Source organism: Mycobacterium sp. 134 (genome assembly GCF_048282715.1).
In the GTDB taxonomy this organism is placed as follows: Bacteria; Actinomycetota; Actinomycetes; order Mycobacteriales; family Mycobacteriaceae; genus Mycobacterium; species Mycobacterium septicum.
Window position 1 is genome coordinate 1 of sequence record NZ_JBLVUN010000007.1, and the last position, 57,671, is coordinate 57,671.

The following is a 57,671-nucleotide window of genomic DNA, read 5'->3' on the forward strand; positions in this document are numbered from 1 at the left end:
GGCCGTGATGCAGGTGACCCCCACCCAGGTCAAATCACTTGTCGGCGCCGCCTAAATGAAGACCGCACACGGGCTCACACAGAGGCCGAGTGCTCGCACCTACGCGGATCGTCAAAACACGGGAGTGGAAAGCGATTCCGAAAGCTAATGGGCCGCATGCCTCGGCCCTGCACCTCATCGACGAATGCCTCGCGCGCCGGTGATCGCCGACGACGCGCAGATTCCATGCCCGCCGTCGAGGGCTTCGATACTCAACGGCCGGCCGGTGTCAGGATGTTCCTTGCGCCGCCGTGAGCGGCGCACTGCCGATGTCATTGTCTGGCCGCCGATCCCCGCAACTACGTAGTGCGGCAGTACGTATGAAGTACAGTTGTTATCAGCGAGGTGGTGACGGAGACTGCGAGCGCTGGTCGCGGTTGCAGACACCCTTGTCCCCGATACCGCACGGCAGCCGATCGATCATTACGGAGGATCTCTTGGTAGCCGAAGCGCTCCGAGTCGGAGAACTCAACCTTGTGCTCCCGCGGCGGATCGATGCGCTTGACGTGGCGGTGCCACGGCACAACTTCACCGAGCTGCCCCGGATCCGTTCGGAGCGCCCGGTGTTCGAGCGACACTGCCCGCACATGGTCGAGCTGATCCCCTCCGAGGCCCACGTGGGCCGCACACATCACCCAGAACTCACCAACGACGCAAACGACCTGCGGCTCAACGGTGCAGCGCGGTGCTGAACTGGGCATTGTTGTCCGGTCCGTTCCCGGTCCTGCTGCGTTTGGCCGGAATCGGAGCCGCCGCATTGCTATTGGCTCAAATGGTCTTGGCGCCCCGCCGTGCGTGTACCAAGGCGGTGATGTTGGCTGGGTGCGCGCTGGTGGCTGTGATCACCACTGTCATCGTCGCCGACCTGGCACGCAACGAGTGGAAGCTGTTTCCCGACCGCCTGCAACCGCTGATATACGTGTGGGCTGGGGTGTCGGTGTTCGCTGTGACGGTCGTGGCAGTCGGTGGGTTCCTCGCACCGGGCATGCGTCGTATGCTGTGGTCGGCCGCCGCCGCGGCGGTCGTCGTCTTAGCCTGTGCCAATCAAGTCAATGTGATATTCGCTGCCTATCCCACGCTGGCCGATGCGGTGGGGGCCCGGCGCTTCAGCTATGTCGCGCTGCCCGAAGTCGTGAAGCGTCCACCGCGACTGTTGGCCGACGTCGGCCCGATCGCGATGCGCTGGTCACCTCCACCCGGGTTACCGCGCGGGGGCAAACTGTCTTCAGCGCCGATCCCGGGGTCGCTGTCGGGCTTTCCTGCGCGCAATGCCGAACTCTACTTTCCACCAGCCTTTTTCGCCGATCCCCGCCCCCAACTGCCAGTGCTGATTCTGGTACCAGGACAGCCCGGATCACCGCAGGACTGGCTGCGCGGCGGCAAACTCGTCCAGACTTTCGATGAGTTCGCAAAAGCCCACCGCGGTCTGGCGCCGGTGGTAGTCGTCGTCGATGGCACCGGGAGCCCCTTCGGCAACCCCCTATGTTTGGATTCGCGGCTCGGCAATGCCGCCAGTTACATCGCCCGCGACGTCCCGGCCTGGATCAAGGCCAATCTTGCTGTCGATCAAGAACCGCAAGCGTGGGCCGTCGGCGGCGCCTCCTACGGTGGAACCTGCGCGCTTCAGCTCGCCACAAATTACCCTGACGTCTACCCCACCTTCCTCGACATATCCGGGGGCCCTGAGCCCAGCTTGGGCGATCAGTCTCAGACCATCGCCGAAGCATTCGGCGGCGATAAGGCAGCGTTCCAACGCATCAACCCGTTGGATTTGCTGCGTGCGCGCCGCTACCCCGACAGCGCAGGAGCGGTGGTGGTCGGCGCCGACGACCGCGACACCAAGGCAGAAGCCCGCGCCGTCTACGACGCCACCCGAGCCGCTGGCATGAACACCACCTACCGCGAAGTGCCCGGCGGCCATGACTGGCAAGTGTTCTCCACCGCCTTGATGCGTGAATTACCTTGGCTTGCACAACGAACAGGGCTCACGCAGTAATAAAGCGCCGCGTCGCCGGTGACGATCGTCGACGAACGTGCAGGCGCAGTTCGTCGCGGACCGACGCAGAGCGGCTGGATCGGGTTGCCGGCGGACAAGCCGTAGGCAGGTCGATGACAATTGCCGTCGCCCGGGGTTGAAGGCAGAAACGCGTCCGGCCCCGCCGAAATTGGCGACCAAACGTGATCCACCGAGAGCGCTGAAATCAATGGGCGCCAACGCAACCCCCCAGAACGCGTTGAACCGGCCTTCATCCTCACCTGCATGTGACCGCGGGAGTGCCCCCGCGCTCGGTTACCCGCCGGCCCGCTCGGGAAAGTCGATTCAGTGGGTCGCGGCGCAAATGCGCACGCGCGCATAGACTGACGGTACTGATGACAACCGATACAGAAGGGGGCCGAAGATGACACAGTCATCGAGTTCAGTGCCTTCCGGAGGCGGCGGAGCAGCAGTGCTCTGCCCGAAATGCAGCTCACAGATGTTGGCGGTGCAACGGTTCGGGGTGGAGATCGACCAGTGCACCGGATGCGGCGGAATATTTCTCGACCGGGGCGAGCTTGAAGTTCTCGCGCAGGCCGAATCGAAGTTCTATGCCGCAGCTGCCCAACCGCCGGCTCCGCCGGCACCGCCGCCGCAGCAGTACCCACCACCTCAGCAGTACCCACCGCAGCCCTACCAACAGGGCGGCTTCCTCGGCTCCTTGTTCGGGGGCGGAGGTTACGACAGCCACCACGGTCGCCGATACGGTCACCACTGAGCACAGCGGTGGATTCTGTAGGGGTGCTCTGCAATAAAGCCAGAGGTAACCACGGCGGACGTATTGTCCAGTCCGTCGGCCGGGGGTCGATCACTGCAGTAGAGCGGGGCGGCCTCCCGCTGCGGCGGACGCTCTCGGCCAGGCCCGTGACGGGTTGCCACGTAGATCCCGACCGCGGATTCTTGCGACATCGCAGTCAACGAGACGATGGCCATCGCGGACTTGACCGACCAAGTGTGTGAAACCGTCCGGTCCGGTGATGCCCCTACCGACTGCTGGTGCTGGTCGGCGCACGTTGCTGGGCTGGTCCGGTCAGCCGAGATCGCTTTTGAGGTGCACACCGGCTTTCGATGTTGGTGCGCGTTACCGCAGTGCCAATTCGATCCCCGTGATCCCATGACAGCGCGCGGGCGACCATTAGGATTGGCCCACTGGACGAGGCAGTCAAGACCGCCAAGAGATTTCACCGCGGGCCCTGTCCGCGTTTTTTAGGGAGGCAGGTCGTGGGGCAAGGACAAGGGCACGGTTCGGCCGTCTCGGCGAGCGCCAAACACGTCAAGCGGTTATGGGCAGCGCTAGCGCTCACCGGGGGCTACCTCTTGGTCGAGCTGATCGGTGGAATCATCACCGGCTCGCTGGCTCTGATATCTGATGCCGCACACATGGGCACCGACGTACTGGGGATCAGTATGGCGCTGGCGGCGATCTACTTCGCTCGGCGCCCCGCAACCGGTCAGCGGTCCTATGGCACCTACCGGCTGGAAGTGCTTGCCGCGCTGGGCAATGGACTGCTGCTGTTCGGTGTAGCGGGCTACATCCTGTATGAGGCATACGAGCGGTTCCGGGAGCCGCCGGACGTCCTGGGTGTGCCGATGCTCATCGTTGCGATAGTCGGGCTGGCGGTCAACGCCACGAGCTTCTGGCTGCTCACCGCTGGGGCCAAGGAGAGCCTCAACGTCAAGGGCGCCTACCTAGAGGTGCTGTCGGACATGTTGGGCTCCATCGGCGTGATCGTCGCGGCAGTCATCGTGACCGTAACGGGGTGGCGGTATGCCGATCCGATTGTCGGCGCCGCGATCGGCCTGTTCATCTTGCCCCGCACCGCTGCGCTGATGCGCGAGGCGTTTTGGATCATCATGGAGTTCGCCCCGCGGGGGCTCGACGTGGACGAGGTCCAACGCAAGCTTGAAAAGGTATCGGGCGTGCGTGCCGTACACGATCTGCACGTCTGGACGCTGACCGCAGGTATGGAAACCGCAACGGCGCACATCGTGGTCGAGCCCGACGGTGAGTACGCCGCCGTTCTGCAAGCGGTACGCGACCTGCTGGCACGCGAATACTCGATCACTCACATCACCATCCAATGCGAACCGGACGGCTTCAACGAGACCCCATCCTCGATCTGAAACCACCCGGTAACGGCCTCATCCTGCATCCTGCATCCCGCACACACGCTATTCCCCGCTGGTTGGGCGGGGCCCCTGGGGCTGCACTTGGCCATCCGCATGGGTGAGCGTGTTCGTGCCGGCAGTCTTGACGATCACTGCGATCGACGGCCGGCGCCGATCCGCCGTTGTGATCACCGCCGTCGTCGGACTAGCGGCAACCTCCTTGCCGACCGCGAGATTTGTATCCCCGTTTGGCGCCAACAAGCTGCCGGAGGCCTGCCGTCCCCGGAGCTAGCCGCTGCGAACTTCGGGTTGAGGTGTCGCATCGAAATGGCCAATGAGTGACCGATAATGCGTCGTTGCTGCATTGGGACCAATTGACGCAGTGCTATGACGTTCATCCACATGACCGGTCGCGTCGCGGGAAGAGTGCGGACCGGCTGATTACCTCGACGATCGCCAGGAGCTTGGCCCAGGAGCGCATCCGGTTGCAGGCCAAGCTTTTCACATATTTTGACACCGCCGAGCAGCCAATTGTTGGTTGTTGACACGTTGTTCGACAGGACGATGATTTACGAAATGCTAGGTAAATGATATGTGACTGTATTGTTCGGAGCCGTTAGAAAGGCATTCGATATGAATATCCGATCGGTCGGCCAACCTGAACATATTATGGCCACGAGGTTAATGGTCCGGACAATGCGTCGGTTGAATCCCGACGAAAGGAGAAGTCTCAATGACCTATCGAAAGCGCCGTAAGACAACGTCACTTCTTGTCGGCGCCGCGGCGAGCATCGTCGCGGTGGGCTTAGCGGGCCCGGCTGGCGCGGCGCCCACCGCGCAGCAGAGTGCGCAGGCCACCATTGGCATGTTGCAGGCGCAAGGCTTCCACGTCATGATCAGCAAGATTGGCGACGGGCCCATCGACCAATGCACCGTGAAAGCTGTCCGCCCCGGACGTAAGGCGTCTCAACTAACGAATCCGCCCATCCGGGCGGGTGTTCGCAATCAACCTCCGGCATCACCAACCGTCTACGTCGACCTTGCCTGCAAGCCGTAGGGCCGCGAGTCCCTGACTCTTGCAGCGGGAGTCAGGGCGGGCGCTATCGGGGCCGTGATTCCTACACCGGTCACCATCACCAAGTCCAAACGGCGTTCCCTGTGGCCGAGTCGATTCCTATAGTCCTTCTCGGCCGTGCACGACGCGAAATCTATTCTGCGATTGCCCGATCCGCCGCTGTGATGCCGGCGGTTCGGGCATCGCCGTTGAATCCCGGATTTTGTTGCCGGGTTGGCCCGACCGTTGCCATGTGTCTGAGGTGTTGACTCTCATCCCGAGAGGTGTTGAGCGGGCACTGGTTTCGATTGCCTTCTGGCCTCGCACCGGCTGTGGTGCAACCTAGGCAGAGGTGTGCGCGTTGGGTGTGAGCTCTGGGTGATGCGTGCGGCCCACGTGGGCCTCGGCGCGCATCCGCTCGACCATGTGCGGGTAGTGCAGCTCGAACGCGGGGCGCTCCGAACGGATCCGGGGCAGCTCGGTGAAGTTGTGCCGCGGGGGCGGGCAGGAGGTCGCCCACTCCAGCGAGTTGCCGTAACCCCAGGGGTCGTCGACCGTCACCGGCTCGCCGTAGCGCCAGCTCTTGAACACGTTCCACACGAACGGCAGCGTCGAGATGCCCAGGATGAAGGCACCGATGGTGGAGATCACGTTGAGCGTGGTGAAGCCGTCGCTGGGCAGGTAGTCGGCGTAGCGACGCGGCATGCCCTCGTTGCCGACCCAGTGCTGCACCAGGAAGGTGGTGTGGAAGCCGATGAAGGTCAGCCAGAAGTGCAGCTTGCCCAGGCGTTCGTCGAGCAGACGTCCGGTCATCTTCGGGAACCAGAAGTAGATGCCCGCGTAGGTGGCGAACACGATGGTGCCGAAGAGCACGTAGTGGAAGTGCGCGATGACGAAGTAGCTGTCGGTGACGTGGAAGTCGATCGGAGGGCTGGCCAGCAGCACGCCGGACAGGCCACCGAGCAGGAAGGTGATCAGGAAGCCGACCGAGAACAGCATCGGCGTCTCGAAGGTCAGCTGGCCCTTCCACATGGTGCCGATCCAGTTGAAGAACTTGATGCCGGTCGGGACGGCGATCAGGAACGTCATGAAGGAGAAGAACGGCAGCAGGACCGCGCCGGTGGCGTACATGTGGTGTGCCCACACGGCGACCGACAGGGCCGCGATGCTGATGGTGGCGTAGATCAGGGTGGTGTAACCGAAGATCGGCTTGCGGCTGAACACCGGGAAGATCTCGGACACGATGCCGAAGAACGGCAGCGCGATGATGTACACCTCGGGGTGGCCGAAGAACCAGAATAGGTGCTGCCACAGCAGGACGCCGCCGTTGGCGGGGTCGTAGATGTGTGCGCCCAGGTGGCGGTCGGCGGCCAGGCCGAACAGTGCGGCGGTCAGGATCGGGAATGCGATCAGCACCAGGATCGAGGTCACCAGGATGTTCCAGGTGAAGATCGGCATCCGGAACATCGTCATACCCGGCGCGCGCATGCACACGATGGTGGTGATCATGTTGACGCCACCGAGGATGGTGCCCAGACCACCGACGGCCAGGCCCAGGATCCACAGGTCACCGCCGGCTCCCGGGGAGTGGATGGCGTCGGTCAGCGGCGAGTAGGCCGTCCAACCGAAGTCGGCGGCACCGCCGGGGGTGATGAACCCGTCAGGGAGCAATGATCAGAACCTGTGGATGAGCCTTGGTAGGGCGGCGTGAATGTGGGCGCGCCTTCCCGGGGATGATCACAAGTCCAGTTCGTTTCTGATCAAGACCGGCGTTGGCGCGCTGGTTGGGAAGGCACGCCCGTGCTCACCGTAGTTCACGATGTCGCGCAGGCCAACGACACCCGCAGCGGTGCCGGTCGGTCGTTGTTGGATGAGATTGTCCGCGACGGTGCCCGGCAGATGCTGGCCGCCGCTTTGCAGGCCGAGGTCGCCGCCTATGTCGACCAGTTCGTCGATCAGGTCGACGAGAATGGGCACCGGCTGGTGGTCCGCAACGGCCACCACAACGTCCGGGAGGTGCTCACCGGCGCTGGGGCGATCGAGGTGAAGGCGCCGCGGGTCAACGACAAACGGGTCGATCCGGAAACCGGTGAGCGGCAACGATTCTCGTCGAAGATACTGCCGGCGTGGGCGCGTAAGTCCCCGCAGATGGCCGAGGTGCTGCCGTTGCTGTACCTGCATGGCCTGTCCAGCAGCGACTTCGGTCCGGCGTTGGAGCAGTTCCTCGGCTCGGGGGCGGGGCTCTCGGCTCCGGCGATCACCCGACTGACCGCGCAGTGGCAGGACGAGGCCGCCGCGTTCGGCCGCCGGGACCTGTCGGGCACCGATTATGTGTACCTGTGGGTGGACGGCATCCATCTCAAGGTCCGCCTGGAGCAGGACAAACTGTGCCTGCTGGTGATGCTGGGGGTGCGCGCCGACGGCCGCAAGGAACTGGTCGCGCTGACCGACGGGTACCGCGAATCAGCGGACTCGTGGGCGGATCTGCTGCGGGACTGCCGGCGCCGTGGCATGCGCGCCCCGGTGCTCGCGGTCGGGGACGGTGCTCTGGGGTTCTGGAAAGCGGTCCGTGAGGTGTTCCCCGATACCCGTGAGCAGCGGTGCTGGTTTCACAAGCAGGCCAATGTCCTTGCCGCACTACCGAAGTCGGCGCATCCGGGGGCGATCGCGGCGATGCGGGAAATCGCGGGCGCCGAGGACATCGACCACGCGCAGGTCGCGGTCAAAGCCTTCGAACTGGACTACGGCGCCAAGTTCCCCAAGGCCGTGGCCAAGATCGTTGACGACCTCGATGTGCTGCTGGAGTTCTACCACTATCCCGCCGAGCACTGGGTACATCTGCGCACCACCAATCCGATCGAGTCGACCTTCGCCACGGTCCGGTTGCGCACCAAGGTCACCAAGGGGCCGGGTTCCCGCGCGGCGGGTATCGCCATGGCCTACAAGCTCATTGACGCCGCACAAGCCCGCTGGCGGGCGGTGAACGCCCCGCACCTGGTCGCCCTGGTCCGGGCCGGAGCGGTGTTCCACAAAGGCAAACTGCTCGAACGACCCGTCGACATCACCCCACCCGAACCGGCCGACAACCCGGCCACCCCGACCGGAACGGAGGTCGCCTGAAAAACACCAATCCACAGGTATTGACAATTACTCATGCCGGCTCGTGCTGCAGGCGTTGTCCGGCCATGCGGATATGAATTTCGACGAGCTGGAGAATGATCTCGACGTTGCGGAGGGTGGCGTGCAGAACGCGCACGCCGCCGCAAGCCTGGTGCACCAGGGAGCTGCTCTCGACGCCCGGTGGGGCGCGGACTGGTCGCGGCCAAGGGCGATATTCGCCCGGCACGGCGCCGCGGTCCGGGGTGGCGCTACCAGAGTCCTGCCTGAGCGGTCGGTGGGCGATCGGATCGAACGCGCGCTCTGGCAACTGCCCCCGGCCGACCGTATGCAGAATTTCACCGGCCCCAGGCCCCAATGCCAGAGCGCGGTTCGCGCCACTGGCGCCCAATGCGTGTCGCGTGCGGTCTACCTCGGAACGGGGTCCTTTGGGGCGCATTGCTATACGCATGCGAACCGCCATGAACGCGATCAATATCGCATGCACCTAGACATCGTTGCTGCATCGCAGTCCGAACTGTACGAAAAGTTGTCGGATCAGCGGCATCGTATCGGCCAGGAGGTCAGCGAGCGTTGGCTTCAGACGCGCGCGGACCGTCGGCGATGGGCCGAAGAGGTGGGGCTTCAGCCCCGTTCGGCTGATGGCGGCGGTGAGTAACGAGAACACTTTGGGGCGGGGTGCCTCGCGTCGCACTAAGCGCTGTTGTTCGTGAGTAAAAGCCAGGCCCCGAGGGGCCGGCACTGGTGATGAACCACACCCCGCCGCATCTAGTGTGGCACCGGCTATCAAAATGTTCAACTAGTTGAATTTTGTTCCGGCGACTGGCTGCCCCAAGCTTGCCTCAACGACTTCGGTCACGCCGCCAATCACGATGCCGGCAGTATCACTTCGCAGATCGTGGCCGCTGACGCCTTCGCCGGAGAACCGCAGCTTGAAAGACGTCCGAAACATGGGCTGAGCGGCAGCGGCTGTCCGTCAGTCGGACGGTCGGCGACCTCCATCACGCGATTCGCGATGGCCTGATGCAGGGAATGTCCCCGACTCGGCTGGCCAAGCTGAGCGGGCTCCATGTATCGCGGATCTACCAAATCCAGCGGCGCGACGACGCTGAACTCACCTGCTGAGTGCGTGTTCAGCTCACGTAGGTGTGTAGCGCCTCGCCGACGTACTGGTTGGTGCCATCCGGTCCTGTCGCATAGCCGGGGCCCGTGCGGAACCGCAGTCGAGGTGACTGAGGCGCCAGGTCAAGTGCACTGAGTGCATGCCTCGACTGCGGCGTTCCCACGACAAACTGATGGCAGTCGCGGAAGGTATCAGCATTGATCGACCGTGGGTTCGGAAGCTGAGTCGGGTTAAGCGGTTCTCTGGACATCACCAACAACGTGCTCGGCGACAGCGCGAACCTGATCTGGTCCGCGTTTTCGACCCCGACGCCTCCGACTTCTGGGCCGGACCCGACGCGGCGCCAGAGCTGCACCGGGCGGTCGCTGGTAATCAGAATCGGGCGGCCGAAGTCGTAAACGCACCACCGCATGGACTCCAACCGTGGCGCGACCATCTCCGTGGCCACCTGCATCGCCATACTGTGCGCTTGATCGCCTGTTGGGGCGCTGGGCGATCCCTCTAGTAGGTCGCGCACCGTCTGGACCTCGTTCTCGTCGGGGTCATCGCCGCCGTCCAGTTCGCGTAGATGCTCGCGGACCACGTCGGCAGGTATTGGACGCTCGGTGGTCTTGGCGGCGAGGTCGATCATGAATTGCGCCTGATTGCGGTGGTGGACCGTTCGAGCCAGCTGGATGGCGAGATAGACGGCCATCAGCTGGCGGCGGTCGCCCGTGAGGTTGCGGTCCATCTTGAGCTGGTGTCGCAGAGACGGCCAGTCGGCTTCGAGGTCGTTAAAGAACTTTTCGCGCGCCTCGCTGATCTCGCCGGCGCCGTAGATGCCCCCGGCCACTGCCACATTGACGGTGCTGGACACCACCGCCTGCGGCATGTCGCGACGGCGGTAGGCAACCTGAGATTGGCCGTTGGCCCAGGCGTTCAGGTACACCCGCGGGACGAAATGCGGCCGCTTGGTAGCCATCCCTGGCAGCCTACCCATCCGGCGGAGTCCCCTCGCAAAGCGGCGTGTCTCGCCATTCGCCGAACGGCGCCCCGTAAACAGCAGCGGCCAATTCTCTCCGGATGAGTTGCCTCGAGTCCAGGCTGGACACGTTCGCGCCGGCGAGGGCCATTGCCCGGTCGACTTCGATCACCGACGTGTGTCAGAGAGCCTGGCGAGATTCCTCGCGCTCTTCTTGACCTGGCATCTGCCGCGCCTCGAATGGACCGCTCGTCAGGGGTTGCTTCTGTGCAATAGTGACCACGCGCGTTCGTCAGCCCCTGCTAGGGGCGTCGACCAAGGGTATGTGTCGGCGCCGCTGACGGTGGCTGAATGAGTTGACGAGCGTGGTGCAGTTCCGCGAATTCCGTTCTCCCGGTGCCGAATATCTTCAGTTGACGCCATCGGCGTTCGCCGCATCGATGTCCGCGTTCAAACGGGTGGCGCGTTCTTATTCCAGATATCACTCAATGTCACAAATGACAAAATTCTGAGGATCGGCATTCGGGGCCAGAACGGTGCGGGGGTTCGTCGTTGCAAAGGCGATCGCCGAAGTTATGCGGTTTGCTGTAGCCCAGCGGTGAGAAGAACGAAGCAAGCATCGGCGGTTGCCGCTAACAGTTAAGTGCGGCAACAAATTTCCCATAGACCGCAGATTCAGTATTCGCGCCCGGCGGCAAGCTGTGTCCCGTCGCTGCTGTGACTGGATCGGTAGTTTCTGCTGTTCATTCGATGTGGTCGCTGGTGGGGATGCTGACCCAGTTGGGGGCGGCTGGGACGCTGTCGAGATGCTCGGTACGCAAGATATAGGGACGGTGAACGGTATTGTGAAGTCATAGATTTCGTACCGCCGACAGGAAGTCTCATGGCGCGTCTACCCCTTGGCGTGTCGCTGTGAGCAGCGCCTGAGGCTAGATACTGCGCGCTAAGCGACGATCGCGAAGAACTGCGGCGCGATCAGGTCGTGCACCCGGGCCCACGGCACGGTAATGACCTTCAATCCCCGTCCGAACTGGTAGTCGGGGAAATGTAGTTCAATACCGGCGTCGGTTGGAATCCAGTATTTGAAGTTGTCAGCGACGGGTGCCATGCCGCTGGCTGATTTCCAAGCGTCTGGCTGGGGCGGCGGATAGGCCGTCGGCAGAATGGCTGCCGTCTGTTCGGACAGCCTAGTCAGGCCGACGCCCTTGTCTTGGAAGAGGTTATCCCAGGTGATGGGTGTTCCGTTTCGACTGTCATACACCCGGCTAGAGATGGTGTGGAAGGGCATGTTTGGTAGGTCCGTGTTGTATTCGCCGGTAAATAGCTCAGATACTGTGTTTGGGCGGATGTACAGCGTGCCCGTTGCGGTGAATGTCCAGTGGTGCGTGGTGCTCGGTCGCCATTCGATCGATTTCTCGTGCTCACTTGCCGCCGCATCGATGCCATCGTTGATGGCAGCGATCACATCTGGGTCGCCCCCTTCGACGCGTTGATAGCGAACTTCCCAGTCTCCCAGTCCATTCCAGCTTCTGCCGGCAATGTTGTTGGGGACGACTGTGTAAGGGTTGTCGTCGGGGTTCGGGCTGGCCCAAGCGGGGTTCGCGGCCGCTAATAGGACGGTTGCCGCACTCGCGATGGCTAGCGCGAGTCTTTCGAGTGTCCGCGTACTCATCGCATTGTCCGATTGGTAGATGCGGGTCCGATTCAGACCTCGCGATGGAATGGTCGCAAGCATTGCGCTAGATGATGTCGATTTTGCTTGCTAGCCAATGGTTGTCGACCAGTTTCATTGTCATTCGCACTCTGCTGCGGTCGATTCGAGGCTGAGGATTGACGATGTTGCTGATTGACTGGTCGATGAACAGCAGGACTACCACCTCGGTCTTGCTGGCAGACTTGATGGAAGCGTCGACAACGGTGCCTTTGCTCACTGCTTTGTTGTCGATCAACACTTGTCTGAGCTGACTGGCCGACTGGCTGTACATGTCTTTGAATTCACCTGTCGCCCCGTTGAGCACTTGGGCAAAGTTCTGATCGATGTTCCGGTTATCAACGCTGGTCAGGGCGACGGCGTAGGTTTGCGCGACCGCCAGGGCTGCGCGGCCGGCGGCGGCGGTGTCGTCCTGTTGTTTGAGCTGCCAGCCGACAAAACCCGAAAACCCCAGCGCTGCCACGAATGTGACACCGGCAACCACGATGATCACACGACGCAGCAGTCGGCGACGAGGCGTGGGTGCCGAGACCTTATCGGCATCGTCGTCATCAATATCGTCGTTGTCGTTGTCGTTGTCGTTGTCGTTGTCGTTGTCGTTGTCGTTGTCGTTGTCGTTGTCGGGGTCGAGATCGGTCGGCACGGACGGATCAGGTTCGGAAGTGTCCGGCTCGGCGTCTGCAGTCGCGGTAGCAGGGTGGCTGTCTTGCTGTTCGAGCTTGTCGAAGACGTCGATGCCATTCGCTTTTTCAAACAGTTTGATCTCCATGTGAGGCTCCTAGTTTGGTGGTGTCGATGGCAGCGCCGGGCCGCCGAACGGTGCGGGTATTGAATGGGGCCCGATTGGGGTGGGGTCGGTTTGAGCCAATGGGTCGTAGCCGGGCGGTGGGTCCGCGGTGTCGTCGCCGGGGGGACGCGGCGCGTTGCGGGCGCCACGAACCAGAACGGCTGGGTCAGGGTTCGTGCAGTACGTGTAGCGGTAGGGCTCAGGGAAATCGGGCAGTGACGCTGGCCGCCGCGGAAGCTTGTAGTCGCAGCTGTAGCGCGGGTATGCGTCGACGATTGTCCATACGCCTCCGTCGCGGATAACAGTTCCCAGTGAGTCGATGACTGATCCCCGTGTGGTGGGGAACAGTGCTTTGAGGGCAGGTACTCGCACGTAGGACAACTGTGCGATGGTGGTCAGATTGCCGAGCAGTTGGACCATGGTGTCGGAGTTGTCGTCGATAAGCTTGTCCAAGCCAGTCATGGGTGCGCGTCCGCGATCGAGGAGGGTCCGGAATCCGCCGTCCATGGCATTCACGCCGCCGAGGACTTGCCGCAAGTTGCCGGCAGTGTGGCGCAGGCCCGGGCTGACGTCAGCGAGCGTGGTCAAGGTGATTCGGCTGTTGTTCAGCACGCTGACGGTTTGTGGAAGTACCGAATCCAGCGTCGAGATGAGGAACGACCCACCGTCGAGCAGCGTGGCCAACTTCTGAGGCCCTTGGCGGCCGACCCGAAGTTCATCGGTGATGGCGGCGAGCTTCTTGGGGTCGATCTGGGCGAGCGCGCCGTCGGAGTCACCCAGGAGTCGCGCCAAGGACACGGGAATGCTGGTGCGGCTTTCAGCAACCGTGCTGCCATTGGTGAGGGCTGGTCCTTGCCCGTCCACGGGGCGAAAATCGAGATATTGCTCGCCGGCGGGAGACAGCGCCGAGACGCGTGCCAGGCTATTCCGGGGAACTCGTATCGCGCTGTCGATGGAGGCCACGGCGACGACACCCTTGTCGGTGAACGTGACGGACGCGACGCGACCGATCGGTGTACCGCGTAGCGTGACATCTTGGTTGGGTAGCAGGCCGCCCGATTCGGGCAGGAGCACTCGAATGGCGATCGTGGAGCGCGCCGGGTTGATATGCAACCCGCCCAGCAGGATGTAGCCAAGTGCGACAATCAATGTCAGCGCCAGGCTGACGCACGACACGACGATACGGTGGCGCGCCACCGCGCGCACAGTGTCAACGATCAGTCGGGCCGACCATTCGACCGGACTTGGCGCTGCCATCATGGATGCTCTCCGGGAGTGCTGTCCCTTTGTGGACCGAAGGCTTTGCCTAACAGTAGGTTCCACTCATATCGAAGGCTGCCGATCATGGCATGCCAGTCGGTCCCGTCGGGTCCGTGGAATCCCGGATCGCCGGGATAGTTCTTGTCGGGCAGGGAGCCGAGGGCGAGCTTTACCGCTTCTCCGGCGCCGTGCATCGAGGTCGAGTTCGAGATTTTCATGACGATGGGCAGGAGCCGGTTCAATGCGGTCAGTGAGACGTTGGGGTCGGTGCTGACATCGTTGAAGGCGGCTGAGAGATGGTTGAGGTCGGCGATCAAGCTGCGGGTGTCGGTTCCCTGCAGGGATGGGAATCGCGAGAGTTGGGTGGTGATCCGCGCGAGGCCGTCTACGAGGTCGGCAAGCTGGGCGGTGTTGTCGGCGATCACGGCGGTCGCTGGTGCGGCGGCGGCGATGGCGTCGTTGAGGGTGTGTTGTCGGTCGGTCAGCGTGGTGGCGAGCTGGGATGTGGCTTGCAGAGCTGTTCTGATTTGTTCGGATCGGGCGTTGAGCCGAGAGATCAACGTATCGGACTGCTGGAGCAGCTCGGCGACTTTCGTGCCGCGCCCGCCCATTGCTGAGCCTGCGCCGTTGAGGATGGATGTGAGGTGGCGGATGGGCCCGCCGTTGACGATCATTGCCGCGGAGCTGAGCACTTCTTCGACGGTGGCGCTGGCGGCGGTGGATTTGAGCCCGATGGTGTCGCCGTTGCGCAGCAGTGGGGCGCCAGCTGTGTGGTTGGTGTCTGGGCGCATCGCGACAAAGACGTCGCCCAGGGGGGTCGCTGAACGAAGTTCAGCGGTGGTGTCGGCGCTCAGCTGAACATCTGATTTGATTCGCATGGATACGTAGGCGGTGAAGTTGCGCGCATTGATCGATTCGACCTCGCCGATGTCTGCGCCGTTCAGTTTGACTTTGGCTTTCGCTGGCAGATTGAGTGCGTTGGAGAATACGGCGGTCAGTGAATAGCTGTCGGTGATGCCGCCGGGCGCCGGTAGCGGCACACTCTCGAGTCCGGATGCGCATCCGGTGAGGGCGGTGGTCAGCCCGACGGCTAGGACGCCGACAGATCGACGTCGGGTTTCGTCGCGACGGTGCGTCATCGGCGCACGCCCGCCATGAGTTCGAGCATGCCGGTCAGGCCGAAGTCCGGTCCGAAGTCTTGAATGGTGCCTGTTGCGCAACCCAACTGCTTGTCTCCGATGAGGTTGCACATCTCTTTTGCCATCTGACCATCGGCGAGGGTCTTATCGATCAAACCGTGCACGCGAAAGCTGCCGGCGTTGGCGTCGATAGCGTTGTATAGGTTGTCGATTGCCAGCGGCGCTACGTCGAAGAATTCGGCCAATTCTCGCCGGTAGTCGACGAGCGCGGTGGTGATGGTGCGGGCATCGGCAACAGTGCCCTTCAACGCGGCGCGGTTGTTCTCCAGCAGGGAGGCTGCTTGCTCCAGTATCTGATTGATCTTGGCGCCGGTAGTGCCCGAGCCGAGGTTTTCGTCGGCCAGGATATCGCTGAGTTGCCTTATGTTGGAACCGAATTCGCGGATGGTGGCGTCGTTTCCTGCGGCGGCTTGGGTCAGCTCTGCGAGGTTGTTCGCGATCGCCTGAATGTCTTTTTTGCTCTGGGATCCGTTGTCGGCGCTCAGGCGCAGCGCCTGGGACAGTTGGTCTAGGGCTGATTTGATGTGGGACCCGTTGCCTGAAGTGACCTGGGAGCTGATTCCGATCAGGTCCGCGAGCGGCCCCTGGCCATGGCCGTCGCCCTTCATCGCGTGCGAGAGCTTATCGACCATGGCCAACGTGCGGTCGAACTCGACTGGCGTGCGTGTGCGGGGCAGGCTCAGGGTGTCGCCGCTCTTGAGCTTCGGTCCGTTGCGGTAGGGGGGCGTGAGCTCGATGTGGCGATCGGTCAGGATTGATGCCGATACGGTCACCGCGTGAACATCGGAGGGAATATCGATTCCTTCGTCTATCGCGAGGGCGACGTCGACGTAGCTGTCTTTAGGCGTGATGCTGGTGACTGTGCCAACCGGCATTCCCAGCACGGAGACTGTATTTCCCACGTAGAGCCCGACACTGTCCTCGAATTGGGCTGTTACCGTGAGTGATTTGTCGTTGGCACGGGGAATCAGCGCGACAACGGCGACGGCGATCGCGGCGACGATCAGGGCGAGCAGTGCTGCTCGGACCAGCGTGCGGTTCATCGTCCGGGTCCTTCCGGGTTGGCCCTGGCTGGATCTGGTTGGGGCCAGCCGGGGAATGGGTCCGGGGTCGGTTGACAGTCCTTGAAGTACTGGGTCAGGTTGAACTGCTTGGCTCGGCCGCTGAGCGCGCACATCCAGGAGTCGACGAACAGGCCTGCGGGGAGCGCGGCGTCGCCTGAATTTCCACTGCCGAGGAAGTTGGCGACGTTGCGGACGGCTATCGGCATGGCCTGCAATGTGTTTCGCAGGAGCGCGTCGTGTTCGGCGATCATATGGCTGAAGTCGCGTATCGATGCCAGCATTTGGTTGATGCCGGGTTGGTCGTTGAGTATTGATTTGAGGGTGTTGACCAGCGCGGTGGCGCTGGCGAACAGTTGCTCGAGTTTGGCTCGTCGGGAGACGATGTCGCCCAGCAGGTTCCGGCCTTGGATGACCAGGGAGCCGAGGTTGGCTCTCTGATCGCGGATCATCGAGGTGACGCTGTCAGCGCTGGTCAGCAGGGAGCCGATTTGATCGCGCCGGCCGGAGATGACCGTGGATAGCGACTGTAGGTTGTCCAGCGCGTGCGGGAGGGCGTCGGGGACCCCGTTGAGGCTCTGGGACAACGTGGTCATCGATTCGGCAATGCGGTCGGCATCGACTTGTTCGAAGGTTGTTGTCGCGTCGGCAAGTGTCTTTTGGAGGTCGTAGGGGACAGAAGTGTTTGCCAAGCCGATGGTTCGGTGGTCGAGGTCGCCTGATTCTGTCGGCGACAATTCGATGTACCGGCTTCCGAGGATGGTGGTGAGTTTGATCGCGGCACGGGTGCCGCTACCTAGGTGGACGTTGTTGCGAACATTGAATGCGACCGTCACGTGGTCGTCGGCGAGTGTGAGTCCCTTGACTGTGCCAACTTGAATGCCCGCGACGGTGACTTGATCGCCTGGCCGAATCTGGGCGGCTTGGGCGAATTCGGCGCGATACCGTGTCTGGCCGAGCGATAGATGGCCGATCAGTACGCTGGTCGCGACGATTATCGCGACAACGCCCAGCGTGATCGTCCCGAGCCAAATCTTGTTGTAGCCCTCGATGGGGCGTCGAATGCGACTGAACATTGTGCTACCTGCAAATCGGAGAGTGTTGGACGACGTTGCCTGGTGAGGCCAGACGGACAATGCCGGGGACCAGGCGGCCCAGGAACGCGAAGATGGTGACGTTCACATCGCAGAAGTAGATGTTTCCGTGTGCTCCTTCTTGGCTGATTCGAGCGGCGCCTTTGAGTATGTAGGGCAGGTTGGCCCCCAAATAGGCGAAGCGGTCTCGTCCGTCCCCGGTGATGTAGGAGGTGAATCCCGGCTCGCGATGGATGAGTTGTTGCAGGTCGGGGTTGACGTTGTTGGTGATCGCGGAGAGTCGTGTCACCGCGGCGGCGATGGAACCGGCGGACTCCACCAATTTCTCCCGTCGGTTCCCGAGGGTGACCATCACGTCTCGGGTTTGCCTGATGACGCGCTGTAGGTTCGCGTTCTGCGCCGCTAGATTGGTCATCACGGCGTTGAAGGCGGTGATCACGTCGCCCAGGACTTGATCGGGTCCGGCGAGCGATTGTGCCAACGCCGAGGTTTGGGTGATCAGTGCTAGGACCGAACCCGAATTCCCTTGAAGAGCCTGGACGACGCCTTCGGTCAGGTTGTCCACTTGTTGCGGGTCCAGGAGCGTGAACAGCGGCTCAAATCCGTTGAGGAGGTACGCGATGTCAAATGACGGCACGGTGTGTTCGACGGGTATTTGACCGCGGTTGTTGAGCACGGTCGGTTCGCCCGCTGTCCCTTCGGCCAGCCCCAGATATCGCTGCCCGATGATGTTTTGGTAAGTCACCGAGGCGACCGTGTTGTGATAGAGGGTCTGGGTCTGCTGCACCCGGAAGGTGACCTTGGCTAGGGTGCCCTGTAGGTCGACGCTGTCCACACGGCCGACGCGAACCCCGGCAACGCGAACGTCGTCGCCAGGATGCAGCCCCGAAACATCGGTGAACAGCGCCGAATACGTATTCGTTGGGCCGGCGATATCGCGGCGCAGCGTCACGAACACCAACCATGTCGCGACGATGGCCAGGACCAGGAAGAGGGTCAGGCCGATGAGTGGCTTGCGGTAACTCATTGGTCACTCCCTGTATCTGGCGTGATGTGGACCGTCGATCCGCGCGCAACGGGTCCGAGCAGCAGCTGCGTCGCCGCCGTGGCGTGGCCGCCTACGATCCGGCTCAGTTGGTCTCGTTCCTGTGCACTGCCCACCGGTCCCACGTTGCCGCCGATGGTCGCCGACTGTGGATACTCACTGGGTGGCTGACCGGCTTGTGGCGGCGGCGCCTCGGCGGGCAGTGCAGGCATCCGATCAGTTGACGGTGCCGGGGCGGTATCCGTTGGCAGTGGTGGGCTTCGGGCGGGATCAGGGGCCACCACGGAGTTGCGAGGTGGTGCGAGATTGGGCCGGTTCTCGGAGACACCCGGTGGGGGCGGGAAGCCCATCGACCCCAGCGCTGGCATCAACGAGGGCGCCACGGGAATTTCTGGGGCCGTCTGGCAGCTTGGGCCGGCCAGGTCGCCGTAGCGGGGGCAGTCGGCGCGTACATATGTCCGGCTCGGGGTAAAGGACACGGCGGCTTTGATGGTGACCAGTTTTGTCTCGGGATTCCACGCTTCGTCATAGAACTGATTGCTGAGCCGTTGCAGTCGAGTGGAGATTCCATGGAACTGGCCGCCGTTATCGGCGAGCACGCCTATCACCGGTGTGAGCTGGATGGTGATGTTGAGTAGCCTGTCGGTCTGGTGGTCGAAAGCGTCGCCGAGTTTTCCGACGGTGCCCAGTCCGGCGGACAAGAAATCGCTCAATGCCGAGCGTTTCGCGGCGACGGTCTGCATCGGTTTGACTGCGCTGCCGAGGGCGTCGAAAAGCTCAGGCGAGACCGAGCGCAGTTTGTCAGCGGCGTCGGTGAGTGCAGCAATCGTGGATGGCCCGGTGTCTCCGGCCACAACGGTGTTCAGTTGGGAGACAATCTCATTGAGGTCGTGTCCTGCGTCACGGAGTTTTTCTCCCCTTCCCTGCGTGGCCTCGCCTACGGCGGCCAGTACGCCGATGCGGTCAGCGTTGGGTTCGCGGCCGATGGCCGTGAAGACCTCACGGAATTTGCTGAGTGTCGACTGGAACAGGACGGTCGGCAGGCTTTGGTCTTCGCGGATGATTGTGTTGGCGCGCAATGGTGTAGCGCCCTTTCCGTTGTCGACCAGCTGTATCGATGAGACGGCGAAAACGTTGGAGGGCACAACCCGCGCGGTCACGGTGTCCGGGATGCCGCTGACGTATTCCGGTTTGAGATCGATATGGACGATGTTGAGTTGTCCGGCACGTGCCGGTTCGACGTCAGCCACCGACCCTACGAGGACGCCGCGGAACTTGACGTCAGATTTGGCTGGCAGACCGTCACCGACGTTGAGCAACTCGGCGTTGACTTTGACGATCTGGTCAAGTGTGCCTTTGGATTTCGCGATCATCAGTGTGACGCACGAGGCCGCGAGCACCAAGAAGCACACGCCCAACGCGAAAAGCCGGCGATTCGATGGACTGCCGGCCTCGTAGTCGAATGAGTTCGGCAACGCTATCCACCGAACCTTGCGCCGGTGTCGACTCCCCACAATGCCATGGTCAGCAGCATGTTCAAGATGATGGTCGCCGTGATACTCGCGCGCATCGCCCTGCCGGCGGCTATCCCGACGCCTTCAGGACCGCCGGAAGCGAAGTATCCGTAATAGCATTGGATGGTCGACGAGACGAAGACGAAGATGACAGCTTTGACGGTGGCGTACATGACATCTCGGCCACTGATGAACAAGGAAAAATAGTGCAGGTAGGTACCGAAGGACTGGCCCGAGGAAATGCTGACCACCAGCTGGCACGACAGGAATGCGACGCCTAGACAGACCAGAAAGAGAGGAATGGCGGCGACCACTGATGCCACGACACGTGTGGTAACCAGATAGGGGATCGGCCGGATCGCCATCGCTTCCATGGCGTCGATCTCTTCTGCGATGCGCATCGCGCCCAATTGTGCGGTGAATCGGCAGCCGGCTTGGGTAATGAATGCGAGGCCTATCATGACCGGCGCAAATTCGCGCGTGGAGCCGAAAGACGATAAGAGGCCTGTGGCGGGACCGAGACCCAGAAGGTTCAAGGCGTTATAGCCTTCGACGCCGATCATTGCCCCGGCGGTAAAGCCCAAAACCAGCGCGACACCGACGGTGCCGCCTCCCACTACGATCGAGCCGTTACCCCAGGCGATATCTGACAGGATGCGCAGAAATTCGCGCGGATAGTGGCGCAGCGTAATGGGAATCGACGTCAGGATTCGGCCGAACAGATACATCATGTGACCGGTTTTGGCCACTGCTCGGCTGGCGGCGACAGTTGTATCCAGCGCGAGGCGTACGCCTGGGGGACGATGGGTGACGACTGCCACGGCTACAGGGTCACTCTCGGGAAGATCAGGACGTACAGCTGGGTGATGGCAACGTTGACGAGCATGAGCAGCAGGGTTGATTCGACGACGGCCGCGTTTACCGAGTTCGCGACACCAGCTGGACCACCATGGGTGTCTAATCCTTTGTGGCAGCTAACAATTGCGACAATCGCGGCGAAGACGACCGCCTTGACCAGTGCCAGTGTCAGATCGCCGACGGTGGCGAAAGAGGCGAAGGTTGTGACGAATGATCCGGGCGTTCCGTTCTGCAAGTAAACGTTGAACAGGTAGCCCGCGATGAACCCGACGAAACAGGTTAGGCCGGTCAACGCAACGCCGACGACGATGACGGCGGCGAAGCGGGGGACGACGAGGCGGCGGATCACGGATACGCCCATGACCTCCATGGCTTCGATCTCTTCGCGCATCGTGCGGGAGCCGAGGTCCGCGCTGACGGCGGAGCCGACCGCTGCTGCGAGCAGGATCGCGGCCACGAGTGGAGCGCCCTGACGGATCACCGCGAGCCCGGTCGCTGCTCCAGACAGCGAGGTCGCCCCGATCTGGCCGGCAAGCAGGCTGAACTGAATGGATAGCGTGACACCAATGGGAATGGTCATTAAAAGTGTTGGGGTAAAGGCGGTCCCAGCCATGAACGCTGCCTGCTTGATGAATTCTCCCACGATGAATCGCCGGGTGACGATCTCGACGGCGAAGTACTGGACGGTACGGACGCCTAGCACCACTTGGCCGCCGACCGTGTGCAGCGACTGCAGCGGATGAGACCGCATGTACCGGCGGCCCCAATCCCCAATTTCCCTTACAGCCGAACGGGTTTCGGGCGGTCGCGATCGTGCGTGATTGGCTGTCAACAGATCTCCCGCGCGAGTGCAGGCTGGTGGGGTTCACCGAGAGTCACGTCGGCGGCCCCTCGTGATTGGTGAAAGCTGTTGGACCGCATAAATAGCCCATCCATCAGTTGCTCGTCTCCGATCCAGGCCCCCGCGTCGCGTCGGCCGGCCGCGTTTCGGTCGTACTTGCTGTGGGGCGGCATTGGAGAGGTGGTTGTGTTGCTCTGGTGCATGTCTCGCACAGTTTGTCTGTGGTGAGTCGTGCCGCGAGGGCCAGGAGCGGTTCGATGGTTTTGCTGAATGCCCGCGCTGCAACGCCGCCGGAGTTTCCGTAGCTCAACTCGAAATCCAGGACGGTTCGATCGTGAGCTTCGGGTTGAAGGCGCAGAGTCGCTGTGAAATCGAAGCCAGCCAAGGACCGCAGAGCAATCAGGTGGTCTTGTTGCCATCCTTGGATTTCTGCGGTCGAACTGAGCGTCTTCGGTCCCAGGTCGACGCCGCCTTCGAATACCGCTCCCGGGCCGTAATCGGCATCGCCAACGGGTCGTACGCTGGTGATGCCGAACACCCATTCGTTCATGCGCCGGTAGTCGGCCACGTAGGCGAACACGTCTGCTGCGGATCGCTCGATGACGCCCGTCGTGTGTATCTCGACCATTCGATACTCCCGTCCCATGAGTCTGGGTTCCTATTTGTGCTGCATCTGAGTCGACGCTGAGCGGGGGCGACGGCGACCTGGGCCGCGCCGCGGGTTCCTCCGTCATCGTGCGTCCCGAAGACGCGTCCTCACCGGTGTTTGCCAGGGCCCGGCGCTTCGGTAAATGTGGCACACACCACCCTCGATGTCAATGAGACACGAATGCATCTATTCGTCTCTGTTGTGCACGTCGGGCTGGGGTGGCTCTGTTCTGCAAGGTCGACGGCGAAAGTAGTTGAAAGGCGCTCCAGCGGCTAGTCATCGCCGAGACGATGCGATTAATTCGTCTCATTGACTTTCGGTCGGGCATGCGCCAATGTTGGGTCATGGCAATGATCAAAGAACCGTTCCGGTGCGAGGAGGGGGTCGGGGAGCAGATTCTCGAAATCCGGCGCTAAGGATTTACGGCAGATAGTAGCGTACTATCTGCCGTAACTCGTGAGTCGTCCTGCCGCGATGGTCGTTCCGGAGATGGGCGACTCCGGAAACTATCTGCCGTAGTGCTGAAGGGCGGTCGGGGTGGGATCGGTGAGCTCGCTACCGGCGCGGGCCGCCGGGATCCGGCTGGCGGACGCGACGCGGACCTTTCTGGGCACGATCGCGGCGGTGAACACCCGCCGCGCCTACGCCTCGGCGTTGGATCGGATGGTGCGCGACTTCGGCGCGGACGGCGATGTCGGGTTGTTGAACCCGGATCGGGTGTCGGGGTGGTTCGACTACGTGTGGGGCGACAAGGCCCCCAAGACCTACAACCTCCGGCTGACCGCGGTGTCGGCGGCGTGCGCCTACTGACGCGATCAACAGTGGCTGACCGGCGATCCGGTGTCGCGCCTGCGGGCGCGGCCGAGTGCGCCGGACAACAGCAAGGCGATGACCGCCGCCGAGGTTGCGGAGCTGCTGGGCATGGACGCGGCCCTGCGCGAGCGGGTGTTCTGGTCGATGCTGTATGAGTCCGCCGCGCGGGCGGAGGAGATCCTGAATCTCGACATCGAGGACCTGGACACCGTGAACCGATGCGCCACGGTCACCCGCAAGGGCGGCGCCCGCGAGGTGATCTATTGGCAGACCGGCACCGCACGGCCGCTGCCCCGGCTGATCGCCGGACGGAAGTCCGGGCCGCTGTTCCTGACCGACCGCAAAGCCAAGCCGTCGGTCGCCAAGACCGACACCGACAACTCGACCGGCCGCGCCCGACTTTCCTACCGCCGCGCCGCGACGCTCCTCGAGGAGCACACCGAAGGGATGCGACGCGGACCGTTCACGCTGCACCAGCTGCGGCACTCGCGACTGACCCACGCCGCAGAGAAGGGCGCTTCCACGCCGATGCTGATGGCGTTGAGCGGACACACCTCGGTGCGCAGCCTGGTCAAATACGCGAAGGTCTCCGCCGAGGCGCTGGGGCGCTGGCAGGCCGAGACCGATCCCGCTGCGCGGCGGCGCTCCCGCTGAATCTCTCAGTAGCTGACGGTGACGAGTTCCGGCGCGTGTCTGCGTATCTTGTTCAGCACCTTGACTGTTCGGCCCGAGCGCATCTGCTCGAGGGGGGCCGAAAGAGACCAATCAAGTGCGGCACCGTCGATGGGTGTGGTCTTCCGCGTCCGGGAACTCATAGCCGCTGCCGGGCGTGCGTGGTCGTGGTGTTTGTCGGATCCGGCGGGGGCACGGCCGAGAGTAGGGCCGTGAGGTCGCGCGAGACCTCGCCGGGGTTGGAACAGCCGTGGGAGATGAGCGCGCGGGAGCGCGGCTTCGGTCAGGCCGTATCGGATATGGACGGCGTCGTGGTTCCCGGGAACTCGAATGTGCCGGAGTCGTCCGTCGGTCTACGTGCGTTGCGCGGAGTCGTCCCGAATCTCACTGCGGAGAACGTGTTTGAGGATCTTGCCGGAAGGGTTGCGCGGGATGTCACGGACGATCAGATCGCGCGGCAGTTTGTAGTCCGCGACGTATTCGGCGGCGTACGTCCGCAGCTCCTCGAGGGTCACCTCGCGACCGGGAACCGGGGTCACGATCGCGACGATGGTCTCCCCGAATGTGGCGTGGTCCAGGCCGACGACGGCAACGTCCTGGACGTCGGGGTGCCCCGCGAGGGCGTTCTCGACCTCGATCGAGTAGACGTTGCGGCCGCCGGTGATGATCATGTCCTTGAGCCGGTCGACGATCGTGATGAAACCGTCGGCGTCGCGGACGGCGAGGTCCCCGGTGTGCAGCCACCCGTCTCGGATGGTCTCGGCGGTGGCCTCGGGCTTGTTCCAGTAGCCCTTCATGATGGTCTCGCCGCGCAGGATGATCTCGCCGGTCATCCCCGTCGGGACATCGTTGCCATCCGGATCGACCAGCCGGAACTCGGCATTCGTGATCGGCCAGCGTCCCGTCGCATCGGGACGGACGGCGACCTCGTCAGGCGTGGAGTAGATGCCGGTGGGGCCACCCTCGGTCGGCCCGCACAGCTGGAAGAAGCCGACGTCCGGGAAGGTCGTCACGAGTTTCGCGACCGCAGTCGGCGGCATCGGTGCCGCCCCGAAGAAGCCGAGCCGCCAGTGCGAGAGGTCGCGCCGCTCGAGGTCGGGGACCGTCAACATCATCTGATACATGGTGGGAACACCGAGGAAGACGGTGATCCGGTATCGCTCGATCGAGGGCGTCGAGGACGGCGGCGGGCTCGAATGCCGGCAACACGACGTGGGTGGTGCCCATCGAGAAGCCGCTGAGCACGAACAGCACCAGTTCGGCGCAGTGGTACATCGGTGCCACGTGCAGGTTCCGGTCGAAGGAGTTGACGCCGAGCGAGGACACCGCGTGGCCGACCCACAGCAGCCGGTGGTGATCGAACAGCGCACCCTTCGGTTTCCCGGTGGTGCCGGAGGTGTAGATGATCATGCAGTCGTCGTCCTCGCGCACCTCGACCTGTGGGTCGCTGTCCGGCATGGAGGACGCCAGCTGGACGAAATCGTCGAAGCCGTCCGCGCCGTCCAGCGAAAGCGCCGGGGCAGCGGGCGCCTGCTCCAGCTTGGCCAGGTCCCGCACCGCCGCGACGGTGTCCCCACCGAACAGCAGCACCGACGCGCCGGAGTCCTCGAGCAGATACGCCAGCTCCCGGGCCGTGGACCGCGGGTTGAACGGGGAGACGATCGCGCCGACCTTGAACGCGCCGTACAGCGCGAGGAGGAAGCGGTCGGAGTTCGGCGACAGCACCGCCACGCGGTCGCCCTTCTGCACGCCGAGGGACAGCAGCGCGTTGGCGTACTGGTTGATTTCCCGGTCGAGCTGCCCGTAGCTGCGCTCGACGCCCTCGAAGATCAGCGCGGGCCGGTCCGGGTGGCGGCGTGCGTTCAATGTCAGTTGTCCACCAAGGGTTGCCATGATTCTCCTATGATCGGCGGGTGGTCTGCTAAGCAAATGTGGGGGGACGTTTGGTGAGGACGGCGTCGGCGCCCTCGGCGAAATCCGGTGTGCCGATGAGTTCGATCTGTCCGGCTCGTTCACGCTCGAGGGCGTGGTCGAGGTGGCCCAGGGTGGACGCGGCGAGCGCCCGTCTGGTCAGTTCGAGGGCGCGCCGCGGCCCGGCTCCCAGCGTGCCGGCGACGGCCTCGACATGGGCCGCGAGCTGGTCATCCGGCAGGATCCGGGCCACCAAGCCGGTCTGGGCGGCGTCGGTGGCGGAAAGCCGCTGCCCGAGCAGCGCTAATTCTGTAGCCCGCGCCCGGCCGATCGCCGCGGCGACGAGCGCGGTCGCGCCGCCGTCGGGCATCAGCCCGATGCTGGTGAACGACAACAGGAAATACGCGCTTTCGGCGGCGTAGGTGAGGTCTGCGGCGCAGGCGAGCGCCACTCCGTACCCGACCGCGGGGCCGTTGACGGCGGCGATGACGGGGACCGGCGCGGAGACGATGCCGCGGATCACCCGGTTCGCGGCGTCCATCACCACCTCGGGTTCCTCGCCCGTCACCGCGGTCAGATCCGCTCCCGTGCAGAAGGCTCTTCCCGCGCCGGTGAGCACGATCGCGCGGGCACCGGTCGCTTCCGCCCCGCTGATCGCGGTGTCGAGTGCGACCAGGTCGTCGACGCCGAGGGCGTTCATGCGGCCGGGCCGGTCGATCGTGATGTGAAGCAGGCGGCCGGTGCGGACGGTCCGGATAGCGGTCGGGGTCATCGGATCAGCCGAGCCGCTCGATGATGGTGACGTTGGCTTGTCCGCCGCCCTCGCACATGGTCTGCAACCCGTAGCGTCCGCCGGAGCGTTCGAGTTCGTGCAGCATGGTGGTCATCAGCCGGGTGCCGGTGGCGCCGATCGGGTGGCCGAGAGCGATGGCGCCGCCGTTGGGGTTCACCCGCTCCGGGTCGGCGCCGGTCTCCTGCAACCACGCCATCACGACCGGGGCGAACGCCTCGTTGACCTCGAACACGTCGAAGTCGTCGATGCGCATGCCGGTCCGCTCGAGTGCCCGTTCGGTGGCGGGGATCGGTGCGGCGAGCATCATGACCGGATCGGCGCCGAGCACGGTCAGGTGATGGATCCGGGCCCGCGGAGCCAGGTCGTGGCGGCGTACCGCCTCGGCGGAGGCGATGAGCATGCCCGAGGCGCCGTCGGAGATCTGGCTGGCGACCGCGGCGCTCAAGCGCCCCCCGGCGTGAGGCTCGGCAGGGCGGCCATCTTCTCCGGTGTGGTGTCGGCGCGCGGTCCTTCGTCGGTCGTCATCTGCTGGTAGGGGAGGATCTCGGCGGCGAAGCGTCCGCCGGCGATCGCCTGCAGCGCCCGGCGGTGGCTTTCCAGGGCGTACTGCTCCATCGCCTCCCGGTCGATTCCCCACTTTTCGGCGATCATCTCGGCGCCGCGGAACTGCGAGATCGTCTCGTCCCCGTAGCGGGCCCGCCACCTCGTCGAGCCCGAGTAGGGGTCGCGCACGCCGAACGCCTCGCCCGCGGTGACCGACGACATCAGTGGGATCTGGCTCATGTTCTGCACCCCGCCCGCGACGATGAGGTCGGCGGTGCCGCTCATCACGGCCTGCGCGGCGAAATGTACAGCCTGTTGCGAGGATCCGCACTGGCGGTCGATGGTCACGCCGGGCACTGTCTCGGGCAGGCCCGCAGCGAGGGCCGCGGTGCGGGCGATATCGCCCGCCTGCGGACCGATGTTGTCCAGGCAGCCGAGGATCACGTCGTCGACCGACGCGGGGTCGACACCGTTGCGTTCGACGAGTGCGCCGATCACATGGGCCGCGAGGTCGACCGGGTGTGCGGCGGCCAGTGCGCCGCGGCGGCGGCCTACCGGGGTGCGTGCCGCGTCGATGATGTATGCCTCTGGCATTGATGTCTCCGAATCGTCGTCTCAGGTGGTCGATGGTTGACGTGTGCGCGAGTGCAGGTAGGCGTCGAGCAGGACGGTCAGCACGACGCGGCCTTCGCTGTCGACCACGGTGCTCTCGGTGGTGACGAGGGCGCGTGCCCGGTCGTCGAACTGGATGTCGTCGATGACGACGGTGCCGGTCAGCACGTCTCCTGGACGCACGGGACGGCGGAACCGCAGATCTCGGATGCCGCGCCCGGCAATGGCCGCCCAGCTGTGCCCCACTGCGTCGAATGTCAGCCGTTGCAGGATCGCCAACGTGTGGATTCCACTGGCGATCAGGCCACCGAACTGGCCGTCCTGCGCCGCCGCCCGGTCGATGTGAAACCACTGGGGATCCCAGTGGGTGGCGAAGTCGACGAGTTCGGCCTCGGTCACCGTGTGTGAGCCCAAGTCGAAACGCTGGCCGATGCCCAGGTCCTCGGCGTATACAAGGCGTGTGTGCTCATGGTGCGATCCCACCTGCACGCCGACGGGTTTCACCGCGGCGCCATGCGGATCGCGCCGTCGAGGCGGATGGTTTCGCCGTTGAGCATCGGGTTGGTCACGATCGCCTCGACCAGCTGCGCGTACTCGGCGGGGTCGCCGAGCCGGTTCGGGTGCGGCACCTGCTGTCCCAGCGAAATCTGAGCCGCCTCGGGCAGCGTGCCCAGCAGCGGGGTCTTGAACAGGCCGGGCGCGATGGTGTTCACCCGGATCAGCAGCGACGCCAGGTCGCGGGCGATCGGCAGGGTGGCGCCGACGATCCCGCCCTTCGATGCCGAGTACGCGGCCTGTCCGATCTGCCCGTCGAAGGCCGCGACCGAGGCGGTGTTGACGATCACGCCGCGCTCGCCGTCGACGGGCTCGTTCTGCGACATCGCGTGCGCGGCGAGGCGGATGACGTTGAAGGTTCCGGTCAGGTTGACCTTGACGATCTTCTCGAATTCGGCCAGCGGGAACGGTCCGTTCTTACCGACGGTCTTGACGGCGTTGCCGATGCCGGCGCAGTTCACGGTGATTCGCAGTGAGGACTCCGCGTTGGCGCGCTCGACCGCCTCGGTGACCGCGGCCTCGTCGGTGACATCCGCCGGAGCGAATTCCACGGTGTCGCCGAGAGCAGCCAGCGCATCCGTGTTCGCGGTGGGCAGGTCGACGGCGATTACCCGGGCGCCCGACTTGGCGAGGGCGGTGACGGTGGCCAGTCCGAGGCCCGAGGCTCCGCCGGTGACGAGTGCGTTGGTTCCGGTGATATGCATGAATACTCCTGACGAAATAGGTTGAGAACATCGGGTTTTTGACAAAGTGAGGTGTGACTGACGCAGTGGTGTCACTGCGCGAAGGTCAACCTCATAAGGCGCGGCCGATGAGTTCCTTCATGATCTCGTTGGTGCCGCCGTAGATCTTCTGCACGCGGGAAGCGGCGTACATCTGCGCGATCGGGTACTCCATCATGTAGCCGTAGCCACCGAAGACCTGCAGGCAGCGGTCGACGATCTCGCACTGCTTGTCGCTGCCCCACAGCTTGGCCATCGACGCGGTCGCCGCGTCGAGGGTGCCGTCGAGGTGACGCTGGATGCAGTGGTCCATCAGGGTCTTGCCGGCCAGCACGTCGGTCTTGCACTCGGCGAGTACGAACTTCGTGTTCTGGAAGTTCAGGATCGGCTTGCCGAAGGCGTGACGTTCCTTGGCGTACCTGATGCTCTCCGCCACCGCGGCCTCGGCCACCGCGACACCGCCGACACCGAGGATCAGCCGCTCACGCTGCAGCTGACCCATCAGCTGGTAGAAGCCCTGCCCCTCGACGCCGCCGAGCAGATTCGCTGCCGGCACCCGCATGTCGGTGAACGACAACTCGCGGGTGTCCTGGCCGTGCTGGCCGATCTTGTCCAGCACCCGCCCACGCTCGAACCCCGGAAGATTCTCCGTCTCCGCGACGAGCAGCGAGATACCCTTGGAACCTTGGCTCGGGTCCGTTTTGGCGACGATGACGAGCAGGTCGCAGTGCGACGCGTTCGAGATGAACGTCTTCGAGCCGTTGATCACGTAGTGGCCGCCGTCGCGAACCGCGGTGGTCCGTACGGCCTGCAGGTCCGAGCCGGTGCCGGGTTCGGTCATCGCAATGGCGAGGACGCTCTCACCGCTCGCACATTTCGATAGCCAGCGCTTCTTCTGGTCCTCGGTGGCATAGGCGGCGATGTAGTGCGCGACGATCGTCGAGTGCACGGCGAAGCCGAACGCGGTGTCGTGGGCGTAGGCGATCTCCTGCTGCACGATCGCCTCGTGGCCGAAGTTGCCGCCCCCGCCGCCGTATTCTTCGGCGATGTCGAGGCACAGCAGTCCCGCGGCGCCGGCCTTGGTCCAGAACTCGCGGTCGACCTGGTGCTGCGCGGCCCAACGGTCCTGGTTCGGGGTGGCTTCCTTGCGGAAGAACTCGGCGGCGTGCTTACGCAGCAGCGCCTGATCGTCGGTCTCCCACGGGGAGCGGTAATCGGGGAACAGCTCGCTCATGATCGGTCCTACTTTCCGGTGAATTCGGGGGCGCGCTTGGCGAGGAACGCGGCCTGGCCCTCGCGGCTGTCGGCGGAATGGATGGCAACGTGAAAGTTGCGCTTCTCGTGCTCGAGTCCTTGCGCCAGAGAGGTTTCCAGGGCCTGGAGGGCGGCATCCTTGGCCAGCGCCACCGCGAGCGGTGAGTTGGCGGCGATCCGCTGCGCCATGGCGACCGCCGCTTCGAGGGCGGTGCCGTCCGGGACGGTCTCGGCGACGATGCCGGCCGCGCACGCCCGCTGTGCGGACAGGAAGTCGCCGGTGAGCAGTAGGGCCATCGCCTTGGACTTGCCGACGGCCTGAATCAGGCGCTGGGTTCCGCCGCCGCCCGGGATCACGCCGAGCTTCACCTCCGGGACACCGAACTTGGCGGATTCGCCGGCGATGACGATGTCGCAGGCAAGCGCCAACTCGCAGCCGCCGCCGAGTGCGAGGCCCTCGACCGCAGCGAGGACCGGCTTCGGGAATCGGCCCAGGTCGGCCCAGATGGTGCCGCCCAGCGCGGCTCGATCGCCGAGCAGCGACTGGTCGCGAATGGCGTCGAAATTGGTGATGTCGGCTCCGGCGCAGAAGATCCCGCCGGCGCCGGTGAGCACGATGGCACGGATCTCGTCGTCGTGCCGAGCCGCGACGAGCTCGGTGTTCAAGGCGGTGAGCACCGCCTCGTTCAGACTGTTGCGAGCCTTGGGCCGGTTGATCTCCAGGATCAGGAGGTGGCTGTCGCGGGCCGTGCGTAGCGGGGCGTTGTCGGGGTTCATCGGACGTCCTCGTAGACGTTGGTGTGCGCGGCGCGCATGGCCTTCTTGTCGAGCTTGCCGACGCTGGTGCGGGGCAGCTGGTCCAGATACAGGACGGTCTCGGGCAATTGCCATTTGGCGAATGCATCGGCGAGCAATTCGTGGATCTCCGACAGTGGAAGTTCCTGCCCGTCGGTCGTCACGACGAGTGCTACTGGACGCTCCTGCCACTTCGGGTGCGGGACGCCGATGACGGCCGCCTCGGCGATCTTCGGATGGGCAACGAGTGCGTTCTCCATGTCGATGGAGGAAATCCATTCGCCACCCGACTTGACCACGTCCTTGATCCGGTCGGTGATCTTCAAGTAACCATTCGGGTCGATGGTCCCGACATCGCCGCTACGCCAATACCCGTCGAGGAACTTGTCGGCGTCGTCGTCGAGCTTGTGATAGCGCTCGATGATCCACGGTCCGCGCAGCAGCACTTCACCCTGACTCGTGCCGTCGTGCGGGAGATCGTTGCCTTCCGCGTCGACGATCCGGATGTCGATGCCGTTGACCGGCAAACCCTGCTTACGCTTGAGATCCCACTTCTCCTCGTCCGAGATCACACCGCGCAGCGAGGGCTTCAGTCCCCGGTTCACCGCGACCAGAGGGGTGGTCTCGGTGGCGCCGTAGGCGTGGATGACGTCGGCTCCAGTGATGTCGTGGAAGTCGCGCATCAGCGACAGCGGCGGCTCGGTGGCACCGGACAGCAGCCGCGCGCGGGAGAAGTCCGGTGCGACCGCAAGCGTCTTGATGTAGTTCATCATGGGCTGGAAGATCGCCGGCGCACCGTTTGCGACGGTGACTTGCTCCGCGATCATCGCGTCCACGAGGACGGATGTGTCCTCGGCGATGTAGCGACCGGGCAGCACGATTTTTGCGGCACTGTAGGCGGCCGCCTGGGGTAGGCCCCAGCCCTGGCCGTGGAACATCGGCGTGATGAGCATGACGGCATCGTCGCTGCTCATCCCGAGTCCGGCGACCTCGGCGAGGGTGTGCAGGTAGATGCCGCGATGCGAGTAGTAGATGCCCTTGGGCCTGCCGGTGGTGCCGGTGGTGTAACACGCGCTGTAGGAGGAGGTTTCGTCGATGACCGGCCAGTCGATCTCCGGGCCGGCGTCCGCGAGCAGGTCCTCCCAGTGCACCGCGTGCGGGAGCGTGGTGGTGATGTCGGCCAGCGGCTTATCGGTCATCACCACCCACGTCTTCACGTTCGGCGTATGCGGTGCCAGCGCCTCGGCAACCGGAAGCAGCGACTCGTCGATGAGGACCACCGATGCATCACTGTGTCCGGTGACGTAAGCGAGATCCTCTGGCGCCAAACGCAGGTTCATCTGCAACATCACGGCAGCGAGGCCGGGAATCGCCCAGTACAGCTCGTAGTGCCGCTTGCTGTTCCAGTCGAGGATCCCGACCACATCGCCCGGCCCGACGCCGATCGAGCGAAGTGCATTGGCACTTCGTTGGATTCGCGCGTAGGCATCGGCGTAGGTGTACCGGTCCCAGCCGCCGTCCGCGGTGCGGTACACGATCTCCTGCTCGGGATAGGTGCGCGCGGCGTGCCGGATGATGGTGGTGGTGTTGAGTTGATAGTGGTCGCCGTGGGTGGAGGGCAGGCCCCTCACGATCTCGTGGCTCATGACGTCCTCAGATGCGTTCGATGATGGTGGCGTTCGCGGTGCCGGTGGCCTCGCAGACGGTCTGCAAGCCGAACCTCTTGCCGGAGCGTTCGAGTTCGCAGAGCAGGTCGGTGAGCATCCGGGCTCCGGTCGAGCCCAGCGGGTGGCCGAGGGCGACGGAGCCGCCGTTGACGTTCAGCTTGTCGTCCGGGACGCCGAATTCCCGTTGGAAGATCAGCGGCACACCGGCGAAGGCCTCGTTGACCTCGAACAGGTCGATCTCCTCGACGGCCAACCCGCTTCGGCCGAGCGCCTTGTGGGCGGCGTCGAGGATCGCGGTGAACTGGATGATCGGGTCGGCGGCGGCGACCGACAGCGCGCGGAACCGGGCGCGTGGGATGAGGCCGTTGCGCTCGGCGTACTCGCGGTCGGCGATCAGCAGCGCGGCCGCGCCGTCGCTGATCTGCGAGGAGTTGGCCGCCGTGGTCCGCCCGTCGGCGCCGAACACGGCTTTCAGGCTCGCCATCTTGGCGGGGTCGATGTGCTCGCGGATGCCCTCGTCCGAGTCGATGACCGGACCGGTCGGGTCGTCGGGGTCGGCGGTGATCGGCACCATCTGGTCGCGGAACTTCCCGGCCCGCGTCGCGGCGTGCGCCCGCTCGTGGCTGCGAGCGCTGAACGCGTCCAACGCCGCTCGGCTCAGGTCGAACCTCTCGTTCATCAGCTCCGACGACGGGCCCTGCGCCATCAGCCCACCGTCGTAGCGGTCGAGTTCGCGCGGGCTGTACTGCGGGCCGAGCGGCGCGCCGGGCAGGAACGCCGGAGGCATCGGCACCCGTGACATCGACTCGACGCCGCAGGCGATCACCAGGTCGTGGGAACCCGCCATCACCGCCTGGGCGGCGAAGCTGACCGCCTGCTGCCCTGAACCGCACTGGCGGTCGATCGTCACCGCGGGGACCGACTCGGGCAGCCCGGCGGCGAGCACCGCGTGGCGGCCGAGATTGCCCGACTGGACATCGTGCTGGATGACGCAGCCGGTGATGACGTCCTCGATCGCGGCGGGGTCGACGCCGGCGCGGGCCACAAGCTCCCGCAGCGTCTGCCCGAGCAGGTCCACCGGATGCCATGCGCTGAGGATCCCTCCGCGACGGCCGACCGGGGTCCGGACCGCGCCGACGATAACGGCCTCGCGAACACTCATGACAAAGCTCCTTGTGCTGAATTACGGGGTGCCGAATCGCGGATTCCGATCAGGGGAATGTCGAGGCGCTTCGCGACCTCCTCCCATTCGCGCGTCGGCTTGGAAAGAAACGTCTGCTCGAGCTCCTCCTGGGTGCCCTCGACACCGAGACCGGCGCGGGCGCGCTCCCAGAAGTGCGGCTCGAGCGCGGCCAGCGCGACGTGGCCGTCGGAGCTGGAGTAGATCCGGTAACCGGGATGCGCCCCGCCGAGCGGCGCGCCCGCTCCCATCAGACCGTGCCGAACTGCGGCGCCGGCGTCGGCGGCCGCCTGTTCGAGGACGACCCGCTCGCGGTGTCCCACGCCGGACTCCGCGGCCACGCGCAGGGCGAGCAGGGCCGCGGACACGGCGCGCTCGGCGCCGAGCAGGTCGGCCACCGGGACGGTCGGCATCGTCGGCGGCTGGAGAGTGCCGTGCAGGGCCTGGTACGTCAGGTCATGGCCGGGCTGCTCCGCCGCGATCCCGTCGTGCCCGACGATCTCGATATGCGACAGGTGCGGATTCGCCGCGGTCAACTCGTCCAGGCCGAGCTTGACCAGCGCCGAGGGGCGCATGGCGGTGAGCATCAGGTCGGCACGCGACAGCTCGCGCGCCGCCACCGCCCGATCAGCGGGGTCCTTGAGGTCGAGGGTCACGACCCGCTGGCCCACAGTGAGCTCGTCGTACCACGTCGGCGCCACGGCCCGCAGCGGGTCGCCGGCCGGCGGTTCGATCTTGGTGACGGTGGCGCCCAGCGCCCGTAGCCGCGCGGCGGCGAGCGGGCCCGGCAGATTGATCGCGAGCGACACCACCTGCACGCCCTGCAGCGAACTCGACTGCGACATCATCAACCCCTTTTTGACTATACTGATGTATAGCCATTAATGCGCATGTACTGTCTAATGTCAAGGGTGTATGCTTTTTTCTCTGATAGGAGGCAATTTCTGTGACCGACCCCCGCGCCAGTGACGAGGACCTCACCGCGAAGGCCCGCATTCGCAACGCCGCGCTCGACCTCTACGCCGAGCGCGGCGAGGATCGCGTCTCGATGCGCGCCGTCGCCGCCGCCGCCGGGGTCGCCGTGGGATTGGTGCAGCACCACTTCAAGACCAAGGACGGGCTACGCGTCGCCGTCGAGCAACTGGTCGTCGACTATTACGCTCTGGCGATCGCCTCTGTGCCGGACGAGGGCGCCCCAGCGCAGGTCGCCGCCGCTCGAGACGAGGCGGTGCGGCACATGCTCGCGACGCATCCGACGGTGGTGAACTACATCCGGCGCGCTGTGCTCGATCCGCAGGGAAAGAGCGAGTTACTCGAGCGGCTGACCGACCTGAGTCGCAGAGAGATCTCCAAACTCCGCTATTCGGGCAAGACCTCGACACGGCGATCCGAGTCCTCACAGGTCATCGGGCTGATGGTTCGTCAGCTGGGGCAGCTGCTCATGCAGCCGATGATCGATGACATGTGTGACTTCCTCGACCGGACGGGCGTGCCGCACAGCGACAAACTGACGCTCTCCGTGACCGTAATCTAGCGGTAGTTTGTTGGGTCAGGTCGGAGGTAGAGGTGCAGGCCGTGGCCTGTTTCGCGGCTCAGGAGAGACTTCCGCCGACATGCGTCGTCAGGTCCTGAGCGGTCATCCGCCACCCTTCGACTCGCGCTACTCGTCGTCGTCGGCGTCCGGGTCGCGCAGCGGTCGGTGAACTCCGCTGGGGTCGGGCAGGTGGAAGCTGTAGTGCCCGTCGATGCCGATGTGGGCGCGCACGAACGCCGACAATCGCTCGACATCGGTGTCGAGCACCGGGTATCCGCCGGCTCGCAGCGCGGCGAGGGCGCGGTTCTCGTAGACGGTGTTCCACACGACGACGCAATTGAGCACCAATCCCAGCGCCGAGAGCTGGTCTTCCATGCCCTCGTAGTAGGCGCGGGTCATCTCGCCCTTGCGGCCGTGATAGATCGTGCGCGCCAGGTCGTGACGACCCTCGACGAGATTGGACTGGGCCTTGCCCTCGCGCCGGTAAGGTTCGTCGTCGGCCAGGCGCAGGATGTGCAGGGTCTTGAAGATCCGCCCGAAATGGGCGATGGCCTGGCCCAACGCGGTCGGCTGCCCGTCGCGGGAGATCATCCTGGTGACCTCGTGCGCCGACACCTCACCGGAGTGGATCGACACCGCGATCCGGCACATGTCCTCCCAGTGCGCGGCGATCTTGGCGGTGTCGATCACCCCGCGCGCCGCCTTGTCCAGCGGCCCGTAGTCGGCTCGGGCGTCGATGCGCCACAACCGCTGATCGGGCAGGTTCGCCAGCTGCGGCCGGTACTGGCGGCCGATCAGATGCAGCAGTCCGAACACGATGTCGGAATACGACCCGGTGTCGGTGATGATGACCTCCGGAATCCGCCCGCCGTGCTGGGACACGATCACGTCGATGGTGTGCAGCGAATCGCGAGGTGTTCCGCGCAGCACCTTGCCTGCCAGCCCGGCGGACTGGTCGTTGAGCATGTTCAACCAGGTGATGCCCAGTTTCCGGCCGAAGTACTTCGGGTTCGGGCGGGCGTTATGGGTGCGCACGGGCACCACGAACCGCATCCCGTCCACCGAGGCGACCAGCCCGCCGCCCCACGCTTGGGCCAGGGGGATGTCGGCCTGGGCGTCGACCAGCACGGCGTTGGCCGCCTCGATGGTCTCGGCCCGCACGTAGCACTGGTCGACGTGCAGCAGCCGATCCCTGGTCAGGGCGTCGACACCAGGCGTTGTCACCGGTTTGAACCCGACGTTCATCGCATAGGAACAGAGCACGGCCGCCACCGACAAGCCGAGGTCGGCGACGCGGGCCTCGTTGCCCGAGGTGTGGGTGAACGCCTCGGTGAAACCGGGATGCCAGCTCATCACCTCCGTGACCAGTTCCGGCAGGTCCACACGCGGGATCATCGCCTCCACCCGGCGGCGCAGGTCGACCAGCGACGCGGGCTCGGCCTTGGCGTCCAGCGCGGCGACGTGCAGTTTGCCGTCGGCGTCGATGCTGGCTGGGGTGTCCTCGCCCAGCCGTGCGGCCAACTCCCGATAAGCGGTCTCCAACGCCGTCGCGTGATCGGTCAGCAGCTGCGTCGGCGCGGCGGGCAGGCCCAGCGCGTTCATGCCGGCGTCACGCGCAGCCTCCCAGGCTTCGCCTGCCAGCAGGTGCGCCCGCGGGTCGCGCCACCGCGACGAACGCACCGCGAAGATGCTGCGGTGCTTGAGGTGTCGGTGGAACTGTTCCAACACGCAGATCGTGTAGGAGTTCCGGTCGACGGTGCCCTCCGGTCGGCCCGGCGTGTAGATCAAGCGCTTCCACGCGCCGACGATCAAGTCGTGGTCGACCTTGCGGGCGTCCAGCAGGTTTGCCGGGATCTTGCCCGACGACCTGGATGTCAGCAGCTCGGCGAGGGTCTTCATTGCCGCCAGGACGGCGGCGCCGTCACTGGTCGCGCCGAACTCGATCGTGTCCATCAGCATCGACAGGAACGGGCGGACCGTGGCGAACTTGCCGGCCAACTCGATCAACCGCTGCCCATCCAGCTCCGCGTCGTCGGCGGGCACCAGCTCGTCGACCGCCTGGACCGCGTGCCGCAACTCGGCCCGGGTGACGGTCTTCTCGATCATGTCCAACACCACGCCCAGCCCGACGTCCTGGTTGACCTCGACCATCTCCAGCAGCACCTTCACCGCTGCCGCGAGCTTGCCTGCGTTGCGTGACACCCTCGGATAGCGACGCAGCTTCTCCTCGCGAGACTCCCGCTCGGCCTTGGACAGAAGCTTCGTCGTCATCAACATGTCGAAGGTCTCCAACACGTCGTCGACCGCCCGCGCGCTCAACACAACGACCGTCGCGGCCAGCACCGCCAAGCGCTGCTCACGCGTGGGCAGCCGCCGCAGCGCGGCGGCCTTGCTCGCCAACCCGTAGGTCGCCAACCCCGTCAACCGACGCGGCGGGATCGCCCTCACGTCGATGCTGTCCACCCCGACCGCTTGCAGGTCGACAACCCTGCGCAGCGCCGCGAGCATCCCCTTCGACGACGCCTTGAACACGCCCTTGCGCAGCCGCTCCAGCTCGCTGACCTTCTGCCCGCCCTCCGCAGGAACCTCCAGCAGCCGCAACAAGGCAGACGCGGACTCCGAGGTCAGCTGCTCGCCGAGCTGGCGCCACAACCGGGCGTCCGCCGCGTTGCGGCCGTCGCCGATCAGCCGCTCCAACGTGGTGATCCCCGGCAGCAGCGCCTGACGCTTCCGCAGCCATGTCACTGCGTCGCCGAAGATCGCCTTCGGTCCGTCGCCGGTCATCCACGCCTGGTCGACGATCCACGACGTGAGCTCCGACTCCATCTCGCCGAACGGCTTGAGTCCGTACACCTGCTGGATTTCCCAGGCGTGTTCGAGCTTGGTCTTCTCCCGATCGGTGTACCGCTTCACCATCGACGGATCGGAGATCTCCAACTGCTCGGCCAGATACTCGATCAACGCGGGCGGGACATCCAGCGGATCAGCCAGGAACATTCCCAGGTGACGCACCGTCACCACCTGCACCGCGAACCCCAGACGGTTGTAGTCGCGCCGCCGCGCAGCGATCAGCCGCCGGTCCTCGTCATCCAAGTAGCAGTAACGCTCCAGCTCCTGCCGAGACAACGCACCGAACCGGCCATAGCCGCCCTCATCAGTCACGACGACATGAAATCACCTACAGCGCAAGGTCGCTCGGCGATTGCCCCTTAGCGCCGGATTTCGTCAATCTGCTCCCCGACCCCCTAGCTTCTCGGTGCGAGCCTGTGCGTCGGCATACAGCGGGTTCTGCGTGTCGGGAAGTGAATCGGAGTTGCCTTTGGTGTATCGAGACACAGTCTCGACACCGGCGGAGATGAAGACGTCGCCCTCACCGGCTTTGATCGCATGCAGGGCCATCCTTGTGGTCTGCAGTGATGACGAACAGTACCGGGTGACCGTCGTACCGGGGATGAAGTCGTAGCCGAGTTGGATCGCGACGTTGCGGCCCATGTTCTGCCCCTGCTCTCCTCCCGGCAATCCGCAACCGAGCATGAGGTCGTCGATGTCGGAGGGACGCAGAGCCGGAATCTTTGCAAGAGCGGCCTGGACCATCTGCGCGGTCAGATCGTCCGGGCGCATACCCTTGAGCGATCCCTTCATGGCGCGGCCGATCGGCGAGCGTGCAACAGAAACAATGACAGCCTCGGGCATGAAGCCTCCTGAGTTGGGGCCGAGTGCGGACGCACTCGAGCGGGGGTGGGTTTCGCGCGGAGCACCGCGCGGCCATAAATATGCGAGCGCATAGTTTCTATGCGCTCGCATATACTGACTGCGCAGATGGATACCTGTCAACCTCAAACGATCGAGAGGCAACCGTGCGATGAGCACACCCGCGCAAGCTGTCGCATGTGAGGTAGGCACGTCAAAAGCCGCCGCCCGCATACGGACTGCGGCTATCGAAGTCTTCGCAGCCAAGGGATATGGGGCGAGCACCACTCGGGAAATCGCAGCCAGTCTGGACCTGAGTCCTGGAGCCGTATACCCCCACTACAAGACCAAAGAATCGCTACTGTTCGCCATCAGCTTGGAAGGCCATAACGCCGCACTCGCCACCGTCATGCACGCCGACCAGCCGATCGCGCCGCCCGCTCTGAGGCTGGCGGCCACCGTAACTGCGTACGTGAAGTGGCACGCCGACAACCACGCACTCGCGAGAGTCGTGCAACACGAACTACGTTCGCTCTCACACGAGCACTTCAACGCAATCGCAGACATCAGACGGACCACGTCACGGGTATTCACACGAATCATCGAAGCCGGCGATGCGTCAGGAGACTTCCAAACAATCGACGTCGAGGCCGCCACACTAGCCATCACGTCTCTCGGCGTCGACGTCAGCCGATGGTTCCCCTCGAATACGTACTCCGAGCCCGACATCATCGCAACACGCTACGTCGAACTGGCACTCCGAATGGTCGGTGCGAACGACTGACTCCCGGCCGCAGACGGCAGCGCCCGGCAGAAAGGTGCCGCGATCATCGAAGCACTCTTCTTCACGACAACAGACAATTACCTTGGGCCGTCGCCCATCCCGCTCGCATACCGGGTTTACGTCGACGAGTACGAGGGTGCTCGGTCAAGCCAAGTTTCGTCGGCGCTGCCACTGTGCATGCCGGCGCGTTAGGGACGCCAGGTATCGACTGCGAAAAGTGGGATGCGACGACAGCCAACCCTGTTTTTTGGCGTTCACCCTTTCTTTCGTGGGTAACTTCCTTTGGTGCACGCCCATCCGGGCGGAGCGAGATCACCGTCCTTCCCAGGCCACTGATACCGAGATCGCAGCGGGTCCTGACCAGCGGCGCCGGTCCGACTGTGACCTTGGCGCTGCTAATCAGGACCCGCGTGAACCAACATATGGTGAGTCGGCACGAAACGGATCTCGTTCGATTCAGGAAATGCCGTATGTCTTGATGTTGGCGAACTGGTCCATGCCGGATGCGCCCAACTCGCGGCCTACTCCGGAGCGCTTGGTTCCACCGAACGGGATCTCGGCAGGCGCGCCGAGGAAATTGTTGATTCCCACCATTCCGGTGTCGAGTTGCTGCGCCACATCGCGTGCAGCGTTGGAATCTCCGAACACGGTACCGCCTAATCCATATGCAGATTCGTTTGCGAGCTTGACCGCGGCAGCAGCATCGGCGACGCGGTAGATCATGCCGAGCGGACCGAATGCCTCTTCGGAAAAGATCCTCATATCGGGGGTGATGTCCGTGAGTACCGCCGGGGTGAAGAACGCGCCCGGCCCATCGACGCGCCCGCCAGGAACGAGGACGGTTGCACCCTTGTCGACTGCGTCACGATACTGCGCCTCGAGGGTGTCGGCCGCCACCGAACTCGACAGTGGTCCAACGGTTGTAGCGGGGTCGAATGGGTCACCGAGTGTATTGGCGGCGAAGGTGGCAACATAGCGAGCGATGAAGTCGTCTGCGACGGCATCGGTCACGATCACCCGCTTCGGGGCATTGCAGAACTGACCGCCGAGGAACAACCGCAGTCCCGCCGCCGTGTCCGCAGCGGCCTCGACATCGGCGGACTCGAGCACGATGAACGCATCGGATCCGCCGAGTTCGAGTACAACCGGTTTGATGTGACGTGAAGCCTGCTCTCCGACAGCGGATCCGGCGCGATCAGATCCTGTCAAGGTGACTGCGCGAACGCGGTCGTCGGCGATGTACGCGGAAACCTGGGTGGTCGACACAAGTGCGGTCTGGTACACATTGGCCGGAAAGCCCGCTTCTGCGAAGAGGTGATCGAAGAACAGCGTCGAACCAGCACAGATTTCGGATGGTTTGAGCAGAACCGTGTTGCCCAACATCAGGTTCGGCGCTGTTGCGCGCATTGCCTGATACATCGGAACATTCCATGGTTCGATGCCGAGAACCACCCCGACTGGTTCCCGGCGTGTAATCGCCCGAGTGAAACCGGCGATCTCGGTCTCGACGTCGGCGAGCAATTTCTCACCGTTGTCTGCGTAGTACCGAAAAGTCGACGTGACCATGTCCATCTCCGCCACCGACTGAGCCAACGGCTTGCCCATCTCCGTCGTCACGAGCGCGGCCAGTTCGTCCACGTTCGCTTCCAGCAGTTCGATGAATTTCCGAAACAGACGCACTCGCTCGGCAATCGGAGTCCGACGCCACGTCTGGTACGCCGCATGCGCGCGAATCAATAGGGCATCGGCGTCGGCGTCGGTCAGTGGCGGGTACTCCCGAACCACTTCGCCGGTCGCCGGATTAGTTGTTCGGTATGTACGCGTCGATGGATCTGTGGCTGTCGGTACGGACATGATTGAGCTCCTCGATCTCGAGTGTTCGAAGGTGTGCGTCGGGTGCACGGATGTACTGGTGGGCGCTACTTGCTACCGAATTCGATGATCCCGCGAATATTGCGTCCGTCGTGCATGTCGGCGTACGCCTGATTGATCTGGTCGAGGGTATAGCGGCGGGTGATCAGTTCGTCGAGCTTGAGCTTGCCCGACTGGTACAAGCGCAGCAGCATCGGCATCGCCTCGCGCGGGGATGCCATGCCGTACAGCGCACCTTGAATACGCTTCTGGAACATGGCGAGCGTGAAAGCGTTGACGCCGGGGAGTCCGTCCTCGTCAACTGGACTCAGACCGGTGATCACGAGAGTACCGGCCTTACGAATTGCGTTGTACGCCCTACCGATATCTTCTCCGTGCACAACACCCATCGTGACGATGGCGGAGTCTGCTCCCTGTCCATTAGTGATCGATTTGACGAACTCGTCGGCCTCGGCGAAGTCGGCGAACGTCTCGGTGGCGCCAAACAAGGGGGCTTGCTCCCGCTTGAACGGTGCGGGATCCACCACGACGACGTGACTCGCACCAGACATTGCGGCGCCCTGCACTGCATTCATCCCGACTCCACCCGCACCGATCACCAAGACGACATCGCCGGCCTTCACCTCCGCCGCCGTGGTTGCCGAGCCGAAACCGGTCTGGACGCCACAAGCCACGAGACAGGCGACATCGAGTGGGATGTCCTTATCGATACGGACAACCGACATCTGGTCGTAAACTTGCCATTCGGCGAAAGTTCCGAGCGTGCTCAGTGTCCCGATATCCGTTCCGTCGATGTGCATCCGGTATCCGCCACTCGGCTGAGTGCCTTCGAGAATGATGGCCCCGTTGTCGCACAGGTTCTGCATTCCCATTGCGCACCAGCGACACTTCCCGCAGGCCGGGATGAATGAGGTGATGACATGGTCGCCGACAGCGAGGCCGTGGACTTCTGCTCCTACCTTGCGAACGATCCCGGCGCCTTCGTGCCCACCGACGATCGGGCGTGGGGTCGGCATGTCGCCGGTCACCGAATGATCGTCCGAATGGCACAGTCCTGTCGCCTTCATCTCGACAAGTACCTCGGTAGGGCCCGGATCATCGAGTTCTACTGTCTGAACCTTCCAATCTGCGTTCAGTTCCCATAGAACAGCAGCCTGAGTCTTCATGATGTGGTCCTCCAAGGGGTGAGCGAATGCAGTGTGAATCGAGCGGATGCGTCGGTGACGGCATGCGAGAGCATCTGAACCTGGTGGTGATGCAAGTCATAAATCTATGGTTCGTTTGATTCTCTGTCAAGAGCCTGCCGACTCGTTGGAAGAATACGAATTCGCCTGCAGGGCCTTGACCCCGCGGGTTGGACACGCTTGATCCTGGTCTCAGACCAGGGAAAGCGAGAAGATCTAACCCGATGGCAAAGAAAAATTACTCCGAAGAATTCCGCCGCGACGCAGTCGAGCTGTACCGCGACACCGGCGGCGCGACCGTAGCCGGGATCGCCGCCGATCTCGGCGTATCCCACGGCTCCCTGACCACATGGCTGAGAAATGCGGGTATCCCGATCCGCAGACCCGCCGCCACCGCTCCGGGGCCCGGCACCGGCGAGACACCCGAGCAGGAAGCCGCCAGGCTCCGCGCCGAGGTCGCACACCTACGCGCGGAGAAAACCAAGCTCGAAACCGAACGAGACATCCTGCGGTCGGCGGCCAAATATTTCGCCGGAGAGACGAACTGGTGAACCGCTTCCAGTTCGTTGCAGACCACTCCGACACCTACCCGGTGAAGCGGTTGTGCCAGGTCATCGATATCGCCCGCTCGTCGTACTACGCATGGATCAACGCCGCCGAGAAACGAGCCGCCCGGGCCGCAGCCGACGCTGAACTCGCCGACAAGATCCGCGCCGTCCACACGGTGGACAACACCTACGGGCGGCCCCGGATCACCGCCGAGATCAATCACGGACAACCCGCCGACCAGCGGATCAATCACAAACGGATCGCACGGATCATGCGCGCCAACAACATCGAGGGCCTGCGACTGCGCCGAAAACACCGCACCACCATCGCCGAACCAGCCGACACTCCGTCGCCGGACCTGCTCAACCGTGATTTCACCGCGATCGCACCGAACACCCGATACGTCGGTGACATCACGTATCTGCCATGCGGGGACAATGAGTTCTTGTATTTGGCCACGGTGATCGACTGCTTCTCCCGCCGCCTGGTGGGCTGGTCGATCGCCGAGCACATGCGTACCGAACTCGTCGAAGATGCCTTAGGTGCCGCAGCACTGACCCGCGGCGGTCTTGCCGGTGCAGTGTTCCACGCCGATCGCGGAAGTCAATACACCTCAAAGGGTTTCGCGATGATCTGCGCGGATTTGGGTGTTGCGCAATCGATGGGAGCGGTGGGCACGAGCGCGGACAATGCCCTGGCCGAGTCGTTCAATGCGACACTCAAACGCGAAACGCTGCAAGGCGCAGCCCGCTGGGAATCGCCCCGGGCGGCAAGGCTCGCGGTGTTCCGGTGGATCACCCGCTACAACACCCGACGCCGGCACTCGTACTGCAACTATCTCAGCCCTGCCGACTACGAAAACGCTCACACATCCGATAGCCTGCAGAAAGCCGCGTAATCACAAACCCCGTGTCCAGTTTCCGGGGTCAAGGCCCGCACACGTGGGCGCGTCGACCGCGACGAATCTGTTGTCCGCTTCCCGATTCGACTAACGTGTGAGCTGTACGGAACGGCCGATCTGTCGATCTGGCGGGCATCAATCCGTCGTTACGACGCTCAGGGGGGTGTCCCTATTGTTTTCGTCAAGCGGCGGTCGCGGCGTTTGATCGGTAGGGTTCGTGGTTCTTGAGCATGGCGTAGAGAACATCGCAGCGGCGTCTGGCTAGGCAGATGAGGGCGGCGTTGTGCTTCTTTCCTTCGGCTCGTTTTCGGTCGTAGTAGGTGCGGCTGGCGGTGTCGTGCAGCGCGGCGAACGCCGAGAGGAACAGGGCGCGTTTGAGTTTGCGATTACCTGATCGGGTGGGGTGTTCCCCTCGGATCGACGTCCCCGAGCGGTGGGTCACCGGTGCGATCCCGGCGTAGGCGGCCAGGTGAGCGGCTGAGCGAATGCTGAACCGTCACCGACCTCGAGCAAGATCCGTGCGCCGGTCCTGACCCCGATGCCGGGCATGGAGGTCAGGACCCGGGAAAGAGGGTGGTCATCGAGCATCCTCTCCACGTCCTCGCTGATTGATTTGCGTTGCTGAAGAATGGTTTTCAATGAGTCGGCCAATTTCGGTAACACGATCTCGGCAGCTGTCGTTCCCGGAACGATGACGGTTTGTGTCTCGAGTGCGGCGCGGACGTCGGCGACCAATCGCGTACCCAGGCGTGGTGCGTGTTTGGTGGCAATCGTGGTGATTTTGCGGGTGCCGGCGTCTCGTATTCCGGTCGGGCCACCGCATCGAGACAAGATCTCCAGCACTGCAGGGTGGGCAATTCGAGGGCCGAGGACGCGTTCCAAGGCTGGGTGAATACTGGTCAGCAGGCCACGGATTCGGTTGCTGATGCGGGTGGCTTCGCCTGCTAGATCGTCGTCGAAACCTACGAGTACGCCGAGCTCGGTGAGCGTGTCATCGCCGGTATCGACTCGTCGCAATGTGTGTGGCATGGTCCGAGCTGTATCGGCGATGATGAACGCATCGCGGGCGTCTTCTCCGAACTAAAAATGATCTTGCAATTTGAGGGTTGGAATCTTGTTCGACGAGTTCAGTGATGAGGTGGCGCGAGCGTGGTTCTGGTTGGGGTTCGGGGGCATGGACGCTCGCAATCAGCACAGCCTCGACGAGGTAACTGATCGCGTCGACGACGATGGCCGCGGGAGCGCCCAAGAGGCCCACGAGTCCACCGCCCATCGCCGGGCCGAGGGTTTGGGCGGCAGCGTCGGCCTGATCGAGACGCGCGTTCGCCGCAACCAATTGTCCCGTCGGTACCAGTCGGGGAAGCAATGATTGCGTGGCGGCGAACCCGAATACCGAGAACGCCCCGAACGCCAGCAACGCGACGACCAGCATCCACATCTGCAGACTGCCGGCCAACCACAGAACTGGAACCAGCCCCAGGCTCAGAGCACGCCCCACGCTGGCCCACACCAGCACAGGTTTGCGGCGCCAGTGGTCGACATACACCCCGGCGACAAGTCCAAGGGCCGCGTACGGAACAAACTGTGCGGCGTTGACCACGCCAACCTCGAATGGGCTGGCACCGAGCAACTGGACGACCAAGACGGGCATCGCGACCGCAGAGATCGCCGACCCGATGGAACTGAGTGCCGCAGCCACCCAAAAACGAACAAAAGCCGAGCGAGTACCTTCACCCGCACTATCCCCCACGACACCACTGTCTCACGGCGAACAGGCAGCTCGAGACCAGTCTAAAATACCTTTCGATCGGTAGGACTCGATATCTGGTCGAGAGCCGACACTGCTAACACCTTGCCCGTTCTGTGGACAAGCCACTGGGCCCCGATCACCTCTGAAGGCAGCGGGGGGTGCGCGTGCTCGCAGTTCGTTTGGTTACCCGCGGAGTACTACTGGCGATTCGTGGTTGCTGTTTGCGATCAGGATCGTCGCTCGATCCTGAGGCTTGCATTCTCGGAAGTAGCGGCGCTGCGCTTCAACATAGCGCCGCATGGTGGGATGGTCCGGGTCTGGGTTACTTCCATCTCGCAAGGCCATCCTTCGTGCGGTTTCGATGAAGGGAACATCGAGGAACACGGATAGGTCCCAGCTAGTGGCAAGCTCGTTGCGGTGCAGGAAGATTCCGTCCACCACGAGCACTGTGCCCGGGGCGGCCAGCTGCGGCTCCGGCATGAGAATCGTGTCAGTGGTGACGTCATGGCAGGCGGTGCGGTATCGCCGAGATCCGCCGGGCCGAAACGGGACAAGGACATCGGTATAGAACTGGCGATAGTTGTAGGAGTCTGACCAGAACCCCTCAGGCGAACTACGGCCCAGCCGGTACCGAACCTCGCGGGTGTTGTGAAAGTCGTCGAGTGATACTCGGACGACTGGTCGTTGTCGGTCTCGTAGAAGTTCGGCTAGTGCGTCCGCGAAATGGGTCTTGCCGGCACCGTCGGGCCCGTCGATCGCGATCCTCGGGCAACGCTGACCGTCGAAGACAGGAATCCGCGCCGCGACGAAGTCCAACGCATCCACTCGACCGAAAGCAGCGCTCATCACCGGCGGTCCTGCGTATCACCGGCCAGAAGCGCATGCACGTGCATGTCGTGCCAGCCGTCAGCGTGCAACGCAGCACTCCGCCGGATGCCCTCCACGCGAAACCCGGCCTTCTCCGCAACCCGACAAGAGGCGAGGTTGGCGACCGAATGCTCCAACCCAATCCGCTGGAAACCGACTTCACGGAATGCCCACTGACACAAAGTAGTAAGGGCTTGAGAACAGAGTCCTCGTCCACGCCACGCTGGCGCCATCCAGTACGCCGCTTCAGCTGAACCATCGTGCAAATCCACGCATTTGAGCGAAATACGGCCGGTCAATGAATCGCTGGTGCGGTCAACCAGCGCCCAATTCAACTGAGCCTCTGCAGTCCACCCGTCACGCCACTCGCTAATCCACTGGCGCGCTTCGTCCTCAGAATCGGCGCGCCGCACATGCCAGCGTTGGATCTCGGGGTCATTGAAGGCGTCCACGACCGCGCGAGCGTCAGACAGTCGCCACGGTCGGAGCAACGCAATAGAGCCCACCGACAACGACGGATGAGGAGACAGCGGATATCGCCGGCGGGATCAAAGTCGGCACACATGGCATCATCGCGCAAAATCCGAACCTAGACCAACGAGAACGCGGCATCCACGCGTAGGCCCTTCATCGCAAATCTTTGATCATAGCGATGCCGAGGGGTCCATTGCCTTGGCCCACCACGCGAAATCCCTTGCGCTCGTACAGATGTTTGGCCGGATTGCGAACATGGACATTAGTGCACATTGCTTCTGCATGTGGCGAAAGCTCGGCGAACAGTGCATCCAGAAGCAAGCCGCCGATGCCGGCTCCCCGCGAGCCTGGTGCGACAGCGATGCAGAGTTCCGGCAATGGCGACCCGGCCGCATCAGTGCGCAATGGCGGATTGCTATGGTACGTCCACACCGCACCGATAGCGATCGCGCTGTGATCCTCGGCAAGGATCGGCACGATGCCAACAGGTGGGAGCAATTCGAGCACTTCGCCGTCACCGGGGTCAGGAAGTGGCCAGTCTTCGATAATGCAGGCATGGCGGGCCATCTCGACGACGAAAGCGTGATCGTCAGCGGTCGCCGAGCGGAGTCGCACTCTGGACTGTGCCATCGGCAGATTGTGGCAGAAGTTCCCTGCTGCACGCATATCGATTTTTGACGAGATGGGATGTACGGGCGCGGCGCGAAACAGTCGCCAGCAAACATTCCGTGGACGGTTAACCAAGAGCCCAAAGGGCTTGCCAAGTGTGAGTCCATCACAGCTGCTGCCAGCCGCCCATCCCGAAACTGCCGACCCTATCGATATCAACAATCACCGGATTACGGCTGAATCGAATACTGAGGGTTACCAGTAACAGTTGGCAGGTCTGATAACTCATAGTTGACTCGGGCTGGCGGTCCGCGCGACACTTGGTGGCATGGCAACTTCGCGTCTTGGCGCGCTGATCGACCGATACCGCGCTGCTCACGGGGCTAGCGAGTCTGAGCTCGCCCGCCGCATCGGGGTCACGCGGGAGAACTTACGCAAGTGGCGGACGCATGGGACACGGCGACTGCCAGATCATGCCAATCTTGTTGCGACAGCACGGGTTATCGGCCGCCCGTACCGTGAAGTCCTGTCGGCCGCACTGTTTGACACCGGATACCTCGACGGGTCGGCTGACGCGCCCCGTCCCTACAACGAGGTCCTCGCTGACGCCATCGCCGTATTGACCGAAGCGACCCGGCTGACCAACCAGCTCTCGCGGCGTAACGACACCGGTCAATGGGAGACCGATCCAGACCCGAGCGCGTCAGTGCCCATCGACTGGGCTGAATTCGTGACGCTCGCCGTCGCGGGCGCGGCGGCCAACGTGGGCAGCGCCGAAGAAGCGCTCGCCGGCAGACCAGGATCGTGGGAGGCCGACCGAGTTCGGCAAATGCTGCAGGCCACAGCATTCGACGACAAAGACCTGCTGAGGCACCGCACCGAACCGGTGGCCATCGATTTGTGGGTAGAGAGCATTCTGATCTATCTCAACGACAGCAGCGACGACGACTACAGCGACGCGATCACGGAAGTGGATAGCCGAACCAACCAGGTGCCCCTACCGACCGACCTACCACCTGGTCCCTTCTCTCCCGACGACCCACGTATCGCCTCCGTGAAGTGGATCAACGTGGACGACAACGGTTACCTGGCCATCGACTACCGTGGCTGGACCGGCGACCCCACCGACGAGGCTCTGCTGACTGAGCTCGCCGCAGAGGCCAACCGCCGCGACCTCACCAGCGGCGAAATCGCATATGAGCAAGCAATGCAAGACATCTCAGCGATGATCGACGCGCTCGAAGAACAGCAACGCCGCGAGTACGCCGAGTATGCCGGGCGACTGACCGAAGCTATTGAAGTGCAGCTAGCTGCCTTAGAGCTCGCGGTACCCGTCAAAATCACCATCAACCGCGCCCCCAGGGAAGCTGTGTCAGGTGATCTCGACAAGCACGCCCCGCCGCAAGACCCTCGAACGCCTATCGAAGGAGCGATCGAAAAAGCACTTACCACCACGCCTACCCCGGCAAGTCTGCCGGGCACCCCCCTCGATCGCCTCACCTGGGCGCAGCACCAGGGGAAACTGGGCTCCTGAGGGAACTCGCGTACGTCATACGATTGAGTCCCAGGAGCTACGAATTATGAGAGGCATCTTGGACTCCACTTTGCTCATTACTGAGCATCGCGTGCAATCCGCACAGTCGGTGGTATATCTCGTCGAAGGTGAGTACATCTACGCCAAGAAGCCGTGTGCGATACCGGGCGAAGGACTCTCGTTGTTCTTCTTCGGCGAGGGAATCGAGTTTGCCGATTATGACTGCTCCACGAACGTTTGTGGTATCAACCGACTCTAAATCGGGCGAATGCTTGACTATTTCTGGAAAATCTGTGATGACGGACTCTAGTTGCGCTTGAATTTGCGCAACAGCACCTGAAAGCTCTTTATGCGGAAGATATACTTCACCGCCGCCCGTACCACGATATATGGGCCCGATGAGTTTAGTGCCAGGGGTTTTGATCTCGACCGCAACGACACTCCTCGCAACCGTGTTGACGAGGACGAAATCTGCGATTCGACCTCCTCCGCCACCCGCGTTCGTTACTCGTACATGAGCTTGGTCCTTATACAGGGCAACCGGTGCGGCGAACAGCTGTTGTAGAGCAAAGGTGTTGGTTTTGAAGAACTTTTGCCACCACGACTCGCTACCTGCCGCCTTGCCTTCCAGCCCACCACGGAACTGTTCGATCAGGACTTCGAGGGTCACTAGATCAATGTCTTGACGCAGCCTCCCGAAGGCCGGCGGATCCTCCCGAGCCACTGTCCGCGACTCCGCTGACATGCGCCCGACGAGAGCCGCCCGGTCGTCAGTATCGAGTGGGACATCGTCGGTGAGCGCACGGGTAATCGCTTGAATTGTCGGATGCCTGCCGAGTGTGGGTGCCACGCGGGCTTTACCCAGCGTACCGGCTATCGAGTTGAAAGACTCCGTCTCGATTATGCGGGTGGCGACAACTCGCGCTCGGCGGATAGTGAGGTCCACGGTGTGCTTATATTCAGCGAATCGATCAAGTCCAAGGCAAAAAACGTTGCCATTCGACCCCTCGCAATCGGACGCACCGAATCGGACAACATCACACTCTGTGTGGTCCTCGATTGCATAAATGATGCCGCGATATTGTCGGGGGAAACCTAGCCCGTACTGGAAAATCTTCCCAAAGCCATCCGGTAGGCCAACGAGTTCCGCTTCCCCTCGGTACACGTTTTCGCTGACCGGATCATAGGGCTCCCAGGCCCACACCCCGGTGTCGATCTGGACCTCGCTGACTTGCTGGAATTGCTGACCCTCGTTACCCAAGAAGAACGTCTTTGGGAAGATGCGCAGCATCTCAGCAGTGGGATCGAACCTCACCATCTCAATGCCGCCCTTGGACTTTGAGGTGTGATTTGCCGGCCACCACGTCAGCACCAAGACCTCGTCTTCATGGTGTGCGACAACCCGTCCCGCCCCATCGTCGTGTTCCCACTCGGCCCGCATGACCCCATTCTGTGCCCTGTCCTGCGATTCTCCGGGGACTTGCCATACGCGAGTCTGTAGCCCATCCGCATTCGGTTGTTCGGTTTGATGGATTTGAATTGTTGGCCATTCCCGCCGGAGCCAAATCGCGACGTAGCACTTGTGCTACCCTTGTGTGGTGAACACCGTAGGCCTGCGTGAACTACGCCAGGACGCATCCGACCTCGTGCGCCGCGTGGAAGAGGGCGAGGAAATCACCATCACCGTGGCGGGCAGACCAGCGGCCCGGCTGGTAACGGCCAGGCCACGAGCCTGGCGCCAATGGGCCGATATCACGGATCTGTTTGCTGGGCCGGCGGACTCTACGTGGGAGTCCGACCGTGACCGCATCGCTCAGGACGTGCGTGACCCTTGGGCGTCCGCGTGAGGGCGGTGCTCGATACGAGCGTGGTGATCGCCACCGACGTCGGCCCGATCGACGGCGAGCTCGCAATCAGCTGCGTGACCCTGGCTGAGCTGCATTTCGGGGTTCTCGTGGCCAAGAACCTCGATGACCGGGCCGAGCGCCTCCGCCGACTCCTGCTGCTGCAACGCACATTTGACGCACTCCCGCTCGATGAAGCGGTAGCCGCCAGCTACGGCCAGATCGCGGCTGCCGTAGTCGACGCGGGACGCCGACCCCGTGCCCGGTCGATGGATTTACTCATCGCGGCCACCGCACACGCGCACTCGGCCACGCTCTACACGCGCAATATCGACGACTTCGCAGGACTCGGAAACCTGATCGAGGTCCGTGAAGTGTGACCGCCGCCCGCATCGCCGTCACCATCAGGGAGGACGCCCCGTGAGCACTGTGTATTACAACGAAGAAGCCTTTTTCGACGCTTGGCGCAAAGGCGTACGGATCGCCGGGCCGCTCTATTTCGGCGACGGCCACGCGGCGAACGTCGAGACAGCCAAGAGCAAGTACGACCTGGCGCCGGACTACGACGCCGTCGTGAGCGCCCTAGGTGTTCTTCACGGGTAGGTTGTGAACGCGTAGGCGCTCGATTGGTGTCATTCCGCCGATGCCGGTGTGGGGTCGGTGGTGATTGTAGTGATGCAGCCAGTGCTGGTAGGTTCCGGCGCGTTCGGCCTCAGAGCGGTAGGTCTGCGCATAGGCCCATTCGGTGGTCAGGGTGCGGTTGAATCGCTCGACTTTGCCGTTGGTCTGTGGCCGGTAGGGCCGGGTCCTCTTGTGGGTGATGTCGGGGCCGAGCGCTTCAGCGAAATTCTTTGACCGGTAACAGGATCCATTGTCGGTCAACACTCGTTTGACGGTGATGCCGTGGTCGGCGAAGAACGCGTTGGCGCGTTTCCAGAATCCCGCGGCGGTTTCTTTGCGTTCGTCGGTGAGGTCCTCGGAGTAGGCCAGCCGGGAGTGGTCATCAACGGCGTGGTGCAAGAACGTGTATCCCATGCCGCAGCGGTTGCGCCGGCCGGCTTGGCGACCCAGCTTGCGATGGCCGCCCCCGTCGGGGATGCGGCCCAGTTTCTTGACGTCGACATGGACCAAGTCGCCGGGAGCCGGGTGCTCATAGCGGCGGGGTTTGGGCCGGCGTACCGGTAACCCGGTGTTTTGGTCCAGGTGCCGCAGCAATGGCATCCGGTAGCGGCGCAGCACCGCCTCAACGGTCGAGCGTGGCAGGTGCAGGTAAGCGGCGATGCGATGTGGGCCCCAGCGCCGGGTGAAGCGCAGGTTGACGATGCGCCGCTCGAGCCTGTCAAGTTTTCTGTGTAAATCGCCTGTCTGATTGTCCGTATGTGAGTTGTTGTGGTGCTTACAGATAACGTTCGATGCGCTCTGGGTAGACCAGTGCGAGTTGCTCGAGTGCCTTCTTCCAGTTGGTGACCACCTGTCCTTCCACGAGGCGTCCGGGGGCTGTGCGGCCCTGTTTCTGGCCGCGTTCCTTGGCCCGCTGTGCAGCGCGTTTGTCTTCGATGTTGCAGATCGCCAGCCACAGCAATTTCACCGCCGAGGCATCGTTGGGAAACTGTCCGCGGTTCTTGATGATCTTGCGCAGCTGATAGTTCAACGACTCGATCGAGTTGGTCGTGTAGATCACCCGGCGCAGCTCAGGCGGGAACGCCAAAAACGGGATGAACTGCTCCCACGCGCGTTCGAAAACCATTGTCACCGTGGGATTTTTCTTCCCCAGCTCCGAGGCGGCGAACGCGTCCAACTCGACGCGGGCAGCGTCGGCATCGGGTGCGGTGTAGATCGGCTTGAGCGCCGCGGCCACGGCCTTGCGGTCGGCATAGGACACGAACCGCAGCGCGTTGCGGATCAGATGCACCACGCAGGTCTGCACCGCGGCCTGCGACCAGGTCGCGGCGATCGCCTCCGGGAAGCCCGTGAGCCCGTCGCAGCACACGATCAGCACGTCCTTGACACCCCGGTTGGCCAGGTCCGCGCACACCGACGCCCAGAACGATGCGCCTTCGTTGGGCTGGACCCAGATGCCCAGGACGTGCTTGACCCCGGCCATGTCGACGCCCACAGCGATGTGCGCGGCCTTGTTGCGGGTGTGGCCGCCGTCTTTGACCTTCACGATCATCGCGTCGAGGTAGATCACCGGATACAGCGGCTCCAACGGCCGGCGCTGCCAAGCCAGCACCTCATCGGAGATCTCGTCGACGATCTTGGAGATCGTCTCGTGCGACACCTCGGTCCCGATCGTCGATTGAAGATGAAATTGTATGTCCCGCAACGTCATTCCACCCGCATACAGTGAAACGATCATGTCATCGAGACCACCGATACGGCGGGTGCCTTTGGGCACCAGCGTCGGGGTGAACGAGCCATCGCGGTCCCGCGGCACATCCAGGGGCACCGGGCCGGCCTCGGTGAGCACAGTCTTGGGTGAGCTGCCGTTGCGGGCGTTGGGCAGCACCCGGCCGGCCGGGTCGCCCTTCTCATACCCCAGATGATCGGTCAGCTCGGCGGCCAGGCCGCGTTCGAGAGCGAGCTTGATCAGCCCGGGCAGCAGCCCGCCTTCGCCGGTCAGCGCCACCTCGCCGGTATCGATCTGCGCCAGCAGATCATCGACCGCGCCCGACGCCCGAAGCGCCTCGGCCATCTCCACCGTGGAGACCGCCTCAACCAGCACCCCATCCATGTCCTTGCCTGTTGTCACGTCCTGCGATCCTTCCGTTAACAGGACTTACACAGACCATTTGACACGCCCCGCCGCTCACGTCGTTTCGGCAACCGCAACGGACTGCGATGCGGCCGGCTGGGCCGGTCTACCATCGCTGCTTCGCCACCGTCGCGATAACGGTCGGCCCATTTCTTGGCTGTGGCCACCGAACATTGGAACCGCTCAGCCGCGCGCCGCAAACTCCAGCCCTGATCAACAACCGCCTGCGCAAGCCGCAACCGCCCACGAGGAGTCAACGAAGCATTAGCGTGGACCATGAGGACCTCTCGGTAATCGGATGTGCGTATTTGGTAACCACACCGATACCGGAGGTCCTCACCTACTTCCGCTCACCACGCCGTTCACAACCTGTCTGGGAGTTACACCTAGGCACCCTTTCCTCCGGTGAGGCGGTGTTCCTCGCCGCGATGTACAGCTTCTACAACGACAATGCCGGCGGCAAAATGCTGGCCCAGCTCGACGCCCCCGGCCTCGCCGGCATCTCGGCGCACCTGGATGAACCCCGCTGCCGGGTGATTGCCGACCTTTTGGTCTCCTACGTCGGATGGTAGGTAAATCCATGTCCGACAACGCGCAACGTCGTGGAGCCACCGGCATCGCCGCCTGATGTCACCCCGCCCCGTCCGCAGTATCGAAAGGACCCGACCACCCGTGCCGCCGCTTCCCACTGAGTGGATTGGACGCGACACTACGTTCGCGTCCATGGTTCCCGGCCTGGAAGAGATCGGCTCGATCGCCATCCCGTACGCTCGGCTGCCTGGCCGTGCCGCAACCACCTATCGGCCCCACTACACCCGTTGGGCGGACCTCGCCGATCAACCGATGGAAGACCTCATGGCCCTTCCCGGTGCGGGTGAACGCACCTTGCGCGCCACCGTCGCCGCCGCGATCGAAACCGTGGACACCCACCGCGCCGCCCGAGGTCGACGCCGGCTCACCGCCCCCGCGGCAGCCCAGGTCCTGTTGGATCGTCTCGATCCAGTCGATCGGACATTGCTCACCGGTCTCGTGTTCCCGATCGACCCGATCCCCCGCGAGGACGTCGCGGCCGAACTGGGCGTCGACCCGGCCTGGTTTGATCGCAACCGGCCCCGCGCCAAGCGCCGGTTTGCCGAAATACTCGCCGAGCCGGCCCACCACGACGTGACCCGCCACGCACGCGCGCTGGCGGCTGTTCTTGGCCCCTACACGCCCAGCAATCGCGTTATCCACTATCTCCGGGAGCTTCGCCTAGACCCCGACAGCGCTGAGGCACATATGTACCTGTATCTCGCCGGACCGTACGCGCCTCGCGGCGGCTGGCACGAGAGCCGAGCCAGCGGCGGTGAGCGCCGCGTGCTCGACGTTGTGGCCCACGCATTCGACGCGTGCCCCGCTCACACGGACAAGGCACTCACCGCCAGGCTCGTCGATGCGGGCATGCCCGCCGCCGTCGTCCCGGCATTCCTCGCGGAATTTTTCGACCTGCGACGTCTCAACGGTGTCTGCGTGCAGTGGGGCCCGACGTCACGGGAACAAGCTGAAGCGGTCTTGCACGCGATGGGCAAGCCGATGACTGGTGCGGACATTCACGGGCTGATCGACAGCCAGACGGTGACGCTGCAGACGCTCATGGGGACGCTGTACGCCGACGAGCGGTTCGTCCGGGCATCGAGAACCACATGGGCCTTGCGAGGATGGGGAACGGTGCAGTATCAGGGCGTTGTCGATGAGATCGGACGCCGCATCGACGCGGCCGGCGGCCGTGTGCGCAGTGCTGACCTGGTCGCAGACATTCTGAGCGCAGTGCCCGATGTTGCCGAATCATCCGTGCGCGGGTACATGGCATCCCTGGCGTTCATCTCGGAAAGAGGAACGCTACGCCGGCGCCGTGACGATGACCCTTTGCCAGCGCAGCCTCATTGGAACACCGCACGCGGAACTTTCCAGCACGGCAACACTATTCGGCTCGCTCTACCTGTCACGAGCGAGCTGTTGCGCGGCTCCGCGGTCCAGATTCCGGCGGCGACCGCGGCCGGTGCAGGGGTTCAACCCGGCGAGCGGCGCAGCTTCGGCACAGCTGTCGGAGACGTCGCGGTGATCTGGCCGCTGTGGAGCACCAACGGTCCACGTCTCGGGACTATTCGCGCGCTCGCCAAGTCCCACGGCGCGCAGATCGGTGACACCGTGGTGCTGATCTTCGACACCGCCAAAGACGTCCTGACAGTCCGCCGTATTCCGGCGGGAACCACCGGCGAGCCTCTGCTCGAGCTCCTACTCGGGACCAAGAGGGTAACCCTGCGCACTGTCGCCAAGAGCCTGGACTGTGCACCCGAGGACGTCCTCAGGCTCCTGCAACGCCGCAGTGACACATACCTCGCCGACGTCGTCCGCCAGGTATGTCAGTCCCTTGCGCCAAAATAGAAGAACCGCAACGCGATTCATCGCCACCGCACCGAAACCGAGGAACAAATGGCTACCGAGAACCCACCCGCAGCGTCCGATGTCACCGCATTCGAGCCAGCACGTGTCGGCTTCGCGAACGGCGATGTGAACGTGTTTCACCGCGCCGAGGTCGATGACCGAACAGGGAGGCTCACCACCGTCGACCGGCGCAGCTACGACGACCCTAACGGCAACCAATTGAGCGAAGCCGAACACGTCCGGTACCACGCCGCGCATGCCTGGAGCTGGATTGAACCTGAAGTCGATAGCGGCACCCTGTGGGCTCAGCACTACCCATGCACGCAGGACGGGGAGCCTCTCAATGATCAAACCGCATGGTTTCGCCTCGCATGGATTGTGCCGCATGAGGAAGCAGTGAAAGTCGCTGCGCGATACGTTGCTGACCAATTCAACTACCGCTGGACCGATGTCGCGCCGCACATCGAGCAGGACCTCGAACCGGCGATCCCGGGATATGGGCGGCCGTTGGCGGACCGCCAGGGCAAGTGCCACCGTCTCGCGTTCCGCTGGCTGCCGCATCCTCGTACGTGGCCCCCGTCGCCCAAGTCGACGCTTCAATTCCAGTCATGACCGTGGACCGCCAGTGACCGCCAAGGGCGCCGCGACGCAGACGCGGATCCTCGATGCCGCCACGCGGGTGATCGCCACTAATGGCTACCACGCGGTCACCCATCGGAGGATCGCCGAGGAGCTCGGCTCCTCAGTCGGTCGTATCCAGCATCACTACGGCGCCATAGCCGACCTCGTGCGGGCAGTGGACGAATACGTCCTCCGGCTTTTTCAGCCTTTCATGGTGAAGCTCTCACAGGCCGTCGACACCGACCCCCTCGAAGCGTTCGGTGAACAGTTCGCGGCGCTCGGCCCGCACGCCATGACCATGGTCG

49 protein-coding genes and 8 pseudogenes (1 of these 57 running past the window's edge) are annotated in these 57,671 nt (G+C 63.7%); 20 read left to right on the plus strand and 37 right to left on the minus strand.

Annotated elements, in window-relative coordinates:
- Positions 1–554: 554 nt before the first annotated feature.
- From ACNQVK_RS03770 to ACNQVK_RS03790, 5 genes and pseudogenes are all read left to right on the plus strand, one after another.
- Positions 555–731: pseudogene (locus ACNQVK_RS03770) on the plus strand (hypothetical protein); the annotation flags it as partial.
- Entirely contained in the window at positions 725–2,035 is a 1,311-nt protein-coding gene (locus ACNQVK_RS03775; RefSeq protein ID WP_225594324.1) for an alpha/beta hydrolase, read from the plus strand. The pseudogene ACNQVK_RS03770 and the gene ACNQVK_RS03775, both read left to right, overlap by 7 nt.
- Before the next feature lie 403 nt (positions 2,036–2,438).
- Positions 2,439–2,792, plus strand: coding sequence for a zf-TFIIB domain-containing protein (locus tag ACNQVK_RS03780; protein WP_074415823.1), 354 nt, complete (start codon positions 2,439–2,441; stop codon positions 2,790–2,792).
- Between the two features lie 503 nt (positions 2,793–3,295).
- A complete protein-coding gene (locus ACNQVK_RS03785; protein WP_065052384.1) occupies positions 3,296–4,198 on the plus strand; it encodes a cation diffusion facilitator family transporter in 903 nt (300 codons plus the stop codon).
- Positions 4,199–4,916: 718 nt separating this feature from the next.
- Positions 4,917–5,240 (plus strand): hypothetical protein, encoded by a 324-nt coding sequence (locus tag ACNQVK_RS03790; RefSeq protein ID WP_019348707.1) that lies wholly within the window; start codon positions 4,917–4,919, stop codon positions 5,238–5,240.
- Positions 5,241–5,579: 339 nt separating this feature from the next.
- On the opposite strand, the pseudogene ACNQVK_RS03795 reads toward ACNQVK_RS03790, so the two are convergent.
- Positions 5,580–6,896, minus strand: a pseudogene (locus ACNQVK_RS03795) (cytochrome c oxidase subunit I); the annotation flags it as partial.
- A gap of 141 nt (positions 6,897–7,037) precedes the next feature.
- Here ACNQVK_RS03795 and ACNQVK_RS03800 point away from each other — a divergent pair.
- Positions 7,038–8,357 (plus strand): IS256 family transposase, encoded by a 1,320-nt coding sequence (locus ACNQVK_RS03800; RefSeq protein WP_016894482.1) that lies wholly within the window; start codon positions 7,038–7,040, stop codon positions 8,355–8,357.
- A gap of 43 nt (positions 8,358–8,400) precedes the next feature.
- Positions 8,401–9,012, plus strand: coding sequence for a hypothetical protein (locus ACNQVK_RS03805; RefSeq protein ID WP_052584164.1), 612 nt, complete (start codon positions 8,401–8,403; stop codon positions 9,010–9,012).
- 475 nt (positions 9,013–9,487) lie between these two features.
- On the opposite strand, the gene ACNQVK_RS03810 is transcribed toward ACNQVK_RS03805, so the two are convergent.
- From ACNQVK_RS03810 to ACNQVK_RS03865, 12 genes are all read right to left on the minus strand, one after another.
- Positions 9,488–10,438 carry a DUF4238 domain-containing protein gene (locus ACNQVK_RS03810; protein WP_016895463.1) on the minus strand — a complete coding sequence of 317 codons (951 nt, stop codon included), beginning with the start codon at positions 10,436–10,438 and terminating at the stop codon, positions 9,488–9,490.
- Between the two features lie 943 nt (positions 10,439–11,381).
- The gene (locus tag ACNQVK_RS03815; RefSeq protein ID WP_016895464.1) at positions 11,382–12,173 is read right to left on the minus strand and encodes a DUF3298 domain-containing protein; all 792 of its coding nucleotides are present in this window, start codon (positions 12,171–12,173) and stop codon (positions 11,382–11,384) included.
- Positions 12,174–12,177: 4 nt separating this feature from the next.
- A complete protein-coding gene (locus ACNQVK_RS03820) occupies positions 12,178–12,918 on the minus strand; it encodes an Mce protein (RefSeq protein ID WP_101930909.1) in 741 nt (246 codons plus the stop codon).
- A gap of 9 nt (positions 12,919–12,927) precedes the next feature.
- On the minus strand, positions 12,928–14,196 hold the full coding sequence (locus ACNQVK_RS03825; RefSeq protein WP_016895466.1) for an MlaD family protein: 1,269 nt from the start codon (positions 14,194–14,196) through the stop codon (positions 12,928–12,930).
- Positions 14,193–15,335: an MlaD family protein gene (locus ACNQVK_RS03830; RefSeq protein WP_016895467.1), complete on the minus strand. Its 1,143-nt coding sequence runs from the start codon at positions 15,333–15,335 to the stop codon at positions 14,193–14,195. Before ACNQVK_RS03830 ends, ACNQVK_RS03825 begins: the two co-directional genes overlap by 4 nt.
- Complete coding sequence (locus ACNQVK_RS03835; RefSeq protein ID WP_016895468.1) at positions 15,332–16,438, minus strand: MCE family protein; 1,107 nt, start codon at positions 16,436–16,438, stop codon at positions 15,332–15,334. Before ACNQVK_RS03835 ends, ACNQVK_RS03830 begins: the two co-directional genes overlap by 4 nt.
- Positions 16,435–17,532 carry an MCE family protein gene (locus ACNQVK_RS03840; RefSeq protein ID WP_016895469.1) on the minus strand — a complete coding sequence of 366 codons (1,098 nt, stop codon included), beginning with the start codon at positions 17,530–17,532 and terminating at the stop codon, positions 16,435–16,437. The genes ACNQVK_RS03835 and ACNQVK_RS03840 overlap by 4 nt, the downstream gene beginning before the upstream one ends.
- Before the next feature lie 4 nt (positions 17,533–17,536).
- Positions 17,537–18,577 carry an MlaD family protein gene (locus ACNQVK_RS03845; protein WP_016895470.1) on the minus strand — a complete coding sequence of 347 codons (1,041 nt, stop codon included), beginning with the start codon at positions 18,575–18,577 and terminating at the stop codon, positions 17,537–17,539.
- Positions 18,574–20,070, minus strand: coding sequence for an MlaD family protein (locus ACNQVK_RS03850; protein WP_016895471.1), 1,497 nt, complete (start codon positions 20,068–20,070; stop codon positions 18,574–18,576). The genes ACNQVK_RS03845 and ACNQVK_RS03850 overlap by 4 nt, the downstream gene beginning before the upstream one ends.
- Positions 20,071–20,072: 2 nt before the next feature.
- Positions 20,073–20,930, minus strand: a complete 858-nt coding sequence (locus ACNQVK_RS03855; RefSeq protein WP_016895472.1) for an MlaE family ABC transporter permease — start codon at positions 20,928–20,930, stop codon at positions 20,073–20,075.
- Positions 20,931–20,932: 2 nt separating this feature from the next.
- Positions 20,933–21,718 (minus strand): MlaE family ABC transporter permease, encoded by a 786-nt coding sequence (locus tag ACNQVK_RS03860; protein ID WP_050545737.1) that lies wholly within the window; start codon positions 21,716–21,718, stop codon positions 20,933–20,935.
- 184 nt (positions 21,719–21,902) lie between these two features.
- The gene (locus ACNQVK_RS03865; protein WP_100225986.1) at positions 21,903–22,436 is read right to left on the minus strand and encodes an SRPBCC family protein; all 534 of its coding nucleotides are present in this window, start codon (positions 22,434–22,436) and stop codon (positions 21,903–21,905) included.
- 567 nt (positions 22,437–23,003) lie between these two features.
- On the opposite strand from ACNQVK_RS03865, the gene ACNQVK_RS03870 reads away from it, so the two are divergent.
- Positions 23,004–23,267 (plus strand): hypothetical protein, encoded by a 264-nt coding sequence (locus ACNQVK_RS03870; protein WP_225330463.1) that lies wholly within the window; start codon positions 23,004–23,006, stop codon positions 23,265–23,267.
- Positions 23,268–23,297: 30 nt separating this feature from the next.
- On the plus strand, positions 23,298–23,924 hold the full coding sequence (locus ACNQVK_RS03875; RefSeq protein WP_011331207.1) for a tyrosine-type recombinase/integrase: 627 nt from the start codon (positions 23,298–23,300) through the stop codon (positions 23,922–23,924).
- A 371-nt stretch (positions 23,925–24,295) separates the two neighbouring features.
- Here ACNQVK_RS03875 and ACNQVK_RS03880 read toward each other — a convergent pair whose 3' ends face one another.
- From ACNQVK_RS03880 to ACNQVK_RS03930, 11 genes and pseudogenes are all read right to left on the minus strand, one after another.
- Positions 24,296–25,066 (minus strand): class I adenylate-forming enzyme family protein, encoded by a 771-nt coding sequence (locus ACNQVK_RS03880; RefSeq protein WP_327037083.1) that lies wholly within the window; start codon positions 25,064–25,066, stop codon positions 24,296–24,298.
- Between the two features lie 97 nt (positions 25,067–25,163).
- Positions 25,164–25,835 (minus strand): annotated as a pseudogene (locus ACNQVK_RS03885) (AMP-binding protein); the annotation flags it as partial.
- A gap of 28 nt (positions 25,836–25,863) precedes the next feature.
- On the minus strand, positions 25,864–26,625 hold the full coding sequence (locus tag ACNQVK_RS03890) for an enoyl-CoA hydratase (RefSeq protein ID WP_011331210.1): 762 nt from the start codon (positions 26,623–26,625) through the stop codon (positions 25,864–25,866).
- Positions 26,626–26,629: 4 nt separating this feature from the next.
- Positions 26,630–27,783: pseudogene (locus ACNQVK_RS03895) on the minus strand (acetyl-CoA C-acetyltransferase).
- A gap of 21 nt (positions 27,784–27,804) precedes the next feature.
- Entirely contained in the window at positions 27,805–28,305 is a 501-nt protein-coding gene (locus tag ACNQVK_RS03900) for a MaoC family dehydratase (protein WP_011331212.1), read from the minus strand.
- Positions 28,302–29,060: a 3-hydroxyacyl-CoA dehydrogenase gene (locus ACNQVK_RS03905; RefSeq protein WP_011331213.1), complete on the minus strand. Its 759-nt coding sequence runs from the start codon at positions 29,058–29,060 to the stop codon at positions 28,302–28,304. Before ACNQVK_RS03905 ends, ACNQVK_RS03900 begins: the two co-directional genes overlap by 4 nt.
- 91 nt (positions 29,061–29,151) lie before the next feature.
- The gene (locus ACNQVK_RS03910; RefSeq protein WP_011331214.1) at positions 29,152–30,312 is read right to left on the minus strand and encodes an acyl-CoA dehydrogenase family protein; all 1,161 of its coding nucleotides are present in this window, start codon (positions 30,310–30,312) and stop codon (positions 29,152–29,154) included.
- Positions 30,313–30,320: 8 nt separating this feature from the next.
- Positions 30,321–31,109: an enoyl-CoA hydratase/isomerase family protein gene (locus tag ACNQVK_RS03915; protein ID WP_011331215.1), complete on the minus strand. Its 789-nt coding sequence runs from the start codon at positions 31,107–31,109 to the stop codon at positions 30,321–30,323.
- Positions 31,106–32,773 carry a long-chain-fatty-acid--CoA ligase gene (locus tag ACNQVK_RS03920; RefSeq protein ID WP_011331216.1) on the minus strand — a complete coding sequence of 556 codons (1,668 nt, stop codon included), beginning with the start codon at positions 32,771–32,773 and terminating at the stop codon, positions 31,106–31,108. The genes ACNQVK_RS03915 and ACNQVK_RS03920 overlap by 4 nt, the downstream gene beginning before the upstream one ends.
- 7 nt (positions 32,774–32,780) lie before the next feature.
- Positions 32,781–33,956, minus strand: coding sequence for a thiolase family protein (locus tag ACNQVK_RS03925; RefSeq protein ID WP_011331217.1), 1,176 nt, complete (start codon positions 33,954–33,956; stop codon positions 32,781–32,783).
- On the minus strand, positions 33,953–34,819 hold the full coding sequence (locus ACNQVK_RS03930; RefSeq protein WP_011331218.1) for a CoA transferase: 867 nt from the start codon (positions 34,817–34,819) through the stop codon (positions 33,953–33,955). The genes ACNQVK_RS03925 and ACNQVK_RS03930 overlap by 4 nt, the downstream gene beginning before the upstream one ends.
- Positions 34,820–34,920: 101 nt before the next feature.
- Here ACNQVK_RS03930 and ACNQVK_RS03935 point away from each other — a divergent pair, with 101 nt between their 5' ends.
- Entirely contained in the window at positions 34,921–35,508 is a 588-nt protein-coding gene (locus tag ACNQVK_RS03935) for a TetR/AcrR family transcriptional regulator (RefSeq protein ID WP_011331219.1), read from the plus strand.
- Positions 35,509–35,634: 126 nt separating this feature from the next.
- On the opposite strand, the gene ACNQVK_RS03940 is transcribed toward ACNQVK_RS03935, so the two are convergent.
- Positions 35,635–38,670 carry a Tn3 family transposase gene (locus tag ACNQVK_RS03940; protein WP_011331220.1) on the minus strand — a complete coding sequence of 1,012 codons (3,036 nt, stop codon included), beginning with the start codon at positions 38,668–38,670 and terminating at the stop codon, positions 35,635–35,637.
- A gap of 66 nt (positions 38,671–38,736) precedes the next feature.
- A pseudogene (locus tag ACNQVK_RS03945) lies at positions 38,737–39,201 on the minus strand (acetyl-CoA C-acyltransferase); the annotation flags it as partial.
- A gap of 169 nt (positions 39,202–39,370) precedes the next feature.
- Here ACNQVK_RS03945 and ACNQVK_RS03950 point away from each other — a divergent pair.
- A complete protein-coding gene (locus tag ACNQVK_RS03950) occupies positions 39,371–39,982 on the plus strand; it encodes a TetR/AcrR family transcriptional regulator (protein ID WP_016895511.1) in 612 nt (203 codons plus the stop codon).
- A 456-nt stretch (positions 39,983–40,438) separates the two neighbouring features.
- On the opposite strand, the gene ACNQVK_RS03955 is transcribed toward ACNQVK_RS03950, so the two are convergent.
- Positions 40,439–41,836, minus strand: a complete 1,398-nt coding sequence (locus ACNQVK_RS03955; protein WP_016895512.1) for an aldehyde dehydrogenase family protein — start codon at positions 41,834–41,836, stop codon at positions 40,439–40,441.
- Positions 41,837–41,901: 65 nt separating this feature from the next.
- Positions 41,902–43,020 carry an NDMA-dependent alcohol dehydrogenase gene (locus tag ACNQVK_RS03960; protein ID WP_079674796.1) on the minus strand — a complete coding sequence of 373 codons (1,119 nt, stop codon included), beginning with the start codon at positions 43,018–43,020 and terminating at the stop codon, positions 41,902–41,904.
- 242 nt (positions 43,021–43,262) lie between these two features.
- Between ACNQVK_RS03960 and ACNQVK_RS03965 the strand changes: the two genes are divergently transcribed.
- Positions 43,263–44,485 (plus strand): IS3 family transposase gene (locus ACNQVK_RS03965; protein WP_085989823.1). Its coding sequence is split into 2 segments (ribosomal slippage): positions 43,263–43,569 and positions 43,569–44,485, totalling 1,224 coding nucleotides; the frame shifts between segments, so codons are not numbered across the junction.
- A 184-nt stretch (positions 44,486–44,669) separates the two neighbouring features.
- Here the strand turns inward: ACNQVK_RS03965 and ACNQVK_RS03970 are convergent.
- The 5 genes and pseudogenes from ACNQVK_RS03970 to ACNQVK_RS03990 form a co-directional block, all read right to left on the minus strand.
- Positions 44,670–45,559, minus strand: a pseudogene (locus ACNQVK_RS03970) (IS110 family transposase); the annotation flags it as partial.
- Positions 45,480–46,238 (minus strand): MFS transporter, encoded by a 759-nt coding sequence (locus tag ACNQVK_RS03975; protein WP_079261744.1) that lies wholly within the window; start codon positions 46,236–46,238, stop codon positions 45,480–45,482. The pseudogene ACNQVK_RS03970 and the gene ACNQVK_RS03975, both read right to left, overlap by 80 nt.
- Positions 46,239–46,421: 183 nt before the next feature.
- Complete coding sequence (locus tag ACNQVK_RS03980) at positions 46,422–47,084, minus strand: uridine kinase (RefSeq protein ID WP_043988409.1); 663 nt, start codon at positions 47,082–47,084, stop codon at positions 46,422–46,424.
- The gene (locus tag ACNQVK_RS03985; RefSeq protein WP_225330065.1) at positions 47,084–47,611 is read right to left on the minus strand and encodes a GNAT family N-acetyltransferase; all 528 of its coding nucleotides are present in this window, start codon (positions 47,609–47,611) and stop codon (positions 47,084–47,086) included. Before ACNQVK_RS03985 ends, ACNQVK_RS03980 begins: the two co-directional genes overlap by 1 nt.
- Before the next feature lie 121 nt (positions 47,612–47,732).
- Positions 47,733–48,209 carry a GNAT family N-acetyltransferase gene (locus ACNQVK_RS03990; protein WP_157835606.1) on the minus strand — a complete coding sequence of 159 codons (477 nt, stop codon included), beginning with the start codon at positions 48,207–48,209 and terminating at the stop codon, positions 47,733–47,735.
- Positions 48,210–48,516: 307 nt separating this feature from the next.
- Between ACNQVK_RS03990 and ACNQVK_RS03995 the strand changes: the two genes are divergently transcribed.
- Positions 48,517–49,722, plus strand: coding sequence for a helix-turn-helix domain-containing protein (locus ACNQVK_RS03995; RefSeq protein ID WP_016895290.1), 1,206 nt, complete (start codon positions 48,517–48,519; stop codon positions 49,720–49,722).
- A gap of 37 nt (positions 49,723–49,759) precedes the next feature.
- Here the strand turns inward: ACNQVK_RS03995 and ACNQVK_RS04000 are convergent, their stop codons facing one another.
- Positions 49,760–51,163 (minus strand): Shedu immune nuclease family protein, encoded by a 1,404-nt coding sequence (locus tag ACNQVK_RS04000; RefSeq protein WP_016895289.1) that lies wholly within the window; start codon positions 51,161–51,163, stop codon positions 49,760–49,762.
- 157 nt (positions 51,164–51,320) lie between these two features.
- On the opposite strand from ACNQVK_RS04000, the gene ACNQVK_RS04005 reads away from it, so the two are divergent.
- The 3 genes from ACNQVK_RS04005 to ACNQVK_RS04015 are packed head-to-tail and all read left to right on the plus strand — an operon-like array spanning position 51,321 to position 52,169.
- Positions 51,321–51,569 (plus strand): type II toxin-antitoxin system Phd/YefM family antitoxin, encoded by a 249-nt coding sequence (locus ACNQVK_RS04005; protein WP_025997238.1) that lies wholly within the window; start codon positions 51,321–51,323, stop codon positions 51,567–51,569.
- A complete protein-coding gene (locus tag ACNQVK_RS04010; RefSeq protein WP_016895287.1) occupies positions 51,566–51,946 on the plus strand; it encodes a PIN domain-containing protein in 381 nt (126 codons plus the stop codon). Before ACNQVK_RS04005 ends, ACNQVK_RS04010 begins: the two co-directional genes overlap by 4 nt.
- 40 nt (positions 51,947–51,986) lie before the next feature.
- The gene (locus ACNQVK_RS04015; RefSeq protein ID WP_418028594.1) at positions 51,987–52,169 is read left to right on the plus strand and encodes a hypothetical protein; all 183 of its coding nucleotides are present in this window, start codon (positions 51,987–51,989) and stop codon (positions 52,167–52,169) included.
- Here ACNQVK_RS04015 and ACNQVK_RS04020 read toward each other — a convergent pair.
- The 3 genes and pseudogenes from ACNQVK_RS04020 to ACNQVK_RS04030 form a co-directional block, all read right to left on the minus strand.
- Positions 52,149–52,904: pseudogene (locus ACNQVK_RS04020) on the minus strand (IS481 family transposase); the annotation flags it as partial. The gene ACNQVK_RS04015 and the pseudogene ACNQVK_RS04020 sit on opposite strands and share 21 nt — an antisense overlap.
- Positions 52,905–52,962: 58 nt before the next feature.
- On the minus strand, positions 52,963–54,318 hold the full coding sequence (locus ACNQVK_RS04025; protein ID WP_079890061.1) for an IS256 family transposase: 1,356 nt from the start codon (positions 54,316–54,318) through the stop codon (positions 52,963–52,965).
- 50 nt (positions 54,319–54,368) lie between these two features.
- Positions 54,369–54,599, minus strand: a pseudogene (locus tag ACNQVK_RS04030) (leucine zipper domain-containing protein); the annotation flags it as partial.
- Between the two features lie 135 nt (positions 54,600–54,734).
- Here ACNQVK_RS04030 and ACNQVK_RS04035 point away from each other — a divergent pair.
- The 4 genes from ACNQVK_RS04035 to ACNQVK_RS04050 form a co-directional block, all read left to right on the plus strand.
- The gene (locus tag ACNQVK_RS04035) at positions 54,735–54,893 is read left to right on the plus strand and encodes a hypothetical protein (RefSeq protein ID WP_239253220.1); all 159 of its coding nucleotides are present in this window, start codon (positions 54,735–54,737) and stop codon (positions 54,891–54,893) included.
- Between the two features lie 151 nt (positions 54,894–55,044).
- Positions 55,045–56,745, plus strand: coding sequence for a winged helix-turn-helix domain-containing protein (locus tag ACNQVK_RS04040; RefSeq protein ID WP_016895285.1), 1,701 nt, complete (start codon positions 55,045–55,047; stop codon positions 56,743–56,745).
- Between the two features lie 48 nt (positions 56,746–56,793).
- The gene (locus ACNQVK_RS04045) at positions 56,794–57,357 is read left to right on the plus strand and encodes a hypothetical protein (RefSeq protein WP_016895284.1); all 564 of its coding nucleotides are present in this window, start codon (positions 56,794–56,796) and stop codon (positions 57,355–57,357) included.
- 13 nt (positions 57,358–57,370) lie between these two features.
- Positions 57,371–57,671, plus strand: partial view of a TetR/AcrR family transcriptional regulator gene (locus tag ACNQVK_RS04050; RefSeq protein ID WP_016895283.1) — the start only. The gene runs 308 nt beyond the window's last position; 301 of the gene's 609 nt are visible here — the first part of the coding sequence; the start codon lies at positions 57,371–57,373; its stop codon lies off the right edge, out of view.

Coding starts and splice junctions, on each gene's coding strand:
- ACNQVK_RS03810 (WP_016895463.1), bottom strand. CDS start 10,438: ATGGCTACCAAGCGGCCGCATTTCGTCCCGCGGGTGTACCTGAACGCC.
- ACNQVK_RS03815 (WP_016895464.1), bottom strand. CDS start 12,173: ATGCTTGCGACCATTCCATCGCGAGGTCTGAATCGGACCCGCATCTAC.
- ACNQVK_RS03820 (WP_101930909.1), bottom strand. CDS start 12,918: ATGGAGATCAAACTGTTTGAAAAAGCGAATGGCATCGACGTCTTCGAC.
- ACNQVK_RS03825 (WP_016895466.1), bottom strand. CDS start 14,196: ATGATGGCAGCGCCAAGTCCGGTCGAATGGTCGGCCCGACTGATCGTT.
- ACNQVK_RS03845 (WP_016895470.1), bottom strand. CDS start 18,577: ATGAGTTACCGCAAGCCACTCATCGGCCTGACCCTCTTCCTGGTCCTG.
- ACNQVK_RS03865 (WP_100225986.1), bottom strand. CDS start 22,436: ATGGTCGAGATACACACGACGGGCGTCATCGAGCGATCCGCAGCAGAC.
- ACNQVK_RS03955 (WP_016895512.1), bottom strand. CDS start 41,836: ATGTCCGTACCGACAGCCACAGATCCATCGACGCGTACATACCGAACA.
- ACNQVK_RS03835 (WP_016895468.1), bottom strand. CDS start 16,438: ATGAACCGCACGCTGGTCCGAGCAGCACTGCTCGCCCTGATCGTCGCC.
- ACNQVK_RS03915 (WP_011331215.1), bottom strand. CDS start 31,109: ATGAACCCCGACAACGCCCCGCTACGCACGGCCCGCGACAGCCACCTC.
- ACNQVK_RS03990 (WP_157835606.1), bottom strand. CDS start 48,209: ATGGCACAGTCCAGAGTGCGACTCCGCTCGGCGACCGCTGACGATCAC.
- ACNQVK_RS04045 (WP_016895284.1), top strand. CDS start 56,794: ATGGCTACCGAGAACCCACCCGCAGCGTCCGATGTCACCGCATTCGAG.
- ACNQVK_RS03905 (WP_011331213.1), bottom strand. CDS start 29,060: ATGCATATCACCGGAACCAACGCACTCGTCACCGGCGGAGCCTCGGGC.
- ACNQVK_RS03780 (WP_074415823.1), top strand. CDS start 2,439: ATGACACAGTCATCGAGTTCAGTGCCTTCCGGAGGCGGCGGAGCAGCA.
- ACNQVK_RS03925 (WP_011331217.1), bottom strand. CDS start 33,956: ATGAGTGTTCGCGAGGCCGTTATCGTCGGCGCGGTCCGGACCCCGGTC.
- ACNQVK_RS03910 (WP_011331214.1), bottom strand. CDS start 30,312: ATGAGCGAGCTGTTCCCCGATTACCGCTCCCCGTGGGAGACCGACGAT.
- ACNQVK_RS03880 (WP_327037083.1), bottom strand. CDS start 25,066: ATGTATCAGATGATGTTGACGGTCCCCGACCTCGAGCGGCGCGACCTC.
- ACNQVK_RS03920 (WP_011331216.1), bottom strand. CDS start 32,773: ATGAGCCACGAGATCGTGAGGGGCCTGCCCTCCACCCACGGCGACCAC.
- ACNQVK_RS03980 (WP_043988409.1), bottom strand. CDS start 47,084: ATGAGCGCTGCTTTCGGTCGAGTGGATGCGTTGGACTTCGTCGCGGCG.
- ACNQVK_RS03840 (WP_016895469.1), bottom strand. CDS start 17,532: ATGTTCAGTCGCATTCGACGCCCCATCGAGGGCTACAACAAGATTTGG.
- ACNQVK_RS03995 (WP_016895290.1), top strand. CDS start 48,517: ATGGCAACTTCGCGTCTTGGCGCGCTGATCGACCGATACCGCGCTGCT.
- ACNQVK_RS03960 (WP_079674796.1), bottom strand. CDS start 43,020: ATGAAGACTCAGGCTGCTGTTCTATGGGAACTGAACGCAGATTGGAAG.
- ACNQVK_RS03860 (WP_050545737.1), bottom strand. CDS start 21,718: ATGCGGTCTCATCCGCTGCAGTCGCTGCACACGGTCGGCGGCCAAGTG.
- ACNQVK_RS03930 (WP_011331218.1), bottom strand. CDS start 34,819: ATGTCGCAGTCGAGTTCGCTGCAGGGCGTGCAGGTGGTGTCGCTCGCG.
- ACNQVK_RS04040 (WP_016895285.1), top strand. CDS start 55,045: ATGGTTCCCGGCCTGGAAGAGATCGGCTCGATCGCCATCCCGTACGCT.
- ACNQVK_RS04000 (WP_016895289.1), bottom strand. CDS start 51,163: ATGCGGGCCGAGTGGGAACACGACGATGGGGCGGGACGGGTTGTCGCA.
- ACNQVK_RS03830 (WP_016895467.1), bottom strand. CDS start 15,335: ATGACGCACCGTCGCGACGAAACCCGACGTCGATCTGTCGGCGTCCTA.
- ACNQVK_RS03790 (WP_019348707.1), top strand. CDS start 4,917: ATGACCTATCGAAAGCGCCGTAAGACAACGTCACTTCTTGTCGGCGCC.
- ACNQVK_RS03950 (WP_016895511.1), top strand. CDS start 39,371: ATGAGCACACCCGCGCAAGCTGTCGCATGTGAGGTAGGCACGTCAAAA.
- ACNQVK_RS03890 (WP_011331210.1), bottom strand. CDS start 26,625: ATGACCCCGACCGCTATCCGGACCGTCCGCACCGGCCGCCTGCTTCAC.